Origin of the sequence: Rhodococcus opacus (genome assembly GCF_012396235.1) — a bacterium.
Taxonomy (GTDB): Bacteria; Actinomycetota; Actinomycetes; order Mycobacteriales; family Mycobacteriaceae; genus Rhodococcus_F; species Rhodococcus_F opacus.
This window is the reverse complement of the sequence record NZ_JAAXPA010000011.1, coordinates 57,672-113,456: the sequence shown is the minus strand read 5'-3', so window position 1 is coordinate 113,456 and position 55,785 is coordinate 57,672. Positions and strand designations below refer to the sequence as shown.

The following is a 55,785-nucleotide window of genomic DNA, read 5'->3' as shown; positions in this document are numbered from 1 at the left end:
TGGGTTTGCTTCGTCCGACTGCCGGATCGGCCCAGCTGTTCGGCCTCGACGCATGGTCGGCGGCGCCCGCGGTTCATCGTCTGATCGGCTATGTTCCCGGTGAATTGGCACTGTACGACCGCATGACCGGCCGCCAGCACATCACGTACTTCGGACACCTGCGTGGCAAGCCGGGCGACAAAGCGGCGACAGTTTTCGCCGATCGGCTCGATCTCGACCTCGACCGAACCGTCCGGACGTTGTCGAAAGGAAACCGCCAGAAGCTCGCGTTGGTCCTCGCGCTCATGTCCGGCCCGCAGTTGCTCATTCTCGACGAACCTACCGGCGGCCTCGATCCGCTCGTGCAACACGAGTTCCATGCGATCGTTCGCGAGCACACCGCATCCGGCGGAACGGTGTTGCTGTCGTCTCACGTACTCAGCGAAGTTCAGCAAGTAGCCGACCGCGTCGGTGTACTGCGGGAGGGTCGCCTCATCGCCGTCGAGAGTCTTCACGAACTACGCCAGAAGTCGCTGCACCATGTCACCGCCGAATGTGCGACGCCGATCCGGGAATCGGACTTCCGCGAAGTGGCCGGCCTCCGCGACCTCACCGTCGCGGGCACGTCGCTCACGTGCAGTGCACCGCAGTCAGCGTTGGACGCCCTGATTCGCCGGATCTCGCAATTCCGCATCGTCGACTTCGAGTGCGCCGAGGCCGACCTCGAGGAGACATTCATGGCGTTCTACGAGAGTCGAGAACGAAATGCTGCGTAGCGTGCTCACCAAGACGTTGTACGATCAGCGCCGCGCGTTCCCTGCATGGGTCGTCGGGCTCGCGCTGTTGGTGGCGATGTACGTGGCGATCTGGCCCAGTGTTCGCGACCAGCCGTCGATGAATCAGTTCCTCGACGAAATGCCCGAGGCGTTTCGTGCCCTGTTCGCGATGTCCGGGGCCGACATGTCTACCCCGGTCGGATACATCGAGATCGAACTGCTGTCGTTCATGGGTCCATTGCTGCTTCTGATCTATGCCGTCGGAACGGGCGCGGCGGCGGTCGCCGGAGAGGAGGAGCGGGGAACGCTCGATCAGTTGCTCGTCACGCCCCTGAGCCGCGGGCGAATCCTGACGGAGAAATTCGGTGCCCTCGCCGTGGGCACCGTGGCGCTGTCGGCGGTCATGGGACTCGCCCTGCTCGGGGAGGGGATACTCGCCGACATGGATCTGCCGGTGGGAAACGTCGCGGCGGCAATGACGCACCTGGCGCTTCTGGCGCTGGTCTTCGGCGCACTCGCATTCGCGATCGGCGCCGTCACCGGCCGCCCCGCACTGAGTCGTTCGGTTCCTGCCGTGGCCGCGATACTGGCGTATGTGCTCAACGGCCTCGGGCCTGTCGTGTCGTGGTTGGCGCCGTGGCAACGATATTCACCGTTCTATCAGTACGCCGGCCATGATCCGTTGCGCCATGGGTTCTCGTTCGCGGCAGCATCCGTCTCCTTGCTCACAATTGCAGTGTTGCTCGGAGTCGCGCTCGTGGGGTTCGCCCAGCGCGATGTGGTGAGATAACCGTGACCGACGCGAGGACACCTTCTCTCGAGCCGGTTGTCGTCGGAGTCGACGGCTCGACGGCCGCGAGAGCTGCGGCGCGCTGGGCCGCCGCGGTCGCGGAGAAGCAGGGAACAACGTTGCACCTGGTTCACGTGCTCCCTCCGCCCCCCGTCTTCTACGCAGAACCGCGTCCCCTGCCGTCGGAAGACGAGGACCGCATCGCCGCGGAAACGTTCCTGGCCGGTGCGTTGCGCGGCATCAGGGCCGACCGGCGTGCCCTCGCCGTGGAGTGTTCCTCACCGACCGGGTCGACGGCGGCCGACATCCTGTTGCCGTTGGCGGACTCAGCGTCGATGGTGGTGATCGGGTCGACGGCACGAGGCCCGGTGGAGGGGTATCTGAATGCGACGGCGCTGCGACTCGCCCATCACTCACCGTGCCCGCTCGTGGTGTGGCGGGGAGCCGAAGAGCACGCGATTCCCGACCGACGCGCGGTCGTCGTCGGTGTGGACGGCAGCCGGTGCAGTGTCGCCGCCGTGGCCGACGCCTTCCAATTCGCCGGGCGATTCGGCGCGCCGCTGATCGCGGTGCATTCGTGGAGGTCGGATTTTCCACACGATACCGAGAACGACGCGGTCGGGGTCGGGGCCTGCCGACGGGAAGGGGCAGTTCTGGCGGAAAGTCTCGCCGGCTGGGTCGAGCGATATCCCGACGTGGTCGTGCGAGAGATTGTCGAGTCCGGTGGTGCAGGTGAGGTATTGCTCCGCTGGTGTGAGGACGCGCAACTTCTCGTCGTCGGAAGCCATGGGCACGGCGCGCTCGGCCGTGCGATTCTCGGGTCGACGAGCCAGGACATGCTTCACCGGGCCCGCTGTCCGGTCATGATCAGCAAAGTGCACCGGGACACCGGTTCGGTTCATGATCGCGCCACGGAGTTCGGCGACCGTGGACGTCGCTGAGTTCCACGCCTACGGCTACGCCGCCGCCCTGCTGATCGGGCTCGGGCTGGGAATCGAGCGGGAACACGCGGCCCGCACCCCACCTGACGGTGCGGACCCGGGGTCTTGGGAGTTGCCCGGCGCACGTACCTTTCCGCTCATTGCCCTCGCCGGCGCCATCGCAGCGCACCTCGGCACCGCCGTAGTCACGGCGGCTTTCGTGGGGATCGCGGCCCTCGTCGTGGGGTGGTACTGGGTACGCACCCATATCCCGCCGCGACCGGACGTCGGGACCACCACCGCGTTCGCCGCCCTGGTGGCCTTCCTGCTCGGTGCCCTCGCCTGGCACTATCCGTCACTCGCCGTTGCGCTCGGCGTGATCGTGCTCGTCCTCCTCTCCGTCAAATACCCCATGCACGAATTCGCGGAGCACATGATCGACGAACGCGACATCACGGACTTCTGCGTACTGCTCGCGATCGGCTTCCTCGTCCTCCCCCTACTTCCAGACCGTGACGTCGGGCCCTACGGCGCGTTGAACCCTGCGACGATCGGGCGACTGGTGCTCATGCTGAGCCTGATCGGCTGGGTGGGCTATGTGGCCACCCGGATCCTCGGCCCACGCTGGGGACTGCTGATCGTCGGCTTCGGCGGCGGGTTCGTCTCCGGCGCTGCGACCACCGCCGTCATGGCGCGGACAGCGCGCCGAGAACGGGATTCGCCGGATGCTTTACCTGCGGCACTGATCGTGAATCTGTCCACCATCCTGCTCGTCGTCGGTATCACCTGGGTCGTCAATTCCGAGGTGTCGGCACAGCTGGCACTGATACTCGGCGGAGCTGCCGCACTCGTCGTCGCGGAGACCGCCGTTCTCGTGCTCCGGGGCTCGCACGACCGATCGTCGGGCAGCCGCGTCCAGGGGACACAGCCGGCCACGGGTTTGCTCGACCGCCCGATCTCGGTTCCGGCAACACTCTCACTGGCAGGAATTTTGCTCGTCCTCCTCGTCATGACGAAGGGCGCCGCGGACAGCTTCGGAGGTGGCGGTGTGGTCGCTGCATCGGCTGTCGGCGGATTGGCCGATGCCCATTCCTCGTCGCTCGCCGCAGCGTCCGCGGCGGGTGCCGAGATCACCGTCGACACCGCGACCGTGGCGGCGGTTGTCGCCGTCGGAACGAACCTGCTCACCAAACTGGTCCTCGCCGCCGTTGCCGGTTCGTTCCGGTTCGCCGTGACGCTGGCGGCGTGGCTGGCCCCACCGGTCGCTGTGACAGCCGCGACCGTGTGGGTCGTGCTCATCCAGTGATCAGCCGCAGATGCGCTGGTCGGACCGTGCCGTCTCCGCCGGACGGTGTCGATGACCTACGGCCCTAGAGCCACCGAGCCGCGAGCACAACACTCGAAGCCAGGACAAGCAGGAGACACACGATGACCGGCGGAGCACCCACCACACACACGGACACACTGTGAACACGCGAGAGCTGCCCGTGGTACCCGACCGACGTACCGTCGAATCAGCTGTGGCGCTGGCGTGCCGCGCGCCGTCGCTGCACAACAGCCAACCGTGGCGTTGGGTGATGGGCACTACCTTGCGGTTGTACAGCGATCCCGACCGGCTGCTGCCCGCCACCGATGGCTTTGGCCGTCAGATGGTGATCTCCTGCGGTGCGGCCTTGAATCACCTCGACTACGCATTCACGGCGAATCGCTGGCGTCCTCTCATCGAGAGGCTGCCGCGTTCTTCCGACCGGCAACTCCTGTCGACGATCGGCTTCGTCCCGGCTCCGACACCGACGGATTTCGTCGCCCGAATGGCGGCGGCGATCGAACGAAGGCGAACCGAACGACTGCCACTGGACGCACCGTCCGCGTGGACGGAGACACTCGAGCAGCTGGTGCGAATCATTGCAGGAACAGGCGTCGAACTCGAAGACCTCGGCGAGCGAAGCCGTCCCGCACTCGAGGACGCATCACGCCGGATGACCGGTCTACGGCACGACGACCCCACCTACCAAGCCGAACTGCGGTGGTGGTCGGGGCGCGGACTGTTCCCCGACGGAGTGCCGGAGCAGGCGCGTCCGTCCGACTCGCAGCAGCACTCGGTGCACCTCTCACGAGAGTTTCCACCCGGCCGCGCGAGCACACCCGACGGCAGCCCGTCGGAAGACCGCGCCGCGATCCTCCTGCTCTCCACATCCACGGATTCGAGACTTGATTGGCTACGGAGCGGCGAAGCACTCTCCGCCGTTCTGCTCGCCTGCACGAACCGCGGACTCGCCACCTGCCCCGTCACCCATCTGACCGAACGCGCCGCGACACGGACAATGCTGCGAGAGCTGTCTTCCGGGGACGGGATGCCGCAGGTTCTGATCAGGGTGGGAGCGGGCACCGGGGTGGGGGAACCGTCGCCCACACCCAGACGCCCGTTATCGGAAGTCCTGGTTCGAGAACGGCCGGCGCAGGGAAACCTGTCCGGTGAGTAGGGGAGGGCTGCCACCCCTGGCAATACGACGAGCGTCAACCCAACGATGCGACGCAGATCGATGACACGAATGCGGTTCGGGCAGCGAGCGGAATCGATGAGGAGGTCACCATGGTCGATCCGGGGATCGTTGTGGGAGTGGACGGATCCCGGTCGTCGCTGGATGCGGTGCGGTGGGCCGCACGTGAGGCTACAGTGCGCGCGGCGCCGCTACTGTTGTTGTCCTGCATCACGTACCGCGGTGCACAAGATGGGCCCCGACTCGCTGAAGTCCTCCACGCCCGAGCCGAGCGGGACGTTGCCGAAGCACTCGAGACCGCCCGAGCCGGATCCGCAGACGCAGACATCGACATTCGGGCCGAAGTGTCCCATCAGAACGCCCCGGGATCACTCGTCGACCGATCCGCCGGCGCAATGATGGTCGTGCTCGGCAGACGCGGACTGGGCGAGTTCACCGACGGGCTGATCGGCTCCGTGACCTCGGCCGTGGCGCGTCATGCGCAGTGCCCGGTAGCAGTGATCGACGGCTGGTCGAGAGTCGCGGACGGCACGGGACCCGTCGTCGTCGGCGTCGACGGATCTCCGAGCAGTGCACGGGCCGTCGGTCTGGCGTTCGAGGAGTGTTCCCTCCACAACACGGAACTGATCGCACTGCACGCGTGGTCCGACCAGGACCTGTCGAAACTCCCCGTCGGTGTAGAGCAGACCATGGAGCGGTCGGTGCTCGAAGCCGGCGTCGCCGAATGGTGTGAACGGTTCCCCGAGGTCCGGGTGCGACAGACCCTCGTTCGGGACCGACCGGTTCGCCACCTCCTCGAAATGGCCGACGAAGCCCAGATGATCGTCGTCGGCAGCCGCGGACGGGGCGGCTTCTCCGGGATGACGCTCGGCTCGACCAGCGCAGCCTTGGTGCACATAACCCCGTGTCCCCTCCTGATCGCCGGACCGATCCGACCAGAGCGATGACCTTGGGCCCTACATCGGCATCTGTCCCGGCGCGACACTCGAAGGAGCAATCGCAGGAGGTCGTCATGATCGGGGAACAGACACTGGTATCGCGGATGTGGCGATTGGGGCCGTGGAGCGGGAACCGACTGATGCGGGGAAGCTATCGCCTCGAATCCTCGGTCTTCCTCGTCGTCGTCGCCCTGGTGCTGATCTTGGTTCCCCTCGCCGCAGGCTTCGGAACCGTTACTCACACACGCCTCGACGACCAATCCCGCGCCGACCGCGAAAACCGGCATCAGATCGCGGCAGTGCTCCTCGAGGACCCAACTGTGAACCTGGCGGATACCACTCCGGCAACGGGTGCCACGGGGCAGGCACAGGCCCGGTGGGCAGTGGATGGGACCACACGCACCGGCCAGGTACTGACCGCGCCGGAAGCGAAGGCGGGACAAACGATCAGCATGTGGATCGACCCGGCCGGCAAGATCGTCGATGCGCCGAAGACAGGCACCGAGAACGCATTCGAGGCAGTGGGCGCCGCACTCGCACTGTGGACAATGGGTGCGACGATCTGTCTCACGATGTTGATCGGAATTCGCTGGGCAGGAACGAGATATCGGATGTCACAGTGGGACCGCGAGTGGAGGAACCTCGGAAAGGCCCCTGGGTGGCCGGTCAGCTGACGCCCATCGATGTCGAACACAAGAAGACGACGACGATTTCCGAATGGTGAGGCCAGAGCCAGTGGACGACAACTTGAGCTTCCTGGACGCGGGTTTTCTCGAGACGGAGGACTCCGACCCACACGCGAGCCTGACGATCGGTGCTCTCGCCATCATGGAGGGCCCCGTTCCCGGGCAAGACGAATTTCGTGACACGGTCGCCGCACGTTTCGCGAAGCTCCCGCACGCCCGAGACAGGGTTCACACGGTCCCACTCGACTTCAGCCCACCCTCCTGGTCACCGGATCCGCATTTCGACCTCGGCCATCATCTGCGACGGGTCGCCGTCCCGGAACCAGGGGAGGAGGAGTCCCTGTTCGGTTTCGTCGCCCGAGTCATGGCGCACCGACTCGACCGTGACCGCCCCTTGTGGGAATGCTGGGTCGTCGAAGGCCTCACCGACGACCGCTGGGCCATACTGACCAAGATTCATCACTGCATGGCGGACGGGATCACCGGAACCAAACTGTTCGAGGCCATGTGCGACGAAGTCGTGGCCGAAACGTCGACGACCGCAGAGCCCGACACCGACGCCGAGCCGGTACCGACCGTCGGTACACGCCTCGAGAGCGTCGAGAGCCTGGTCCGCTCGACGATCGAGTTCCTGTCCCCGGTGCGGCAACTCCGGCTCGTCTCGGCGGCACTGGCAATTCCACGTCGGCTGACGGCAGCCGGTATCGGCGTCGCAACCGGCCTCACCCACCTGCTGTCCGAGATACTGACCTCATCCACGGACACTTCGCTGATCGGACCGATCGGTCGCCAGCGCCGCTACTGCGCCGCGCGAGTCAGGATGCATGACGTTCGCGAAATCTGCGCCACGTACCAGGTCACCGTGAACGACGTCGCACTCGCGGCGATCACCACCGGACTACGGCAGCTGCTCCTGAAACGGGGCGAGCGTCCCGAACCCCACACGGTCCGCACGCTCGTTCCCGTGTCCGTCCGCTCCGCAACCGAGGAACGTGCGATCCACAATCAGGTCTCGCTCATGCTGCCCTTTCTGCCAGTCGACATCGAAGACCCGGTCGAGCAGTTGGTCGCCGTCCACCAACGGCTCACGACGCACAAGGCGAGCAAGGAAGCGGAAGGGGGCAAGGCGTTCACCGCGGTGGCCCAGTACGGACCGTTCATGCCCATGGCCTGGGCCGTTCGACTCGCCACCCGGTTTCCTCAGCACAGTGTCGTCGCCGTCGCAACCAACGTCCCCGGTCCGAAAGCCACACGACACGTGATGGGCCGCACGATCCTGGAGATCCTTCCGTACGTGCCGATCGCGCTGCGGCTGCGGATCGGGATCGCGATCCTCAGCTACAGCGACCATCTCGCCTTCGGTCTCACCGGGGACTACGACACCACACCGGACCTCACCGACCTCTCCGACTCGATAGAACGCGGTGTCCTGACCCTCCTCGCCTCGTCGCGCGCGGCTGACGCAGCCTCCGAATGACGGCCGACGACCGTCGCGAGCAACTCGGCTCGGGCGACCTGATCACGCTCGTCTCGGACGTCGGACCGGTACCCATGAACGTCGGCGCGATACTTTTCGTTGCCGGTGAAGGTGACGTGGACGCGGCGACCGTCGAGGCCACGTTCACACGACGGCTCACCAGCATTCGGCGCCTGCAGCAGCGCCTGGCCACGCCACGGTGGGGCCCGGGACGGCCGTACTGGGTCGACGACTCCGATGTCGACGTCCGCGCCCATGTGTCCCGAGTGCGGTGCCCGAGCCCGGGGGACCGTGACGCTGCGCTGGCAATCGCGGTGGACGCGGTGACCCGGCCGCTGCCCCGGTCGCGACCGTTGTGGCGGGCGGTCGTCGTCACCGGTCTCATCGACGATCACACCGGTCTGGTGCTGGTGCTGCATCACGTCGTGGCCGACGGGATCGGTGGCCTCGCCGTGCTCGCGCGCCTGGTCGACGGCGCGGACGCGACTGGACCGGCCGCCGATAATGAGAACCCGCCGTCGGCGGCCCCGCCTCGGGGCCGGTTCGTCGACGGCGTTTGCGAACGGTGCCGCACGCTGCGCCGAGTTCCGCGCAGGATTGCTCGTATACGAGGCGGCTGGGCCGAACTCGGTCGTGGTCGCGGCGGGTGGGCTCCGCGGTGTTCCCTGAACGCTGCCACCGGCCCCCGTCGCAGGGTAGTGACCGTCGACGCCGGTCTCGACGGTGTCCGGGCAGCGGGGCGGAGGTCGGGGGCCACCGTCAACGATGTTCTGTTGGTCGCCGTCACTGGGGCATTGGCCGAACTCCTACGTGAGCGGATGGAGTTTCCGCAGGAGCTGGTGGTGTCGGTGCCCGTCTCGGCCCGGAGTTCGGCAACGAGTGGGCACCTGGGGAACCAGGTCGGTGTGATGCCGGTACGTGTACCGCTGGTAGGAAGTTTCCAGGACCGGCTGACCACGGTTTCGGGTGTCACCCGCGTTCAGAAGATGCGAACCCGAGGTACGTCCTCCGCACTGATCGGACCACTTTTCCGGATCCTGGCCGCGCTGCGGTTGTTTCGGTGGTTCGTCGACCGTCAGCGACTCGTCAACTCGTTCCTGACGAACCTCCCGGGTCCCCCTGGGCAAGTCGTCATCGCCGGGGCACCGATCACAGGCATCACCCCGATCACCGTCACCGCGGGGAACGTCGGCGTCGCGTTCGCGGCACTATCCTATGCGGGCACGCTGACAGTAACGATCATCGTCGACCCCGACGTCGTACCCGAGGTCCGCGAGCTCGCCGCAGCTCTGCACGAACAATTCCGGGCCGCCATCGAGTGACGAGCTGGGCCGCGACTCAGAGAGACTCGGCCTCGTCCCGGATCAGGCGCAGTACCGGCCCGCCCATCGCCTTGACGAACGGGCCCACCACCGTCCAATACCCGTGGAAGCTTCGCCGTGCCTTGTCGTCCGTGCCGTGTACGCGCACCTCGGTGACCAGGACAGACGTGTGGGCGTCGTACGTGAGAACTGTGAAACCCCAAGCGCCGATGCCATATCCGGGAAGGGTGAACCGGCCGAAGTCTGCTGGCGACCATTCGACGCGGCCGTAGCCCTTCTCCCACCAGCGACCGATGAACCCGAGCACCATCGCGTGTCCCGGCTCCTCCGCGAGAAGCTGGAACCCGCCGTCGGGTTCCAGCAACTGGTCGAACCTGAATTCGGACCGACTCCCCTGAAGATGGGCGCCCCGACGTCCGCGGACGGTGTCGATCGCAATTCGGGCCCGGTTCGGGAGCGCGACCGCCGGCGACCGGAAGAAGTCGACGCGGCGGATGGCGGCGAAGGTCGTCGGCGCAGACGCACGGACGACCTGCGTGCGCAGAATGCGTTGCTCATACCTCGGCAGCTGTGACTCGATCAGGCTCGATCCGAGGCTGGGGTCGTGCACGATACATCTCCTCCTGGGCGCCATCCCCGCGGTACAGCTAGCGGACAATGAGGAGTGGGCAGACGACCGAATGCATCAACGCCCTGCTGGTCGACCCCAGCAGCATGCTGGAAAACCCTCCTCGCCCCCGGCTCCCCACCACGAGAAGCTGCGCATTCTCGGCCTGCTCACGCAGGTGCCGGGTGGGGCGATCCCTGACCACGAGGGTGCGCACCTTCACATCCGGATAGTTCTCCGCACGACCGGCGAGATTCTCGGACAACAGGGCCGTTTCGTTGGCCGCATCCCGCAGCCACTCCGCCTCGCTGCCTCCGTCCGGGGAGAACTGCAGAACGATGTCGGACCATGCATGAACGGCGACGAGTTCCGATTGCCGCAGACCTGCTTCCTCGAAGGCCATCGAGATGGCCGGTTCACTGTGTTCTGATCCGTCGACACCGACGACAACCGGTCCGGGGATGTCGTTGATATTGCGATCAGGTTCACCGCGGATCACCGCGACCGGGCATGAGGCGTGGGTCGCCACCGCCGAACTGACCGATCCCAGGACGGCGCGCTCTACGATTCCCCGTCTGTTCGCACCCACAACGAGCATCGTGGCATCCGCCGAACGTTCAAGAAGTTCACCGGCCGGCGTCCCGGAGCAGACGGTGGTCTCGATCTCGATGTGGTGTTCGGGCAGTGCGGCACGGGCGGTTTGCGCCGCGCGGTCCAACCTGTCCTTACCGTCGCGCTCCTCGTCCTGGAAGAAGCTGGCAGGCACACCGATCGGGACGCCGTACCTTCCGGGAACGAACATCGTCGTGACCAGTGACAGGGGCGAGCTGCGGAGCGCGGCCTCCCTCGCCGCCCATGCAACAGCCTGCAGCGACGATGGGGAGCCGTCGATCCCTACAACGATCGGGCGGTGGCCGGACATGATGCACTCCTACGGGTTCCTGGCGCCGAGTTTCTGCCTCGATCTTCATCGTTGCGGCCCGCGGGTGATACCCGTAGGGGAGAAGGTCACCAGGCTGAGACCTGGACCCGATTCCCTACGGCAAAGCCGCAGCGCCGCGGGTGACCAATGACTCTGTCACCGCAGACCGGCGGTGATGACACTGAGACGAGGCGCCCAATCGTGTTTCTCGCGATCCGGTGTCACGCACTTCGGCCTGGGGAAGGTATGTGACCATGAGCGACGGCAACACCGGCGCCGCGGGCGGCGGAGCGATCTACGCGCTGGGCATCTTCGGAGCCTGGGTGTGGTTCTGGCAGCAGGCGGACGCATTCTGGGAGTATGTTCTCGCGATCATCCAAGGGTTGTTCTGGCCGGCGTGGATGGTCTACGACGTTTTCAAGGTCCTTGCAGGGTAGGCGCTTTCGGTGTCCCGCCTCCTCGCTGCAGGTTCGGGCAGGGGCATCTAACCGACGAGCGCCGTGACGGCCGCGAAATAGATCATGATCGACAGCAGGTCCTGTACGACAGTCGCAAGTGGACCGGAGCCGAATGCCGGGTCCTTGCCGAGTCGCTGCAGGAGCCACGGCAACACCATGGCGACGATAGTGGCGATCGCACTCGCGGCGAGAACCGCTGCGGCCACCGCGACCGCGAGCATCGTGTCACCGGTCATCAGGCTGACGACCGGGAGCATCACGGCTCCGAGGAGCGCACCCACCGACAGACCGGTGAGCGCTTCGCGCCGCACGATACGTCGAATTCCCACTCCGACGGACAAGCCACGGATCGCCAGGGTCTCGGTCTGCGTCCCCACCGCGTCCGCGAGATAGACGATTCCGGGTATGAAATAGGCGACGGCCACGTTCGCTTCGAGAGTGACTTCGAACGCCGCCATGAACACGGCCGAGACCATGGCACCCAGCAATCCGACGAGGAGCCAGGGAACACGGTGCCATAGCCTGCGCCGCACGCTCTCCACACTCGTCTCGCGGGTGGTCTCGACCGAATGGAGGAAGCCACCCAGGCGTGAGAGATCCTCCTCATGCTCCTGGAGCAGCACCGCGAGAAGTTGTTGTGGCGCTATCAGACCACGGAACCGACCGTCGTCATCGACCACCGCCAGCCCCGGCTCCCCGTGCTGAACCGCCTGCCACGCGGCCCGTTCCTGGTGGGTATCGGGTCGGACCGCGGGCGGATTCGGATCCATGACGTCGCGTAGCTCCGCACAGCCGGGGGCACCGAACATACGTTCGATCGGTGCGACACTCACGAGCCGGCCGGCGACCAGTACGGCGACGACCGAAGCGCAGTCGTATCGCTTGGTGGCCATATCGCTCAGTACGGCCGTCACCGAGTCGCCCGGGGCGGCGGTCGGAACCCGCATGCAGGCGTGCCAGAGCGCGGTCCTGGGTTCGGGCTCATCGTCGAAGGCCAGCAATTCGGACACCGGCACACCTTTCCGAACGTGTTGTGAATGCCCTTCGATCCTGGCACGGCATGGGGGCGCGCGTTATCCGACACAGGTCACATTCCATATGAACCAAGCCGCCGTCATTACGTCACAGTGACGAAATAAGGAGGGTGGGCGGGAGGAGGGGACACCCGAAACTGAACATTCATTCGGAAGAGTCGACCACTCGGCGACGACGCCGAATTGGCCTTAGCGGTCCGGCGCCGCACATCCGGCGACGTGAATATTATTCAGCACGCCGACGGACGCATCGCGCCGCGACGGTTCGACGTCGACGCACCGAGCCGAATGGGTGACGAACGAGCGCCGGACGGACCCGGGCACCAGGCAGTCGCAGAACAGGCTCTGGGTATAGAGGCAGGCCGAATCCGGGTCTGACCTGCGGCGACAAAACGCCACTTTTCGCCGATAATCGACATTATGTCAACTAGTGGATCGCTGGGGCCGCCCCCGCAACATGCCGGGCCCATCCGGCCCGCCCATCCTCCGCCGCGCCGCGCCACCGGCGATCTCTGTGTCGAACGACGCGACGACCAGAACCGCTTGGACGGGATAACATCCGGCCGAGCCGGCCGCGACATCCTCGTCGAGAATTCACCGGTTTCGCTCGCGAGGAACCTGACACGAAGTCACGGGCACGTGCTGCCACCGACCTTTACCGGCGGCCGGGACGACATCGCGCTCAACACACCGCGGCTTCGTGCAGGCCGTATCCCGTCGCTTCTCCCCCGCGCCGATTGTCGGAATCGAGCCGATAGCCCTCGGGCAGGCACTGTTCCCTGAGCAGTCGCTTGTCGACCTGCCCCCCGGGTCGACTTGCTAGTTCGGTAGAAGTGCCCATGTGAAGTTGCGTAGCTGCCTTTGGGCTGCTCGTCGTCGCGATCAGGATCTGGGAGGTCTTCGTGGGGCGCCACGTTGCAGTCCGTCGCCATCTCGGGGTCGGCCCGTTCGGGGACGATCTCGAGGGGCTCGAGCAGCGTTTTCCGGCTTACCGTCGATGCTGAGCGACCGCACATACCGATAGCGTGCCACCGAGTCTCTGGGCGGCTATGACACCTCCCCCCAGCGGGCTTCCGACGGAGTTTTGCGATTGGGGACCGGGGAAACGGGGTAGTCACGATATACGCCTCGCGCGCACCGACGCGCCATAGTTCCACATGCTCCCGACGCCCGGCGCAGTGCGTGCCGACGACACACAGCAAGTGGGTTCGATCATGAAAATCATCAGAACCAAAACAAAAGTTGAGGTCGCCGCAGCGGTCGGCGCCGGATACCTACTGGGGCGCACACACCAGTTGAAGATGGCAATGAAGATCGCCGGAGCGGGCGGGCGGTCCCCCCAGGGGCCTGAGGATCTGCTCGCACAGGGATCCGAGTTCCTCGCCGCGTCTCCGGAGATCGCGGAACTCGGCGACTCGGTTCGCGGCGAGCTACTCGACACGGCGGCCGCCACGGCCGAGGCCACCAGCGACCACGTCGATTCGTTCCGCGGCCGCCTCCGGTCGCGCGGCGCGCACGTCGTGTCCGGCGGCGGGCACCTGGTCGCCGGGGCGAAGAGGATCGGCCGTCGCGGGCACACCCACCCGCGGGAGGCCGAGGACTCCACCGTCGACGAGGAACTGGACCACGGAAAAGACGAGGACGGGCAATCCGACGCCCCGACGAGCGTCGAACCCGCCCCACCGGGGCGGCGGGCGACCCGGGGACGCTCGAGCACGGGAACAACTTCGTCTCAGTCGGTCCAAGAGGAACAACAGCCGAAGCCGCGCAGACGGCGCAAACCACGGATCACGACGCCCAGCGACTCGGCGGAAGAGTCCCGGGACGAATCCGCACCGGAAGCACGACCGGACACAGCCGCGCGCAGGAAGGGAACGGTCAAGGCGCACAAGCGTCCGACGGACGTACGAGACGAGGAGAAACCGCACAACGCGACCACGGGCGAGGACGAAGACCAACCACAGCCGTCCAGGGGCTGGGCACATCTGCGGCGGATCACGCCCACCCGCTCGACGATTCGTAAGCAGTCGCCGCCGACCGCAACAACGCCGAAAGGTGATCGGTAGCGGAAACGGGTTTGGCGTAGCTGCGGAAATCAACCTCATAGGGCGGCCCGTCAATGAGGGCAATGCCCTCGTGCATCGAGATTCCCGGGTGACCCGGATCGCATCGGGGTTCAGAACGGAACCGGTCCGCCGGTTGACGGAGGGGTTCAGTTCACCGGTTCCCGGGGGCGCGGGGTCGGGCTGTCGGGCTGGGTCAGTGTGGCCGTCAGACCGGCGAGGAGGATGTCGACGCCGCGTTCGAGTTCGGCGGCCCCGTCGTACGACGCCAGTACGGGCGCGAGGCCCCGCAGGAGGGGGAAGTCGCCGATCGGTAGGCGGTGCAGTCCGAGACGGAGGAGGTCGTCGGATTCGTCGGGTCGTTCGACGAGCTCGTGCAGTTCGTTGAGGACGTGACCGTGGAGGAAGCCGAACAACGCCCGATAGACGTGCAGGGCATCGGCGCCAGTGAAGCCGGCCCGGGTGAGCAACGTGAGAATATCCTCCAGGGGACGCAAGGTGCCCAGCGGCCGAAGCCCGAGCGGTGTCGACAACGGCCGGGTGACCAGGAGCGGCACCATCTGAGGATGGGCGAGCGCCAACCGGCGGAAGCCCCGCGCGACCTCCCGCAGCTGGGTGGCCCAGTCGACGTCGCCGATGTCGACCTCGAGTTGTTCGAGGACACGCTCGGCGAGCGCGTCGAGGAGCGCCGCCTTGCTCGGGTGATCGGATCACCGCCGGGGTCGCGCCCACGGCCGGGTCGGGTCGCGCGAGGAGCGGGCACATCGGCCATCACTACCCCCTTCCCTACGCCATTTCGCTGTAGCGCTAAGCCGTAGTTCTACGCTGTTGATGCGAGGGTGAATGCGGCGTTGGCTAGGTAATACACCGTGGGCCACTGGAGGCCGTCATGATCATCATCTTCGGACTCATCGTCCTTCTCGCCGCCGTGATCGTCGGACTCACCGGCGTGCTGAGCAACAGCGGCGACGGCCACGCCCTCACCGACGGGTTCGCCGTGTTCGGCTATCACGTCACCGGTTCCACCGGCACGCTCTTCCTCTACGGCATCGTCGTCGGCGCGGTCGGGCTCATCGGGCTCGGCCTGTTACTGGCCGGCGCCCGGCGCACCTCCCGGCGCGGCCGAATCGCCCGCCACGACCTGACCGAATCCCGCCGCGAAACAGCCGATGCGTACCAGGATCGGGACCGCCTCGCCGAACAGCGCAACATGGTCGCCGCGGACCCGGACACCGCCCACGCGTCACCGCACGGTGTCGATCGCGGTCACCGGCCCGCCGGGGGACGCGACTGGCGGCACCCGTTCGGCCACCGAACAACTGGGTCCCCCACCACCCATGACGTCGCACGCTGACGACGCCCCGGCACCGGGCCCCACTGACATCGGCCGCCGCAGCCGCGCCGTCCGATCACCCAAGAGAGAAGAAGCACCGCCATGAGCATCGTGAAGAAGCTTCGGCACAAGGCCGAAACCGCCGAGGGCGCAACCAAGAAGACGGTCGGCAAGGCCCTCGGAAATGAACGCATGGAAGCCGAGGGGAGTGCAGAGCAGGCCAAGGGCAACGCCAAGCAAACCGGTGACAAGTTCAAGCAGAAGATCAGGCACCCCTTCAAACACTGACCCGCTCACACACGGTCCGATCCCCCAATCCCCCAGTTTCCATCCCGAAATCAGGTCGCCGCCATGATCATTCTCGGCATCATCCTCGCTATCATCGGCGCGGTGGCCGGCATCCCCGTCCTCTTGTACGTCGGTATCGCGCTCATCGTCATCGGCGTGGTCCTCGAGATCATGGGCATGACCGGCCACGCGGTTGCGGGCCGACGCCACTACTACTGACCCGGTCCGAAGCCGCACCGGACGTGCGCACCCCAGCGTTCCGGGACGGGGCTCGTCCGGAACCTGGAGGACGCCATGGCGATATCCGACATCAAGGAATACGCGCACCTCACCGACGCGGACGTCGAGGCGCTCAGCGACCAACTGACCAGCTACCCCCTGGAAGCCGATGGTGCGGCGGAGTACGCGGCCGTCCCGGATGCCGCGGCCCGGTTGGTGATCCACGGCAGCAGGACCACGGTTCCACCGTTCGCGCCTTCGTCAGCCCAGTCGGTGCTCGGGCGCCGGGACGACCCGGTGACACTCGTCTGCTTCCACGACGTCACCGAATTGCTGTGGAATGGTGTTCCCGCCACGGATTTTGGTTGACGTTCCAACATTTCCCTCGAACAGATCAGTGTTCGGGCAACGATCCGCTCAACCGAGCGCGACCGCCGATCGTCGATATTCGGTCTCGGTCATCCCAACGCCCGTGCTCCCCGGGGGTGCAGTGTTCCGGTGCCCAATCCGGTTCCCGGGGATCGCCTCCCGGGGGTAGTTTGAGTGTATGGCTGCACGAGCAAGAACGGGCGGCCGGACACCCTCGCACCGAGGCGGCACAGTCGGCCACGGCACGATTGCCGGCGGCGACAACCCCACCGCGACCACCGCAACCAAGCCGGCGGCCCGGACATCCACGACGACGAAAAGGTCCACGACGCCCATCACAACCGAGAATGGGCGGCTGCCGCGCAGGCGGCCGGCGGCGACGACATCGACTGCGGCCACCTCCCGGCGTAGTGGCCCACGGCGGGCGGAACCGACGCCACGACGAACGCGAACGGACGCCACCGGCGAATCTTCCTCGGGCGCACCCCGTCGGCGACGCGCCGCACCCTCCGGGCGTGTGCCGGTGCGGGCCACCACCGCGAAGCCTGCGGCCCGCAAGCATCCCCGAGGTGCGGGGTCCCGCACGGCCGCGCACCCGCGGTCCACCGCCCCGAATCGCACACGCCGACCGGACTCGTCAGCGAAGGACACCAACCGCGGCGGGCCCTCCGACACCACCCCGGGCCTGGTGTTGCGGTCGGTCGAGGCCGCCATCGAATGGCTGAAAACCCATATTCGCCAGCTACTGGAGACGGCGCGAGACCGTGGCGCCATGCTGACGGAAAAGATCAAGCAGAAGATCCAGGAGTGGATCGAAACCCTCGTCGACGAGGTCGCGCACGGCGGGGTGGGCATGCAAGCCGGACTCGAAGGCGTTCGCGCCGCCCTGACGGGTAAGAATCCGGTGTGGGCCGCGATCAAAGGTCTGGTCACCGGATTGAGCACCAAGGCCAAGATCGCCCTGATTCTCCTCCTGGGCCTCGGACTCCTCCTCGGGCCGGTGCTGCTCGTGGTCCTGCTGCTGGCCCTGCTTGTCATGGCGATCGTCGCGGCGGTGCGAGCAGCCGCCGCAGACTGACCTGATCGGCGGGTGGGCAGGACCGATTTCGTGAGCGGGCGGCACACGACGCTCCACAGAAAAAATTCATCGCGGCATTGCGCAACCAGTGAACACCAGCGATCTTCCGTTGCTCGACGAACCCTCACGGAATCACCGCACAGTGCTTAATGCCTTGCACAGCAATCTCTTCGAGAGGTCCACCCGCGTGAGGCGTCTCGCTTCATCACGGTCGCTGCGGGAGAGGCCGGAAACATCGAATTTCTGCGCAACCGAGAAACGGGTGTCCGTGAAGTCGGCCCGAACAGTGGTTGTGCTGGTGATTGAGCGTTGCCGGGTTGGGGTAGTCGACAATGCGCACCCCTACCATGCACACGGTCTTGCGGCACATCACCGAAAACGGTCCTGCGACACATCTCCGAGGTTGGCGAGAGGTGCTAGGTGACTACTCGGCAAAAAGGGGTTCAATAATGAACAACAAGACTCAGGTGGCGGCCGCGATCGGTGCGGGCTATCTGCTAGGCCGCACCCGCCGGATGAAGCTGGCACTGATGCTCGCCGGGGCCGGGACGACCGGGCGCTTTCGCGGCGGGCCGCGGGAGCTGCTCACACTCGGCACCAAGATGCTCGCGAATTCCCCGGAAGTCGCCAAACTCGGCGACACGGTCCGGGGAGAATTAGTCAGCGCGGCGAAGGCCGCAGCGGTCACCGCTGCCAGCCAGCGCATCGACTCGCTGAGCAACCGGCTCCAATCGGGCGGCCAGGAGATCACGGGCACCGTCAGCGATCTCCCGGACAACGTCAGTGATGTCACCAAGGTGGGCAGATTCGGCCGCAAGAAGCGCACTCGTTCGCGGGACGACGACGAGCAGCCCAGTACCGACGAACAGCCGGAGGACGACTCCCCCGGCGTGGAAGACGCGGCCGACGACTTCGAGGAGCAGGACGAAGACGAGGCAGCGGCCGACGAACAGCCGGCCCCACGTAAGCGGCCCACGCCGCGCCGCCGCGCGTCGAGCACCAGCAGCACCCGGCCCGCGAGCAGGTCGCGGACCACGAAGTCAGACGAAGACGACGATAACGAAGAGGCTCCGGCCCGCAAACGCAGGACACGGGCCAAGGCAACGACGGACTCCGCGCCCGTCCGACGGGCACGGAGGTGACGGCGATGACGAACGCCGCGAAGAAACTACAAGGGGCCGTACCGGGCGACGGGCACGGCGCGTCGAGCGTGCTGCAGGACTCGATACAGACGCTGCTCGGCACGGTCGCCGAGAAGGCACTGTCGTCGGTCTCGGACAAGGTGTCGAACACCTCCGGTCGGCTCACCGACTACGCCGAGAGCGGCGGTGAAGGAGGGCTGCTCGCCGCACTCACCGGTTCCGAGAAAACGGATGACGATGAGTCGCCGGACAAGTCCGACACCGGCGGCGGCTGGTGGGAGGGCGCCAAGCAGATGGTCAAGGACAAAGCCTCCGACGTCAAGGAGGCCGTCACCGGCGGGGGCGGTGGTGGTAGCGGAAAAGGCAAGAAGCTGAAATTGACCAATATCGTCGAAACGATCGACGTCGGAGTCCCGGTCCAGCTGGCCTACAACCAATGGACCCAATTCGCCGACTTCCCGTCGTTCATGAAAAAGGTCGAACGGGTCGAACAGGAATCGGACGAAAAGCTCGAATGGAAAGCGCAGATCTTCCTGTCGCACCGAACCTGGGAAGCGACGATCCTCGAGCAGGTTCCCGACGAGCGGATCGTGTGGCGCTCGAAGGGCGCCAAAGGTTTCATCGACGGGGCGGTGACGTTCCACGAGGTGACCCCCGATCTCACCCGCATCGTCCTCATCCTCGAGTATCACCCGAAGGGATTGTTCGAGAAGACGGGAAACCTCTGGCGTGCACAGGGACGACGAGCACGGCTCGAATTGAAACACTTTGCACGCCACGCCATGACACAGACAATCCTCCATCCCGACGACCTCGAGGGCTGGCGCGGAGAAATCCGGGACGGCCAGGTAGTCGAGCCCGAACAGGACGAAACGGAACCGGAAGACGAGCAGGACGAAACGCAACCGGACGAGGGCGAAGAGGACGAGACCGAGGAGCCCGAGGCTGAGGAAGACGAGACTGAGGAGGAGCCCGAGGCTGAGGAAGACGAGTACGAGGAGCCGGAGGCTGAAGAGGACGAGGGCGAGGACGAGGAACCCGAGGCTGAAGAGGACGAGGGCGAGGGCGAGGAAGCGGTCGACGAGGAGGCCGAGGCACCCGCGCCGAAACGCCGCGGACGTCCGCGCAAGACCGCGGCCGCGAGTGAACCGCCGGCACCGGCACGCCGTGGCCGTCCGCGCAAGACCGCGGCCGCGAGTGAACCGCCGGCACCGGCACGCCGTGGCCGCCCGCGCAAGACCGCGGCCACAAAGTCGGCCGGCGCGAAGCGCGGAGCCCGCCGGTGACCACCGGCGGGCCCAGCTCGAGCAGCCTCGCCGACGTCATCGACACCATCCTCGACAAGGGCCTGGTCATCGACGCGTACGTGCGCGTCTCGCTGGTCGGTATCGAACTGCTGACCATCGACGCCCGCATCGTCGTCGCCAGCGTCGACACGTATCTGCGGTTCGCGGAGGCGGTGAACCGGCTCGAGATCGGCAGCGAACCCAAGGGCCTGACCGATCTGGTGGGGTCCGTGACGGAAGGTGGTGCCAAGCCGAAGACCAAGGGCGCGCTCGAGGCCGCCGGCGAAAAACTCGGTGACCTCCTCGGCGGCGGACAAGAGGAGCCCGAGCGCGTTTCGCGGAAATCCAGCAGAGGGGACAGATGATGTCCACGTCCAACCAGGCCACCGATGCGCCCGAACAGCCGCGCACCACCGGCATCTACGTCTAGGGCATCGTGCCCGACACCGACGCGGTGAAGGACGAACTGCTCACCGCGCACGCCGACGAGTTCGCCGCCGCGATGGAGCAACTCGCGGGTAAGGCCCAATACGTGGTGAAGGGCCGCTGCGTCGAACACGCCATCCTGTGGGAAGTGATCGGCGAGAACGAGCGGGCCAGCGCACTGCGCGACACGATCCGCGACCAGCCGGAGGCCACCATCCGCGACGCCCGGATGGCCCTCGGCGAGATCGTGGCCAACGCCATCGTCGCGAAGCGAGAGGAAGATACGGCCACGGTGGTCGAGGCACTCGACTCGCTGGCCGACGCGGTCAACGTCCGCGAACCCACCCACGAGGAGGATGCCGCGCAGGTGGCGGTCCTGGTCGAGGTCGCCCGGCAGGACGAGCTCGAGCAAGTGGTGGGCGCGTTGGCGCAGCGGTGGGACGGCCGGGTCGAGATGCGGCTGCTCGGCCCGCTCGCCGCCTACGACTTCGTGGTGTCCCCGACACCGGAGGGCTGAGGCGATGGGACTGTTGTCGTTCATCGTCACGCTGCCGCTCGCGCCGGTGCGCGGGGTGATCTCGCTGGCCGAGTTGATTCAGCGACAGGTCGAGGAGGAACTCCACAATCCCGCCAGCGCCCGCCGCGCGCTCGAGGAGTTGGACGACGCCCGCGAGCGGGGTGAGATTTCCGCCGAGGAGGAAGAGCAGGCGCAGCAGGCGATCCTGGACCGAATGACCGGAACGGCTCAGCCCACCACTCCGGAGAGGGAGTGAAAAGGTCATGGCGCGGGAGCTGCCACCGCCCCTGCCGGCGCAGGACATCGCCGCGCTCGCGCTGCGGGTCATCACCCAGCTGACGGGCAAGAAACCGTTGGGTGCGACGTCGGTGTTGCCGACCGACGACGGGTGGACCGTGGAAGTGGAAGTTGTCGAGGATCGGCGCATCCCGTCCACGACGGACATGCTCGCCCTGTATGAGGTGGTGCTGGATCTGGACGGAGAGTTGTTGTCCTACCGCAGAACTCGCCGCTACAGCCGCGGCGCCGGCTACAGCGTGGGCGGGCAGTCATGACCCTCTCCGGCGGCAACTCCGGACGCCTCCCGCAGAGTCCCGCTGGGGGGCTGGGCGGCGACGGACACCAGTCGACGAATCTCGGGGAAATCCTCGAGCGGGTACTCGACAAGGGTCTGGTGATCGCTGGGGACATCCAGGTCAACCTCCTCGACATCGAACTGCTGACGATCAAGGTGCGGCTGGTCATCGCCTCGCTCGAGACGGCGAGGGAGGCGGGAACAACTGGTGGGAGAACGATCCATGGCTGACCGGCAAGAGCAGCGACCTCGAGCTCGAGAATCGAAAACTCAAGGAGCGCATTGCCGCACTCGAGTCCGACCGGTCGGTGCGTCCCCAGGTGGAGGCGGGTACGCCGATCGAGGTGGAGGGCAGGCGGCGAGGCGATAACGATGACCGCGAGTGACGGGGTGTGGCTGTATGGCATCACCTCCGAGAGCATCGACGATGCACAACTGGCCGGGGTGACCGGAGTGGCTGGCGAACCGGTCCGAACCGTGAGCTCGGCGGGCCTGGCGGCGGTGGTGGGATCGGTGAGCCTGAGCGAGTTCGGGGAAGGCCCGCTGCGCCTGGCCACCCTGTACCTCGACGACGACCGGATTCGGGCCCTGCTCGACGAACGGCAGCAGGTGACCGATCCGGCGATCACCGGTAAACGCCAGTGGATGATCTTCAACGGCACCTACCTCGTGGCCGACGTGGCGCGAGCCGGCCGAGCTGGACGCCCTGACCGGTGAGGGCCGCCGTGTCCTGCAGCAGATTCTCGGACCGCTGGATCCGCTGCTGTCCAACGAATAACCGAGATGACCGTAGGTGGAGATATCGCCCGCGGACCCACAATGCCGTGGCCGACTGTGTGACCTGGCAGAAGATTTCTGACGTGATCTGCCCGGATCGACTGCGCTCAGGCGCGCAGGTCCACGATCTCGAATGCGCATGCCGGAATGCGTCCCGGCAAGCTGCACCCTCTCGTCAGGTGTGAACAAGCACGCCGCCGACCACACCGCTACCGTTGATGGTGTTGCCGCGCCCATCGCGCGGTGGCCCGGTACCCCGCCGGAACCGAACCCCCCGGCGGGGTCAAGGAAGCCCCGCAACACACCAGCACACCCCGGCGTACCACTCCCCCAGCCGCCCGCGAGCACGCCGCCGTGACCGATCATGACTGGCAGGAAGCAATAGCTGCCCACGAGAATGCCCGGGAAGCACGGCTCAACGACCAGACCTTGCCCCGGCGATCCGAGACACTCCGAAAACCCGAGAGTCTGCAAACCGATCCGCACGCGAACTCGTGACTGAACCAGCCCGTCACTACGAGCCGATAACCCTTGAGCAGCAACGCTACTCGCAGTTTCCGGCCTCGTTGACGGTGCCAGCGACGGAGTCTTCCCTACACCGCCACTGGCACCGAACGGTCACCATAACAGATAGTCGAACTTATGTTCGATCAGTGTGAAGGACTGTCGCTACCTCCGTCGCACCGCGCGAACCCGGGCCGGAGCGCATATGCTTCCGGTCCCCCGCCGTCACACCACACACGGAGCGGAGCGCACCTTGACCATCACGATCTACAGCAGACCAGCCTGCATGCAATGCACCGCCACCTACCGTGCCTTGGACAACGAGGGGCTCGATTACACAATCGTCGACATCACGCGAGACTCCGACGCCCACGACTACGTGAGGGGTCTCGGCTACCGGCAGGCCCCCGTCGTCGTAGCCGGTGACGACCACTGGGCAGGTTTCCGACCCGACCGCATCAAAGCGCTCGCCGCAGCCTGACAGGTGCGGGCCTCGGCGCCCTGGAACGACGCAGCGCCCATGGGGGAGGTCCTCAGCGGCCCGAGGAGTGCTCGGTCCCCGGCGCTCGATGTCGTGGACGCACGTGCTCGAAGATCAGGATGGTCTCGGTCGAGGCGACCGCGGGATGCGCGCTGAGGTGGTCGAGGACGAAGCGCCTCAGCTCCTCGCTGCTCGCGGTGGCGACGTGGATGAGGTAGTCGTCGGCACCGGCGATGAAGTACACGTTCAGCACCTCGTCGAGGGTGGCGAGTTGCTCGGCGAGCTGCCCGAGATGCTGTCGCGCGTTGGCTTGCACTCGAACTGCGATCATTGCCTGCAGGTCCCTGCCGAGGGTGGCGGGATCGATGTCGGCATGGAAGCCGCGGATCACTCCGCGGTCGATCAGGGACCGCACGCGGCCCAGGCAGGTCGAGGGGGCGATGCCCGCGAGGGCGGCGAGGGCGTTGTTCGGGGTACGTGCGTCCCGCGAGAGTTGATCGAGGAGTATCCGGTCGATGTCATCGATCGGCGCCCCCGCCCGAACATCGTTCGATACAGAGCCTTCCGAATACGGCTTGCTCGGAACATTCTTCTTCATCGGCTCAGTCTAAAGAATTTTGTTTCCCAACCTTGGATTCTCTGCGCCGCTTGTTCACTATTGATGCCTATTGGTCGAATTTCTGGTCGCAAGCGAACACACCCCCGTCTCCCCGACACCGAGATCGTCGCCCCTGGGCGTGATCGGAAAGGCTCACCATGAGCAACCACCAGTCACCGCCCGCGCGTCACCGCGTCGTCGTCATCGGATCTGGCTTCGGCGGGTTGTTCGCGACCAAAGCCCTCCGCCGCGCGGACGTGGACATCACGGTGATCGACCGCACCACCCACCACCTGTTCCAACCGCTCCTGTATCAGGTTGCCACCGGCATCCTCTCCGAAGGCGAGATCGCCCCGTCGACGCGGATGATCCTCAAGGACCAGGCCAACGCCGCCGTCCGACTCGGAGACGTCACCACCATCGACCTGACCGAACGTACGGTGACGTCCGAACATCTCGGACAGACCACGGTGACCGGGTACGACAGCCTCATCGTCTCCGCCGGCGCTCAGCAGTCCTATTTCGGCAACGACCACTTCGCCGAACACGCACCCGGCATGAAAACGATCGACGACGCCCTCGAACTCCGCGGCCGGATCCTCGGCGCGTTCGAGCAGGCAGAGGTCACCACCGACCCGCAGGAGCGGGCACGCCTGCTCACCTTCGTCGTGGTCGGCGCCGGTCCCACCGGCGTCGAGATGGCCGGCCAGATCGCCGAGCTCGCATACCGCACGCTCGTCGGGGCGTACTCCAACTTCGATCCGCGGGATGCACGGATCGTCCTGCTCGACGCAGCCTCGGCGGTACTGCCGCCGTTCGGAGACAACCTCGGTTCCGAGGCGGCGGAAACCCTCGAAAAGCTGGGTGTGGAGGTACGGCTGGGTGCGTCGGTGACCGACGTCGACGCCGGCGGACTGACCGTTCGCGATGCCGACGGCACCGAGCACCGCATCGAGTCCGTCTGCAAGGTCTGGTCCGCGGGAGTGGCAGCGAGTCCCCTCGGTCGCCGGCTCGCCGAACAGTCCGGTGCCGACATCGACCGTGCCGGTCGGGTCGCCGTCGACGAAGACCTCACCCTGCCGGGCAATCCGAACGTGTTCGTTGTCGGCGACATGATGTCGCGCGATCGTCTCCCCGGCGTCGCCCAGGTCGCGATCCAAGGGGGCCGCTACGCCGCGAAGCAGATCGCCGCGGAGGTCACCGCGGCAGCGAAGGGGCGCCCGGTACCGGAACGGACCCCTTTTCGGTACCGCGACAAAGGCTCGATGGCAACGATTTGCCGATTCAACGCGGTCGCCGAGATCGGCGGCCTCGAGGTGACCGGTTTCCTCGCGTGGATCATGTGGCTGGCCGTGCACGTCGTCTATGTCGTCGGCTTCCGCAGCCGCCTCGCCACCTTGCTCTCGTGGGCCTGGACCTTCCTCGGCACCTGGCGCGGTCAACTGACCAACACCCACCAGCAGATCACCGCCCGCAACGCGATCGCGCAGCTGCACTACCTCGAACGCCGCCTCGAGGACACGGAAGCCGACGTCGCGCGCGCGAGCTGACGCAACACCGACTTGGGCCTGGTCGTCCCGAGTCCCCAGGCAACGACGCTCAACCACCTCGAGTGTTCCCCTCACCCACCGGCGGATCCAGGCATTGTCAGCCCACCCCTCCTGCCGGCGCGGCCGTGTAGTCCGACAGATGTGTGCATCGTGGCGCGATCACGCCGACCGCGATTGCGGCCGGAGGGGTCGCTTTGGAAACCTCGAAGAATGGGCGTTGACGGATCAGCATCCATGATGTTGGCGAACGCCTGCGAGCTGTATCGAGACGCAGGCTTCATCGGGCAGCCGGCCGCCGCTGTCACCAGCCTGGCCTTCGTAGTTGCGGGCCTCGCGGTCGTCGCACGTCGTCCGCACGGCGCACCGACCGTGACCTACGGTCTGCTCGTCGTCGCAGTCGGCGCCGGGTCGCTCGTTGCGCACGGACCCAACCCGCCGTGGCAGGCTTACGCACACGACATCCCGATCGCGACACTGCTCACCTACATCGCCGTCGACGCCGCCTCCGACCGGATCGGCCGTCGACTGTCGCCGGTGTGGTGGTTCGTCGTCCCGGTCGTGATGATTCCCGCCGTTGCGGCCGGCCCGACGGTATCCACGATCGTGCAGGCAATGCTCGCCGCGATCGCCGTGGGATTCGGTCTGGAACGCGCCCGCATCCGTCCGCAACTGCGGCGCGCGACCATCGTCGCGGTGCTGCTTCTCGCGTCCGGCGCTCTACTCGGCACCATCGGCGACCGGACGTCGATCTGCCGACCGAACAGTGTCCTGCAGGGGCACGCGCTGTGGCATGTTCTCGCCGCCGCAGGATTGTGGCGGCTCGCGCCCACGATCGGGCGGGCCCGAGGTGAGACGCCGCCCAGTCGGATCAGATGACACCCGTTCGTGCGGCAGTCCCGTTCTTGCGCTGGTTGGCATTGAAGCGCGCCTTCTTCTGACGATTCCCGCACGTGTTCATGTCACACCACTTGCGGGTGCGACTTTGACTGGTATCGAAGAAGGCGGCCTGGCAGGTTGGCGATGCGCACAAGGCCATTTTCCCGTCTCGTTCGCCTGCGATGATGCTGATCGCGTCGGCGGCGATCACGCTCAGGGCGTCTTCTACGCAGGTAGTCGAGCTCAGTCGCCATTGACGATTGCCCTCGGGCGTCAGGATCGCCGCGGCCCGACCCCGAATGCTGCAGTCATTGATGGTGTGGATGGCAGACGCAGGGAGGGCGTCCTGGGTCGCGGTCGCTGTGGCGGCGGCGTGAATCGATTCCCTCAGTTCCCGAGCGAGTTCGAGCTGGGCGGTGGTGCAGGACTCCACGGCCAGGCCGTTCACTGCCAGCCAGTCGACGAGTCGCTGCGGCGTCGGAATGCGCTCCACGGCGTCGCCACGACGCTCCGTCAGAGTCGCCGTGAAGCTGGTTGCCAGCACGTTTCCGAGACGAAAGTCAGGGAATCGAGCGCGCATGGAACCACCTTAGCAGGTTGCACGTCGGCTCTCGGGCATGCTAGAACCGTCTTAGCCGGTTCACGATTGGTCGTTGCCGGTTCCGCGATGGCCAGGAGGTCTCATGCCCCGTCCAACCAGCGGCGTGCAAGCATTTGAAGCCCACGCAACTGACGCTGACCTCGATGATCTGCGCGCGCGATTAGCCGCGGCGCGGCTACCGGAGGCCGAGACGGTCCATCGCGCCGCGCCCGACCCTCGCCGATGGGAACAGGGTGTTCCTCTCGCCGACCTCGTCGATGTCGTGAACTACTGGCGCACCGGGTACGACTGGCGGTCGTTCGAAGAGCGCCTCAACCGTATCGGCCAGTTCCGCACGACAATTGATGATCTGGGAATCCACTTCCTGCACCGCCGATCCGCGCGCGCAGATGCCACTCCTCTGATCGTGACGCACGGCTGGCCAGGCAGCATTGCCGAGTTCATCGATGTAGTAGACGAGCTGGCAGACCCGAAAGATGCAGACGCGCCGGCGTTCCACGTCGTGGCGCCGTCGTTACCAGGCTTTGGTTACAGCGACAAGCCGGCCACCACCGGATGGGGAACCGAAAAGATCGCGGCCGCATGGGTGGAACTGATGGGAAGGCTCGGCTACAGCAGGTTCGCAGCCCAAGGCGGCGACTGGGGAGGCAATATCACCACCGTCCTCGGCGGCAGGTTCCCGGCGCACGTTCTCGGCATCCACACAACGTTCGCGGAGGCACCGCCCGGGTTGACAACGGACGGGCTGACGGCGGTCGAGCGCACATGGACCGAGGAAACCCGCGAATTCTGGCGCCACCGCGCGGCGTACGCGAAGCAGCAGGCGACCCGCCCGCAGACCATCGGCTACTCGCTCGTCGACTCACCGGTCGGGCTTCTTGCCTGGATCCTCGACAAATTCGCCGAGTGGACAGATACCGAAGACAGCCCGTTCGAGGCGATTTCGAGAGACCGCGTTCTTGACAACGTCACCCTGTATTGGCTGACGCGGACCGGCGCATCGTCGGCCCGCATCTACTACGAAAGCCACAACTCGCTCGACCCCGAACTTCGGGTCGACGTCCCCTCGGCAATCACCATGTATCCCCGCGACATCGAGAAGTGTCCGCGCCCCTGGGCGCAGGAGCGGTACCGGCACATCGTCCGATGGAGGTCGCCCGAATCCGGGGGACATTTCCCGTCGCTGGAGGTTCCCGAGTATTTCGTCAAGGATCTACAAGAAGGCCTCGCGGCAGTGCTGGCCGCTGATCGGTGAACGCGGCTGGCTGCGGGGACTCGGAATTAGTCCGGGGATTCGAGCTGTGCGCCGAATGCCCTGCGCGGCGTGGAGTCTCGGTGAGAACCTCTGCGGTAGCTTCATGGACTTCTTCCCCGTCGTGGTGTGCCCGGGTTGATCGCTTGGGGCACTTGCCCCCTGTGCTCAGGTGCCGCCCGTGGCGCGGCGGATTCAGCTCGGCCGGCGAACCCCGATTTCGCCGTAGAACTACCCGGATCACGAGCACCTGCGGACTGGTTTGCGGAGGCCCTGCCAGTGGTCATCTCCCCCGCCGCTGGCAGGGCCCTCACCACCGGACTGCGGCATCTCACGGCGTTGCGTGGGCGTCACCCTTGCGATTTCGGCGAGCCGAACATTATGATTCGACAGTGAAAACAACGGGCTTCAAGGTGGGTGTGCGACGACGGTCGGCGACGGCTGCCGCAGCACTGACAGCGCTGGCCGCGGCGCTGATGCTGTCCGGGTGCGGGACGAGCGACGGGCCGGCGGACGACAAACCGGTGGTGTTGACGACGTTCACCGTTCTCGCCGATATCGCCGCGAACGTCGGCGGTGAACACGTGACCGTCGAGTCGATCACCAAGGCGGGCGCCGAAATCCATGGATACGAGCCCACCCCGGGCGATATCAAGAAGGCAGCCCAGGCCGACCTGATTCTCGACAACGGGATGAACCTGGAGGCGTGGTTCGCCCAGTTCGTCGACGGTGTGGACGTCGAGCACGTGGTCGTCAGCGACGGCGTCGAGCCGATCGCCATCGGCGAGGACGCCTACGCGGGCAAACCGAATCCGCACGCCTGGATGTCACCGTTGAACGTGCAGATCTACGTCGACAACATGGTCGCCGCGTTCAGCGAACTCGATTCCGCGCATGCGGCCGACTATCGCATCAACGGCGACGCCTACAAGGCGCAGTTGCAGAAGGTGCAGGACGAGTTGGTCGCCGAGCTGGGAGCATTGCCGGTTAACGAACGGGCGCTGGTCACGTGCGAGGGAGCCTTCTCGTACCTGGCCCGGGACGCGGGGCTGACCGAGAAGTACATCTGGCCGGTCAACGCCGAACAGCAGGCCACGCCCCAGCAGATCGCGTCGACGATCGAGTTCGTCAAGGACAATCGGGTTCCGGCGGTGTTCTGCGAATCCACGGTGTCGGATGCGCCGATGCAACGCGTCGTCGAAGCCACGGGCGCCGCGTTCGGTGGCACCCTCTACGTCGACTCGCTGTCCGAGGCGGACGGGCCCGTGCCGACGTACCTGGATCTGATCCGGCACGACGCCGACACCCTCACCGCCGCACTGAACGGGCAGCAATCATGACCACCCAGCCGGCCGTCGAGGTACAGGACGTCACCGTCCACTACGGCGATGTCCTTGCGCTCGACCAGGTCTCACTTGCCCTGCACCCCGGACGCGTCTGCGGCCTCGTCGGCATGAACGGTTCCGGAAAGTCCACCCTGTTCAAGACGATCATGGGCACCGTCAAACCCGACTCCGGCACGGTCCGCATCAACGGCACCGCGCCCGCCGCGGCACGCAAGACCGGTGTGCTGGGCTACGTCCCGCAGAGCGAGGACGTGGACTGGACGTTCCCGCTCTCGGTGCGTGACGTGGTGATGACCGGCCGCTACGGGCACATGGGGCTGACCCGGCGGCCCGGCAGAGCTGACCGCGAGGCCGTCGACCACGCCCTCGAACGCGTCGAACTCACCGAACTGGCGGACCGGCAGATCGGGCAACTCTCCGGCGGCCAGAAGAAACGCACCTTCGTCGCCCGCGGAATCGCACAGGGCGCCACCATCCTTCTCCTCGACGAACCGTTCGCCGGGGTCGACAAACGCTCCGAAGCCACCATCACCGCACTGCTGCGTGAACTCGCCGCCGCGGGCGCGGCGATCCTGGTCTCCACCCACGACCTGCACGCACTGCCCACCCTGGCCGACGAGGCGATCCTGCTGATGCGCACCGTCCTCATGCACGGCGACCCGACGGTCGTGCTGCAACCGGAGAACCTGGCGGCCGCCTTCGGCCTCGACGTGATGACAAGGACCTGAGAATCAATGGACGTCATCGACTTCTTCGTCGACCCGCTGCGCTACGACTTCATGGTCCGCGCACTGATCACCACCCTGATCGCCGCCGTGGTCTGCGCGGTGCTGTCGTGCTGGCTGGTTCTGATCGGCTGGTCACTGATGGGTGATGCGGTCTCACACGCCGTCCTGCCCGGCGTCGTCCTGGCCTACATCGTCGGCGCCCCGTTCGCGATCGGCGCGGTGATCTTCGGATTCCTGGCCGTGGCACTGATCGGGGTGGTCCGCGACACCAGCCGCGTCAAGGAGGACGCCGCGATCGGCATCGTCTTCTCCACCCTGTTCGCGCTCGGGCTGGTGCTGGTCTCGGTCACCCCGAGCCAAACCGATCTCAACCACATCATCTTCGGCAACCTGCTGGGTGTGAGCCGCTCCGACCTCGTCCAGATCGCCGTACTCGGGGCCTTCGTCTTCATCGCACTGATCGTCAAGCGCCGCGACTTCACCCTGTACGCCTTCGACCCCACCCATGCCCACGCGATCGGCCTGAACCCGCGCCTGCTGGGGGCGGCGCTCCTGGGGCTGCTGGCCCTGACGGCGGTGGTGGCCCTGCAGGCCGTCGGCGTCATCCTGGTCGTCGCGATGCTGATCATTCCCGGGGCCACCGCGTACCTGCTGACCGACAGCTTCCACCGGATGCTGGTCATCGCCCCGGCGATCTCGGCGGCCTGCGCCGTCATCGGCCTGTACCTGAGCTATCACCTCGATACCGCCAGCGGCGGCATGGTGGTGCTGTCCCAGGGCGCGGCATTCGCGCTGGTCTATCTGTTCGCACCCCAGCACGGAATCATCGGTCGCCGGATCACCGCGTCCCGGCGACGCCGGACACCACGTGACGAACACAGGAACACCGAGATTCACGCGGAACGCGATTGGGCGCCGGAACCGAAGTCGTAGTCGATGGCGGCAGCAGCAGGTCTGGATCGGCGGCGGAAGCCTCGGACCGCACACCGCGCAATTCGTCCCCCCGCACCATGACCGGGTTCCCGAACTGATCGACGACTTGATCGTCTTCGCCAACCGCGTCGATGTGCCCGTGATCGCGCAGATAGCGGTCGCGCACGCGCAGTTCGAAACCATCCCCCGGCCTGGACGGCAACGGGCGTGTCGGACGCGCCCTGATCCAGGCGATGCTGCGCGGCGGACAGCTCACCCGCAGCGTTGCCGTTCCGGTGTCCGCGGGCCTCCTACACGACACCGCAGAGTATTGCGACGCGCTCGGCGAGTACCGGTCCGGGAACGTCGAGCCGGTCGTCCGGTCGATCGCAGAGCCATCGTTCGGTGCGGTCGCCAACGGCCGCACCCTCGTTGAAGACCTGGAAGCGGTTCGAGCCGACTGGCGCACCCGTGTGACGGCGCGGCGCGGCGCGACGGCACACCGGTTGGTGGACTTGCTCCTTCGACAACCGGTCGTCGACAACAAGCTCGTCACATCCACTCTCGGGGTGACCGGCGCCAACGCGCAGATCGCGATCGACCGCCTGGTCGACGCCGGGATACTCGCCCAGTTGCTGTCGAATGATCCGCCGGCGGAAACGTGACGTGTCGCCCGCCGCCGTTTATCCGCCCACACGGCGGGTATCAATACCGTGACGTCCGGAGTGAGACCGCCGAGAACGAAGGTTCCGCTGATGACACTCGTGCCCCGGGCCGCGGTCACGCTGATCGCCGCAGGCCCCCTCGCCCTGTTCCTGGCCGCTCCCGTCGCCGCGGACCCGCCCGATGTGACCCTCACCGCCGCCGTGGCCGGGAGCACCGTCACGACGACGATCACGAACGACACCGGTGCCGACGTAGTGTGCGGCTTCGGCGGACTGCATGCGGCGGACGACATCGTGAACCCCGAATCCGTGGCGGTGTTCCACGCATCGAATGTGGTGATCGGGCCGGGACCGCGGGACTTCGTGTTCGACGCGGTGCCCGACGGCGACTACCTGATCCACTGGATCTGCAGTGAGAACGCGGGCCCCGGTGACGAGGTGTGGGGTTCGGCGCCGCTCCCGGAGACCGCGTACGCGAAGCCGGCGACGGCGGACCCACTCCCCGTCACTGTGCGCACGGAGACGTGTTTCGGGTCGGTGTGCCTGCCACCGGGGCTGGGTCTCTGACCGGCAGCCCGTATCACCGGAGCGAATCGCGCTGTACCCGAAGGAATTCCCGCTCGACCACGTTCTCGGTGCGGTCGCGCGCCGCATCGTAGGCGCGCGCCGCCTCACCGGAACGGCCGAGGCGGCGGAGCAGATCGGCCCGCACAGCGTGGTACAGGTGGTAGTTGCCGAGGTCGAGTTGGTCGACGAGCGCCAGCCCCTCCTCCGGTCCCCTGACCTCGGCCACGGCGACCGCCCGGTTCAACGCCACCACCGGACTCGGCGCCAGCGGCATCAACTGGTCGTACAACTGCAGGATCTGCCACCAGTCGGTGTCGGCGGCCGTCGCCGCGTCGCTGTGGACGGCGTTGATCGCGGCCTGAATCTGATACTGCCCGGGCGTGTTCCGTCGCAGGCACCCCCGCACCAGCGACTGCCCCTCGGCGACGAGGTCACGATCCCACCGACTGCGGTCCTGATCGGGCAGGAGCACGAGCCGGCCGTCGCCGTCGGTGCGGGCGTCTCGCCTCGACTCGATCAGCACCATCAACGCGAGCAGCCCGGTCACCTCCGGTTCGTCGGGCATCAGCGCGGCCAGGACCCGGCCGAGGCGGATGGCCTCGGCGCACAGGTCCGCTCGCGTCAGCCGGTCCCCCGAACTGGCCGTGTATCCCTCGTTGAAGATCAGATAGACGACGGCCAGGACGGCGCGGAGGCGGTCCGGCAGATCGGCCTCGTTCGGCACCCGGTACGGGATCCGGGCGTCCCGGATCTTCCCCTTGGCCCTGACCAGGCGCTGCGCGATGGTCGGCTCGGCGACCAGGAATGCGCGCGCGATCTCCGCGGTGCCGAGCCCGCCCAGGAGGCGGAGGGTCAGCGCGACCTGGGCGGCGGGGGCCAGCGCCGGGTGGCAGCACGTGAAGATCAGGCGTAGCCGGTCGTCGTGCACGACGACCTCCTCCACCGGTTCGTCGCGGGCGAGCAGCAGGGCGGCCTGCGCGTGGCGGTCGTGCCGGGAGGCCTCGCGCCGGAGCCGATCGATCGTGCGGCGCCGGGCGGTGGTGATGATCCATCCGGCCGGGCTCGGCGGCAGCCCGGACGACGGCCAGCGCCGCACCGCCTCGGTGAACGCATCCTGGACGGCGTCCTCGGCGATGTCGATGTCGCCGAACACCCCGACCAGGACGGACACCGCGCGACCGTGTTCTTCACGGAACACGTGTTCGATGTCGGCGGACCCGATCACGTCAGTCGCCGGCTCCGTCGTGGTGAGCGAACGGCCGGACCTCGATCGGGAGGGTCGTCGCCCGGGTGAGCTTGCGACCCCATTCGAGGGCGGCGACCAGGTCGGGCGCCTCGACGATGGTGAATCCGCCGAGATGCTCCTTGCCCTCGGTGTACGGGCCGTCGGTGACGAGCACGTCACCGCCCCTGGCCCGCAGCACGGTCGCGGTGGTGGGGGCGCACAGTCCCCCGCTGAACACCCACGCGCCCGCGGACACCATCTCCTGGTTGAGGGCGTCGAGATCGTCGCCGATCGTCGCGAGGACGTCGGGTTCGGGGGCGGGGCCGTCGGGTTGGTACACGCTCAACAGGTACTGGGTCATCTCGGGTTCCTCCTCGGATCGGCCGGCCGGCGCCTTCGGATGTGGCCGGCCCTCACCTCCTATACGAACGTCACCCTTCCGATTCGACACTCTGCACGGAGGAATTTCGCCGAATGACCTCAGTTGTGCTCGGACACCAGGACGGCGCGGGTGCCCGGCTCCAGCGCTTCGAACACATGTGCGACGTCGCCGGGGTAGGCGATGTAGTCACCGGGTCCGAGTTCGACCGGATCGCCCGCCACGCCGACCAGTGCGCGCCCGGCGCTGAGGATGACGTGTTCGACCACACCGGGCATGTGCGGTTCGGATTCCCGGGCCGGGCCGGGTTCGACGGCGAGGCGGTACAGATCCCGGCGCGCCGACGGCGGGCAGGACGCGACGAGAGTCGCACGGTAGTCGGACCGGTCGGACGTCAGTTCCGGCCCCTCGTCGGCCCGGATGACCTGGACGCGGGGCCGCGGCGGGTCCAGGAGTTGCGACATCTGCACGTCCAGGGCGACGCAGAGGGCCCACAGGGTTTCGACGCTCGGGTTGCCGCCCCCCGATTCGAGTTGGGACAGAGTGGATTTCGCGACCCCGGCGCGGCGGGCGACCTCGGTCAGGGACATACCCGACCGTTCCCGTTCACGACGCAGCGAGGGCCCGATATAGCCCAGCGGGGACTGCCCTGCCATGGTTCCCCTTCCCGACTTCCGACTTCGTGTTCATTATTTTGGGCGCTGCGTTCGTCTTGACGAACACCGCACCGTGTGTTCAGTATAGAAGTCATGCGTTCGATGAAGCGAACACTCGATGTGCGGGTCCTCCGGAACATCGCGCTGGTGTGCCTGGCCGATGGACTGGTCGGCATGTCGTACGGCGCCATCGCGGTGGGTTCGGGCCTGGACGCCTGGTTGCCCGTCGCGTTGTCGGTGCTGGTCCTCGCCGGTTCTGCGGAGTTCCTGTTCATCGGCATCGTCGCGGCAGGCGGCAGCCCGATCGCGGCGACGATCGCCGGGCTGCTGGTGAACGCGCGGCACCTGCCGTTCGGTCTGGCGGTCGGGGACGTGCTGGGGCGCGGGCAGCGACGCGTCCTCGGCGCTCACCTGATGAACGACGAGTCGGTGGTGTTCGCCCTCGGTGAGACGGACCCCGGCCGCAGGCGCGCCGCGTACTGGGCGTGCGGTGTGGGGATCGCGGTGTGCTGGCCGCTCGGGGCCGTGCTCGGCGCGGTGGCGGGCACGGCGATCGGCGACCCCGCCGTGCTGGGACTGGACGCCATGTTCCCGGCGGTGCTGCTGGCGCTGGTGCTGCCGGCGGTGCGCGATCGGGACGTGCGGGTGCCGGTACTGGCCGGCGGTGTGATCGCCCTGGCCACTACTCCCTTCCTGCCCGCCGGGCTTCCGGTGCTGGCGGCGCTGGTCGGGTTGCTCGCGGGTGTGCGGCGGAAGGTGCTGCGGTGACCGGGCACCTCGTGCTGATCGGGTCGGTCGGGGTTCTCGCCGCAGGCACCTTCGCGTTCCGATTCACGGGCCCGGCGCTGCGGCCACGGATCGCCACCCGGCCCTGGGTGGAGCGGACCATGGCGACGGCCGCCGTGGTTCTGCTCACCGCACTGGTCGGCACGACGGCGCTCACCGAAGGTCACGACCTCGCCGGGGTGGCGCGTCCCACCGGCGTCGTCGTCGCGGGCCTACTCGCCTGGCGGAAGGCACCTTTCGTCGTCGTCGTCCTGTCCGCGGCCGCCACGACTGCCGGATTGCGGCTCCTCGGGGTGCCGTGAGGATGCATGATCGAGGGGTGTTATTTCATCTCTGCGCCACGTGCGGCGTCGAACAGGACCCGAACACCCCGCTCCCCGACGAGTGCGCGATCTGCGCGGACGAACGCCAGTACATTCCGCTGGGCGGTCAGGAGTGGACCACCGTGGAGAAGCTGGCCGGTGCGGGGTACCGCGCGGTCGAGCACGAGGTCGAGCCGGGGCTGCACGGCCTATACGTGGACCCGAAGACCGCGATCGGCCAGCAGTCCCTCGTGATCCGCACCCCCGCCGGGTCGCTGCTGTGGGATCCGATCGGGTTCGTCGACGACGCCGCCGTCGCCGCCGTCGCCGCGCACGGCCCGGTCCTCGCCGTCGCGGGCAGCCACCCGCACATGTTCGGCGTCCAGACGCAGTGGTCCAAGGCGCTCGGCGAGGTGCCGATCCTGGTGGCCGACGCGGACCGCGGATGGCTGGCACGGTCCGACGGCCCGATCGTGTTCTGGTCCGGCACCCACGAAGTGACGCCGGGTCTGACCCTGCACCAGATCGGTGGGCACTTCCCGGGCAGCGCCGTCGCGCACTGGCGGGACGGCGCCGACGGCCGCGGGGTCCTCCTCACCGGGGACGGCGTGTTCCCCAACCCGGACCGCCGCACGGTGTCGTTCCTCCGGTCGTACCCCAACCGGCTGCCGCTGTCCGCGGCGGTGGTGCGGCGCATCGCGGACCAGTTGTCGCATCTCGAATTCGACCGCATCATCGGCAACTTCGACAACGTGATCGACAACGCCGGCCGGGAGGCGCTCGAATACTCGGCCACCCGTCACTGCGCGTGGGTGACCGGGGAGTTCGATCACCTAACCTGACCGCTGATCATGACGTCCGAGGTAATGGTCACGACGATCCGCCCGACCTACGCTGGCCGAATGACCACCCTCGACGACCGGCGAGCGTCGCCTGTCGGTACCCATCTGCGGGCGTGGCGGGAACGCCGCCGGCTCAGTCAGCTGGAACTGGCGAACCGGGCGGACATCTCGGCGCGGCACGTCAGCTTCCTGGAGACGGGGCGGTCGAATCCCACCCGGGCGATGCTGCTGCGCCTCAGCGAGCATCTCGACATTCCCCTGCGCGAACGCAACGCGTTGCTCCTCGCGGGCGGTTTCGCGCCCGCCTTCCCGGAGCATCGACTGTCGGATGTGCCGATGGCGTCGATCGCCGATGCCATCGGGAAGATCCTCACCGCGCATTCCCCGTACCCGGCGGTGGTCGTCGACCGGCACTGGAACATGGTGGACGCCAACGACGCGGTCGCGGTGCTGACCGAGGGGTGCGCCGCGGAATTGCTCGAGCCGCCCGCGAACGTCCTGCGGTTGAGCCTGCACCCGGACGGCATGGCACCGCGCATCGTGGACCTGGCGCAGTGGCGGGGGCATCTCCTGCACCGGCTGCGGCATCAGATCGCGGTCACCGGCGACGACGGACTGCGTGACCTGCTGCGGGAATTGGAGGGCTACCCCGGTGGCACCGTCGGCAGCGCCGAACTGCCGGGGTCGCTCGTCGTGCCGCTGCGTATCCGGCACCACGACACGGTGCTGGCGTTCCTCAGCACGACCACGATGTTCGGCACTCCCCTCGACGTGACGGTCGCGGAGCTGGCCATCGAATCGTTCTTCCCCGCCGACGCGGTGACAGCGGCTACCCTCCGCAGTAGCGTGAGCAGCGACTGAGGAGGTAGGTCTGATGGACTTGACAGCAATTGGTGTCGGTTTCGGCTACGTGGTCGTAGTCCTCACCATTCTTGTCGTCGTGGTCGGGGTGTCGGCACTGTTCGTGTTCTCGATCAAATCGGATTTCATTCCGCCGGAATCCCCGGGGACTCCCACGGGGCGGAAGCGGATCGGCAGGGCGGAATAGCCGCGTACGCACCGGAAGGCGGGCAGTTCCTCACGGAGGGGCTGCCCGCCTTCACGTATGGCCGGGTCGCCGGTTTCTGGATCGATTCCGCTGTGCGGCGGGGCGAAGCAACGCTTACTGAGACGCTCGGGGACAAGGCGACTACCGTGACAGGAGTCGTCTATTTTTCGAGGAGCACGGAATGAGTATCAAGTCGGTAGAGTCACGCCGCCATCGCGTCGTGGTCATTGGATCCGGCTTCGGTGGGTTGTTCGGCACACAGGCGCTGAAGAATGCCGATGTCGACATCACCATGATCGCGCGCACCACTCACCATCTGTTCCAGCCGTTGCTGTATCAGGTGGCGACCGGCATTCTCTCCGTCGGCGACATCGCTCCCGCCACCCGGTTGGTGCTGCGGAAGCAGAAGAACACCAAGGTTCTGCTCGGCGATGTCGACAAGATCGATCTCGAGGCGAAGACGATCACCTCTCGGTTCCTGGACCGGACCACGGTCACCCCGTACGACAGCCTGATCGTCGCGGCGGGCGCAGGCCAGTCCTACTTCGGCAACGATCATTTCTCCGAGTTCGCGCCGGGCATGAAGACGATCGACGACGCCCTCGAACTGCGCGGCCGCATCCTGGGCGCGTTCGAGCAGGCCGAATTGTCGAGCGATCCCGCCGAACGCGCCCGGCTCCTGACGTTCGTCGTCGTCGGCGCCGGTCCGACCGGTGTCGAGCTCGCCGGCCAGATCGCGGAACTGTCGCGGCGGACCCTGTCGGGGGCGTTCCGCAACATCGATCCCCGTGAGGCCCGGGTGATCCTGCTGGACGGCGCGGACGACGTGCTGCCCGTCTACGGCGGCAAGCTGAGCCGTAAGGCCCGCCAGCAGCTGGAGAAGCTCGGCATCGAGATCCAGCTGGGGGCGATGGTCGTCGACGTCGACGTGGACGGCCTCGTCGTCAAGGACAAGGACGGCACGCAGCGCCGGATCGAGTCGCAGTGCAAGGTGTGGTCGGCCGGTGTGCAGGCGAGCCCGCTGGGCAAGCAGATCGCGGAGCAGTCGGACGCCGAGATCGACCGGGCCGGTCGCGTCCTGGTCAACCCGGACCTGTCGGTGCCCGGCCACCCCGAGGTGTTCGTGATCGGCGACATGATGGCACTCGACAAGTTGCCGGGTCTGGCGCAGGTCGCGATGCAGGGCGGCAAGTACGCGGCCAAGCAGATCAAGGCCGGCCTGAGCGGTCAGAAGCCGGAGGACCGGCCGCCGTTCAAGTACTTCGACAAGGGCAGCATGGCCACCATCTCGCGATTCAGTGCGGTGGCGAAGGTCGGGAAGCTCGAGATCAGCGGTTTCATCGGCTGGGTGGCCTGGCTGGCGATCCACCTGATGTACCTGGTCGGGTTCCGCAGCCGGCTGTCCACTCTGCTGTCGTGGACGGTGACGTTCCTCGGCCGCGGGCGCGCGCAGATGGCATCCACCGAGCAGTGGGTGTTCGCCCGCAATGCGATGGAGCAGCTGGAGCGGCACGAGCGGGAGAAGGAGGCCGCCGAGAAGTCGTCCGGCGGCGCGCAGCGCAAAGCCGCGGGGTGACACCGCTTCACACCTGACGTGAACAGAGCGGAGGGGACGGACCTGTCGGGTCCGTCCCCTCCGCCGTGTGCGGGGTGTCTCAGTTGCCGAGACGTCCGGTGTCGGTGATGTTCGCGAGCCGGACCTGCCCCTTGGAGACGAGTCGATCCTGTTCGTCGGTGATCCGAACCTCCCACAGCTGCTGAGTGCGTCCGCGGTGAACGGGACTGGCTTCGGCGGTCAGCGTGCCCTCCCGCGTCGCGCGGAGGAAGTCGGTGTTGTTGTTGACGCCGACGACGTGTCCGCGGCCGCCGAGCCACACCGTGCCCGCAGCGCTGGCCACCGATTCGATGACGGAGCAGTAGACGCCGCCGTGCTGGATTCCGGCCGGCTGCTGCAGGTCTGGGGTGACGGTCCACTGCGCGCGCACGCGGTCGGGTGAGAGTTCGGTGTATTCGAGTCCGATGAGGGCGTCGAAGCCCTTGCCCAATTGATCGGCCAGTGCGGCGGTGTCGATCCGCCCGTCACCGTTCGATGCCTGCTGTTCCCCGGAATCCACCATCACACTCTCCATCGGATCGCTGTGCGCTCTCGCGGCGCACCCGATCTCTTGCCTACACGACGGGGCGGGCGGTGGGAAAAGCAGGTGGGGCAAACGGATCGGCGGGCCTCACACTGTGTCAGCATGAGGCCCGCCGTGGGATGGACCTGGGAGTCTCTGCAGCCCTCAGGACTCCGGCGCGGTCCGGTAGTTCGGTTCTCGGCGTCGGTGTTTCTGCTCGACGTCTGGAACGAGTATAGGCAAGGCTTCCCTAATTAAGCAAGCGCTTCCTCGCCTGCCCGAGTCGGCCACAGTGCGGGCGCGTGATCCGGCTCTTCGAGCGGACCGGCACCCCGGCCGCCACGAACGCGTCCAGGATCCCCTGCCCGCGGCGCTGCGCGGCAGCCTCGCCGCCACCGGCGAGAATTGGCACGTACGTCGCGGCCCCGAGCACGGCCTCCCCCACGAGCCCCCAGAATCGGGACGCGTCGATCGGCGTCAACCGGGCGATCGCGTCGAACACCGCATGCAGCGACGTGAGACTGCGGTGCACCGTCCACAGCAGCAGCGCCCGCTCGCAGGGCACGGTGACCGTCCGCGGTGCGCCGGCATACGGGTCGTCCGGCAGCACGCGCAGGGTGTCGTCGGCGACACCCGCCCAGTCGATTCCCTCGTCGCTGTCCGTGTGGATCCACAGGTTCTCGAGCCCCGGGTCCCACGCGCGCCCCTCCAGGACGACGAGCGCGGTGACACGCCCGACCACTGCGTGAATGAGCGCGGTGGCCACCTGCATCGCGGCGACGTCCGGGTCGGGAACGTCCTCGAGCGACCGGGCCCACATCCGGGACACCCGGTCGCCGTCGAGGTCGTCCGCCAGCGACCACCACCGGCGTTTACCCTCGTCTGCCATCGTCGCGACCGCGTACATGCGCGGATATTCGGCGTTCAGCGCGCGAAGTCGTGAGCAGGACACGTCCAGTGCGGTCGCGGGGGCGGACAGGGTCGAAGTCACCGTGCACTCCAATCGGTCGGGATGGAACACCACCAAACATAGGTGAGCCTAACCAAATATCAAGGGTTGACATCATGTGATGTGAGGCACCCCCGCCGACCGCAACGCCCGGGACGTGCCGCCGGATGTGGCATCAGGGATAGGGTTCCGTAACCTAAGTAGTTGAATTCGGTGCAGATCCGGTGCACAGGCACACACGTCAGGAGCTTCCCCCGCCAGTGACGACGACGAGACAGTTCGGCAGCGACATCCCGCACCTGCCGACCGACGAGCCCTACGGGAAGCGCGACGTCCCGCGCGGTCCCGCCCCGCTGTACCTCCGGGCACTCGCGGGACTGCTCGACATCGGGACAGTGGCCATCCCCCTCGTCCTCGGGTGGTACATCGTCGACTCCCTCCGCGACGACAACGGCGGCGGGCAGGCGGACCGGGTCGTCTTCGGCGGCGCCGCCGTCGCCATCGCACTCGGGCTCGCCCTGTGGAACCGCGGATTCCGCGAAGGCAACACCGGACAGTGTTCGGGCAAAGGCTGGGTCGGCCTCGTCACCCGCGACACCCACACCCACGACGCGATCGGTCCGAAACGGTCTCTGCAGCGGGCGTTCCGGCGCTCCGGAACCGAGGTCGTCCGGGAGAGCACCGCGTCCGACGAGGGCTTCACCGTCCGCGAGAAGGACGTGTCCGTCGCGGCGATCCGGCGTCGTCGGCTCGTCGGGCTGGGCGTCCTCGTGATCCTGCTCGGGCTGGTCCTGCTCGCCAGCGTCGCGGTCGGGGCGCGGCCACTGTCGTTCGCCGAGATCTTCCACGCACTGTTCGATGCGGACGGTTCGCAGACCGACATCATCGTCCGCACGCTCCGCGGACCGCGGACCGCGCTGGGGCTCGTCGTCGGGATGGCGCTCGGTGTCGCGGGCGCCCTCATCCAGGGGCACACCCGCAACCCGCTCGCCGACGCGGGACTCCTCGGTCTCAACGCGGGCGCCGCGTTCCTCGTCGTGCTGTCGATGTACCTGTTCGGGTTCAGCGCGCCCAGCGAATACCTGTGGTTCGCGTTCGCCGGGTCGTTCGCCGCCAGCGTGGTCGTGTTCGGGCTGTCGTCGATCGGCAACGGGGCGGCGAGCCCGCTGAGCCTGGCCCTCGCCGGCGCCGCCGTCGCGTTCTTCCTGCAGGCGATGACCAACGCGATCATCATCGTCGACCAGTCCAGCCTCGACTCCTACCGATTCTGGGTGGTCGGGTCGGTGGCCGGCCGCGGCTTCGACGTGCTCTGGCAGGTGCTGCCGTTCCTCATCATCGGTTTGATCCTCGCCCTCGTCAGCACACCCGGGCTGAACGTGCTCAGCCTCGGCGAGGACGTGGCACGGTCGCTGGGCACCAACATCGCGGCCAGCCGCGCACTCGGCATCGTCGCCATCACCCTCCTCACCGGTGCGGCCACCGCGGCGTGCGGCCCGATTGCATTCATCGGTCTCGTGGTCCCCCACGTCGCGCGGGCGATCACCGGCCCCGACTACCGGTGGCTGGTCCCCTACGCCGGCCTCCTCGGCGGCGTCATGCTCGTGACCGCCGACGTCATCGGACGCGTCGTGGTCCGGCCGGGTGAGTTGCAGGTGGGAATCGTGCTCGCCGTGTTCGGCGCACCGTTCTTCATCGCGTTGGTTCGGCGCAGAAAGTTGGCAAGCCTGTGAGCACTCGCGACGAAGTGCGCCCCGACCTCGGGGCCGCCCCGGCGTCCCGCGTCCCGGCGCGCCCCGCGTTCCGGCTCGGACCGATCTCCCTGGTCCTGCGGCCCCTCGGTATCGCCGTCAACGTGGCCCTGCTGGTGGCGCTGTTCCTGGTGCTGTGCCTCAACATCGGCCGCGGCGACTACCCGCTGTCGATCCCCGAGGTCACCAGGGTGCTGTTCGGCGGCGGCACGAAGGCCCAGAACTTCATCGTCATGGATCTGCGCCTGCCGCGGTCGCTGACCGGTGTGTTCATCGGCATGGCCCTCGGCCTGGCCGGCGCCATCACCCAGTCGATCGCCCGCAACGCCCTCGCCAGCCCGGACATCCTCGGCATCACGTCCGGTGCCAGCGCCGCCGCGGTCGCGCTGATCGTCCTCGGCGGCGGCGGCAGCTTCGTCGGCCTCCTCGCCACCCTGGGGATCCCGCTGGCCGCCCTGTTCGGCGGGCTTCTCACCGCGCTGGTCATCTACGTGCTCGCGTGGCGCGGCGGAGTGGAGGGCTACCGGCTGATCCTGATCGGCATCGGCATCAACGCCATGCTGATCGCGGTCACCGGCTGGCTGCTGATCTCCGCGGACATCAACGACGCGTCGCGGGCCCAGGTGTGGCTCAACGGCTCCCTCAACGGCGCCGCCTGGAGTCAGGTGTGGCCCGTCACGATCGCCGTCGTCCTCGTCGGTGGCTACGCCGTGATCTCGTCGTTCACGATGGGCGCCCTCCGCCTCGGCGACGACAACGCGGTGTCGCTGGGTGTGCGCCTGCAGTGGTCGCAGGCCCGGCTCCTGCTCATGGCCGTCGCCCTCGCCGGCATCGCGACCGCGGCCGCGGGTCCGGTCGGCTTCGTCGCGCTCGCCGCGCCGCAGGTGGCGCTGCGGCTGGTGCGGTCCGCGGGCCCGCCGCTCATCGCGTCGGCGCTGACCGGCGCCGTGCTCGTGGTGGGCAGCGATGTCGTCGCCCGCACGATCCTGCCGGTCGAGCTGCCGGTGGGTATCGTCACCTCGGCGCTCGGTGGCCCATTCCTGCTGTATCTGCTGGTTCGCAACAATCGGAAGGTCTCGGCATGACCGTGCAGACTGATCCTCGACTGATCGCCGAAAACCTGAGCCTCGGGTACGGCGACCGGGTCATCGTCGACAACCTCGACCTCGAGGTGAGGACCGGGGTGATCACCACCGTGATCGGGCCGAACGGTTGCGGCAAGTCCACCCTGCTGCGTGCGCTGGGGCGGCTGCTGAAGCCGCGCAACGGTTCGGTTCTGCTCGACGGCAAGGCCATCGGATCGATGCGCACCAAGGACGTCGCCCGCACGCTGGGCATGCTCCCCCAGGCGCCGCTGGCCCCCGAGGGGCTGACGGTGGCCGACCTGGTGGCCCGCGGCAGGCACCCCCACCAGTCGTGGCTGCGGCAGTGGTCGTCCGACGACGAGGGCGAGGTCGCGGAGGCGCTCGCGCTGACCGGGGTGTCCGACCTCGCGGACCGCCCCGTCGACCAACTGTCGGGCGGTCAGCGTCAGCGGGCCTGGATCTCGATGGCCCTCGCGCAGGGAACCGACATCCTCCTGCTCGACGAACCCACCACCTACCTGGACCTGGCGCACTCGATCGAGGTGCTCGACCTGGTGGACCGGATGCACGAGGAGTTGGGCCGCACCGTGGTGATGGTGCTCCACGACCTGAACCTCGCGATCCGCTACAGCGATCAGCTGATCGTGATGCGGGACGGCACCATCGTCGCGGCCGGCGCGCCGAAGGACATCATCTCCGCCGAACTCCTGCTCGAGGTGTTCGGTCTCGAGGCCGCGGTCATCGCCGACCCGGTGTCCGATCGCCCGCTGGTGGTGCCGATCGGCACCCGCCACGTGTACGGGGCGGTGGGCGGACCGGAGCCGAAGTAGCGGCCGTCAGCGCCGGCCGCCGATCATCGTCCGCACCAGCCGGTAGCTCTGCCCCAGCGACACCGTCGGCAAATACGCCCTGCCGACGGCGTTGCCGATGCTCGGCAGGGCGGCCGGATCGGCGAACGTCATGTGCATGGCCACGTACCGGGGCTGGAACTTCGACTTGAACGCCAGCAGCGAACGGAACCCGTACACCGGTTCCAGGGTCCGGCCGAGCAGATCCAGCACGCTGTCCATCACCGCCGACAGGCTCGACGACTCCGACCGTTCCCGATCGTCGGCGTCGCTGTCCGGTTGCTCGACCTTGGCGAGCGGGGCGCCGGACAGGCTCAGGAACTGCGCACCCTCCTCCTCCAGTTTCAGCGCCGCGGACGCGATGAGGAACTCCATCGCCGGCCGGAACCCTTCCGAGCGCCGGCGCATGAAGTCGAGGGTCCAGCCGACCACCCGCCCATCCTGGTACACGGGCAACCAGGACGTGACGCCGTGGACGGTGCGATCCTCGTCGACGGCGATCAGGCAGCGCACCTCCGGGTCGTCGACCTCGTCGAGTCCGCCGAGCGTGAACCCCATTTCGGGCATCCCCTTGTCGGCCACCCACTCCTCGGAGATCGCCGTGATCTGGTCGGTGATCGACCGCGGGGCCCTGGGGAAGCTGACCCATTCCGCGGTGATCCCCGACTTCTTGGCCTTGTTCAGGGCGGTCCGGACGTCCTGGAACCGCTTGCCGGTGAACGCGATCTGCCCCAGATCCAGCACCGTCTCCTCCGCGACCTGGATACCGCTCCAGCCGAGGGCGTCCGTGACGGCGCGGACCTCGCCGGTCACCGAGTAGAAGCACGGGATCCACCCGTTGGCGGCGGCGAATTCGGCGAAGTGTTCGACGTTGTCCCGCAGCCGGTCGGGCGGGCCGACCGGGTCACCGGTGGTGAGGGCGACCCCGGCGAGGACCCGGTACGCGACGTAGCTCGTGCCGTCGGCGGAGAACCAGTAGTGGTTGCCGCGCCACGTCGTCATCCAGGACAGCGGGCTTCCGCTCCCCGACTTCAACAGGGCGCGTGCGCGTTCGGCGGCCGCCGAGTCCGATCCGATGGCGGGACTGAGGAACGTCGCGGCGACCAGCGCGCACGCCGCCACCCAGAACACCACCCCGGTCCACTCGTACAGCAGGGTCGCGGGAATGCTCTCCGGCAGCAGCCGGGGGTCGAGCCATTGCAGGTACACGGGCGGGATCAGCCGCTCCGGGAAGTCGGCGAGCAGCGTCGTGAACCCCGGCCGGGGATCGAACCCATGCCGCGCCCACAATCCGCCCAACACGTAGAGAACGGCAAGACCGGCCAGCAGCGACACCAGGACGATCGCCAGCCGGCGGTAGGTTCCGGCCGGGGCGGCGACGTCGAAGAACCGGCGGGTGGCGAGCAGCACGATCAGGATCGCCAGCGGTGTCAGGAACGGCACCAGCGTCCGGTACAGGTTCGGGTCGGCGAGACCGTAGAACAGGGAGTCCTCGTCGAGGGAGTCGACGAACCGGACCGCGAAGTTCAGCAGCGACAGCACCAGCAGGATCACCTGGGCGATCACGGACGCGACCCACGCGAAGCGACGGCCCCGTCGGAGGCCGTCGCAGAGGGTGAGGAGGAACAGGGACGGCATCAGACTCAGCAGGGTCGGTCCGACCCCGGACAGGCGCAGTTCGAGCAGCCCGCGCCGGCATTCGGGGTCCGACGCCGACACCTCGCACAGGTCGCGCACTTCGCCGGCCGTGTAGGGGATGCCGCGGAACAGGTCGCGGAGCACGGCGAGGGGACCGACCGCCTCCGCGGACAGTGCCGCGATCATGGGGCCGATCGCGCTGGCCGCCACGATGATCGCGACGAGTACCCGGCCCTCACGCTGGGTGCCCGCGATCCGTTCGCCGCGGGCGGAGCGGCCGACGATCCAGCGGCCGATCACCAGGCCGACGACGGCCGCGGCGAGCCGGACCACGTCCTGCAGCGAACCACTGAACAGTGCCAGGGTGATGGTGAACACGAGGACGCCGACGCGGATCCGCCGACGCCACAGCGTGCCCATGTTCGAACTGGCCACCATCGCGGCACCGACGATCCACGTGCTCGGACCGACGGCCATGCCCACGTGCAGCCGGAAACCCCAGTTCGCGTCGACGACCTTCGCGACGGCGGCCACCGACAGTGCGAGCAGCCCGCCGAGCACCTGGGTGGCGACCGCGGCCAGCACGAACCGCGCCGACCCCATGCGACGTTCCAGCGGAGCGGCCGCCACGAGGACGAGGACGGTCGTGGACAGGTACGCCAGGACGTCGTCGCCCCACAGCCCGGCGGTGAACAGGGTCCACACCCAGCCGTTCTGGAACGCCCGGATCCCGATCGCAACGTGCTGGGACAGGTCGTGGGAGGGACCGCTGATCACACTGGACGTGGCGATCGCGAGGATCCAGATCACGACCAGCAGCGCGATGCTGACCGGTGCACCCCGCACCCCGCCCCAGACCCGTTCCGCTGCCCGCCCGGTCTGACCCTTGACCTTGGCGGCCGCATCGTGTCCGGTCGCCGCGCTGTCGTCGGTCTTCATCCGCCAGGTCCCCACTCTCCGCGATGTCGAGAACGAACGCTTGCCCGGCGGGTCGGCCGCTGCCAACCCGACCGTAATCCACCCGTTCGGAGTATGGCCAATACCACACGCCGTGACGCAGTTTTACTACTACCAGTAGTACGTATCTGCGTCGTCGTATCCGTAGAATCAATTTATGGCTGGACTCGGCGAACTCGAACGCGCAGTGATGGATCACCTGTGGTCCACTTCGGAACCGCAGACGGTACGGCAGGTACACGAGGCACTGGCGGCACGCCGTGAACTCGCGTACACGACTGTCATGACAGTGCTCCAGCGACTGGCGAAGAAGCACCTCGTCATTCAGCAGCGCGACGACCGCGCCCACCGGTACCTGCCGGTGCACCAGCGCGAGGAACTCGTCGCGAGCCTCATGGTGGACGCCCTGCAGCAGGCCGACAAGTCCGGAAGTCGCGCCGCCGCACTCGTCCACTTCGTGGGGCAGGTCGGCGCCGACGAGGCCGACGCGCTCCGCGAGGCCCTCGCCGCGCTCGAGGCCAAGGAGCGGTCCACCGGAGACAATCAGTCGGGAACCGTTCGCGCCGGCTGATGTTCGTCATGCATGATGAGTAGGACATGGACGCCACCACCGCGCTGGTATTCGGAGTACTCGCACTTCTTCTCGCAGGGCCTGTCCCTGCGCTGCTGAGTCGTGCCCGATGGCCGCATCGCGCCCCCCGAGCAGCCCTCGTGCTGTGGCAGGCAATCGCCCTCGCCGCAGTTCTGTCCGCGTTCAGTTCGGGTCTCGCGATCGCCAGCCAGCTGCTGGTCCCCGGACCGGACGGGCGCCCCACCACGGCACCGGTCGCCGAGATCGACGCACTGGGCCTGCCCCTGTGGCTGCTGTACGTGGTGGTCTTCGCGCTTACCCTCCTCGTCGGCGCCAAACTGATCTTCTCGATCGTGCAGGTCGGGGTCCGCACCCGGCGCAGACGCGCCCGGCACCGGATGCTCGTCGACCTCCTCGACCGCTGCGACTCGTCGTCGCCCCTCGCCCGCACCCCGGACCTGCGGGTCCTCGACGTCACCGAGCCCATCGCCTACTGCCTGCCCGGTCTCCGCCAGCGGGTCGTGCTGAGCCAGGGCACGTTCACCAACCTCGACGACGCCGAGATCACCGCGATCCTCACCCACGAGCGGTCCCATCTGCGGGCCCGGCACGACCTCGTCCTCGAGGCGTTCACCGCCGTCAACGCCGCCTTCCCCACCGTCGTGCGCAGCAAGTCCGCGCTGGGGTCGGTGCAGTTGCTGGTCGAGATGCTGGCCGACGACTCCGCCGTCCGCGCCACCGGGCCAACCGCACTGGCCCGCGCACTCGTCGCCTGCTCGGGGTCGGTCGCCCCGAAGGGTGCCATGGCCGCGGGTGGTCCCAGCACCCTGCTGCGGGTGCAGCGCCTGTCCTCCTCGGAGGCGGGCACCCCAGTGGCACTCGCCGCCTACGCCGCGTCGGTGGCCATCCTCGTGGTGCCGACCATCGCCGTTGCCGTCCCCTGGCTCACCGAACTGAGCCGGTTGTTCAGAGCCGTATAGTCACCCAGCTCACAACCCGCCGCATTCGATAACCGGGTGCCCCGTCGCGTACACTGGTCGACGGTCGCCACTGCGGCCCATCAACACTGAAACGGCACACAGCCCAATTCCCCGCACTTCCGCGAATGGATTGACCAGGTGACATGTGCCCTGGCTCGTCCCTTTGTGCGTGCTGCATGACAGCCCCCGCTCCGCGACGCGCCCTATGCCCGGAGAGGTATTTGCGTGACCAACGCTGTCCAGACGACGTCTGCCCCACTAGAGCAGACCGAGACCGAAACCCCTGATCAGAACGCCACCGTGACGTTCGCCGAGATCGGCCTGCCCGCCCCCCTGGTCCAGGCCCTCGCCCGCAACTCCATCACCGTCCCATCGCCGATCCAGGCGCTGGCCGTGCCCGATGCGCTGGCCGGCACCAACGTCCTCGGCCGCGCACAGACCGGATCGGGCAAGACCCTCGCATTCGGCCTGCCGATGCTCACCCGCCTGTCCCGCCACGAGGACCGGCCCGCACCCAAGCGTCCCCGCGCACTGGTGCTCGTGCCCACCCGGGAACTCGCATTCCAGGTGGTCGACTCCCTCAACTCGTACGCCGGGGCCATGGGCCTGACCGTCCGCCCCGCCGTCGGCGGCACCCCGTTCTCCAAGCAGGTCGACCAGCTGCGGCGCGGCGTCGACATCCTCGTCGCCACCCCCGGCCGGCTGAACGACCACCTGCGTCAGGGCACCTGCATCCTCGACTCGATCGAGATCACCGCGCTCGACGAGGCCGATCAGATGGCCGACATGGGCTTCCTGCCCGAGGTCCGGGCGATCCTCGGTGAGACCCGGGCCGACGGCCAGCGTCTCCTGTTCTCTGCCACCCTGGACCGTGAGGTGCAGTCGCTGGTCCGCCAGTTCCTGCCCGACCACGTGCAGCACTCCACCGAGGACGGTCGCGCCAGCGTCGACACGATGGAGCACTACGTGCTGCTCGTCGACCGCGGCCAGAAGGACAACGTCCTCGCGGAGATCGGTGCCCGCGACGGCCGCACGATCATGTTCGCCCGCACCAAGCTCGGCTGCGAGGGCATCACCGACCGCCTCCGTGCGGTGGGCATCGCCGCCGAGGCGCTGCACGGCGGCAAGGCGCAGAATCAGCGCACCCGTGTCCTCGAACGGTTCAAGAACGGCCGCACCCCGGTGCTCGTCGCGACGGACGTCGCCGCCCGCGGCATCCACGTCGACGGCATCGACCTGGTCGTGCACGTCGATCCGCCCGCCGATCACAAGGACTACCTGCACCGCGCAGGCCGGACCGCCCGTGCCGGCGAGAAGGGCACCGTCGTCGCGATCGTGCTCCCCAACCAGAAGCGCACGTTCCGCCGCCTGACCGGGATGGCCGGCGTCGACGCCACCGCCGTGCCCGTCACCCCCGGCTCGGAGAAGCTGGCCAGCATCACCGGCGCCAAGGCGCCCAGCGGAGAACCGGTGCGCGACACCTACTCCCGCGGCGAGCGTGGCGGCGACCGCAAGTTCGGCGACCGCGGACCCCGCCGTGAGGGCGGTTACGCCGGCCGCGACGGCGGCGGCTACCGCGGCAATCGCAGTGACCGCGGCGAGCGCAGCTTCGGCGACCGTCCGTCGGGTGGTCGCAGCTTCGAGGGTCGTGGCCCGCGCCGCGACCAAACAGACAACCGGTCCGGCGGCTACCGGGGCGACCGCCCGCAGCGTGACGGTGACAACCGTGGCGGCGGTTACCGCGGCGACCGGGACAACCGGACGTTCACCGATCGGGCCCCGCGCCGCGACTTCGGTGACAGTGCACCCCGCCGCGAGTACGGCGGCGGCAGCAGCGCCCCGCGCCGCGACTTCGGTGACCGCGGCGACAGCCACCGCGGTACCGGCGAGCGCAGCTTCGACCGCAGCGCACCGCGCCGCGACTTCGGCGACAACCGCGGTGCGGCGGGCGGGTTCCGTCGCGACGACCGCCGCGACGACCGTCGGCCCGCGGCCGCGTCGGAGCGGCGCCCCGCGTCGACCGGTGGCGGGTTCCGCAGCCGCACGGATCGTCGCTCGTACGACGGCTTCGACGGCCCGCGGCGTGAGCGACGCAGCTGATCGATCGCTGATCGGACAACCGAATAACGAAGTGTGAGTGAAGGCCGGCCGTCGCGTGTGCGACGGCCGGCCTTCGTATGTTTGGCTTAGGCGGTTGAGGTTTTCGTAGCCGCCGATTTCACTACCGCCGAGCGAGAGGGAATGCTGTATCCATGACTATCGACAACACTGAGGGTGCCCGCGCCCAGATCGGCGTCACGGGACTGGCCGTCATGGGCTCGAACATCGCCCGCAACTTCGCCCGGCACGGTCACACGGTCGCGCTGCACAACCGCAGCATCGCCAAGACCGACGCCCTCATCAAGGAGCACGGCAGCGAGGGCGACTTCGTCCGCACCGAGACGATCGAGGAGTTCGTGGGCGCGCTGCAGAAGCCGCGCCGCGTGCTGATCATGGTCAAGGCCGGCGACCCCACCGACGCCGTCATCGAGGAACTCGCCGCGGCGATGGAGCCCGGTGACATCATCATCGACGGCGGCAACGCCCTCTACACGGACACGATCCGCCGTGAGGCCTCCCTCCGGGAGCGAGGCCTGCACTTCGTCGGCGCCGGCATCTCCGGCGGCGAGGAGGGCGCGCTCAACGGCCCGTCGATCATGCCGGGCGGACCGAAGGAGTCCTACGCGGCCCTCGGACCGCTGCTCGAGTCGATCGCCGCGCAGGTCGACGGCACCCCCTGCTGCACGCACATCGGCCCCGACGGGTCCGGTCACTTCGTGAAGATGGTGCACAACGGCATCGAGTACGCCGACATGCAGCTCATCGGTGAGGCGTACAACCTGCTCGGGTCCGCCCTCGGCTACGACGCCGGGAAGATCGCCGACGTGTTCACGGAATGGAACGGCGGCGACCTCGAAAGCTACCTCGTCGAGATCACCGCGGAGGTGCTGCGGCAGAAGGACGCCAAGACCGGCAAGCCGCTCGTCGACGTGATCGTCGACGCCGCCGAGCAGAAGGGCACCGGCCGCTGGACCGTCAAGTCCGCGCTCGACCTCGGTGTCCCCGTCACCGGGATCGCCGAGGCCGTGTTCGCCCGCGCCCTGTCCGGGTCCCGCGAGCAGCGCAAGGCCGCGGTCGGGCTGGCGTCCGGCGTGCTCGCCGACAAGCCCACCGATGCCGCCCAGTTCACCGAGGACATCCGGCAGGCCCTGTACGCGTCGAAGGTCGTGGCCTACGCGCAGGGATTCGACCAGATCGCGGCCGGTAGTGCCGAATACGACTGGGACCTGCACCCCGCCGACCTCGCGACCATCTGGCGTGGCGGCTGCATCATCCGCGCCCGGTTCCTCAACCGCATCAAGGACGCGTACGACGAGAACCCGACGCTGCCGAGCCTCATCCTGGCCCCGTACTTCCGGGACGCCATCGAGACGGCCATCGACAGCTGGCGCCGGGTGGTCTCCACCGCCACGCTGCTCGGGATCCCGGTGCCGGCGTTCGCGTCGTCGCTGTCCTACTACGACGCCCTGCGCGCGGAGCGGCTGCCCGCAGCCCTGACGCAGGGGCAGCGCGACTTCTTCGGCGCCCACACCTACGAGCGGGTCGACGCGGAGGGCAAGTTCCACACCCTGTGGAGCGGTGACCGCAGCGAAGTGCAGGTCTGAGCCTCGCCGACTGCCCGTCCCCCGGCCGTGACGTACCGCGTGTACGTCACGGCCGAGGCGTCGGAGGCCCCTGCTCGGAGGCGGTAGCCTTCTCGATATGCCCGACGACGAGTTCTCCTCCCCCGCACCGGTGGGTGAGACGTTCCTCGCGCTCGGTCTCCCCGCGGTGATGACCCATGCCCTCGCCCGTGGAGGCATCGGGGCGCCGTTCCCGATCCAGGCGGCCACCATTCCCGACGTCCTCGCCGGCCGTGACGTTCTGGGCCGCGCCCCGACCGGCTCCGGGAAGACCCTCGCGTTCGGACTGCCGATGCTCGTGCGGCTCAAGGGCGCCGCCAGCAGGCGAGGCTTCCCGCGCGGCATCGTCCTGGTGCCCACCCGTGAACTGGCGTTGCAGATCGAGCGCGCGCTGGACGAGCCGGCGCTGTCCGTGGGGTTGCGGGTGGCGAACGTCGTCGGCGGGATTCCCATCAAACGTCAAGTCGAGATCCTGTCGCGGGGTGTCGACCTGCTGATCGCGACGCCGGGACGCCTCGCCGACCACGTGGCGCAGGGGTCGGTGTCGCTGGACGACGTGACGGTGCTGACCCTCGACGAGGCCGACCACATGGCCGACCTGGGGTTCATGCCGCAGGTCACGACGATCCTCGACAAGACCCCGGCGGGCGGTCAGCGGCTGCTGTTCTCGGCCACCCTCGACGGGGAGGTCGACACCCTCGTCCGCCGGTACCTGCGAGACCCGGTCACCCACTCGACGGCGCCGGTCACCGCGTCCGTGGGCACCATGCGCCACCACCTGCTGTTCGTCGACCGGGTCGACAAGAAATCCGTTGTGGCACATATCGGTTCACGTGCGGGACGCACCCTCATGTTCGTGCGCACCAAGTACGGGGTGGACCGGCTCGCGCAGCAACTCCACGAAGCCGGCATCTCCGCGGGCGCCCTGCACGGCGGCAAGGCGCAGAACAACCGCACCCGCACCCTCGAATCGTTCGCCGACGGCACCACCCCCGTCCTGGTCGCCACCGACGTGGCGGCGCGAGGCATCCACGTCGACGACATCTCACTCGTCGTCCACGTCGACCCCCCGGCCGACCCCAAGGACTACCTGCACCGCGCGGGCCGCACCGCCCGCGCCGGCGAGTCCGGTGTGGTGGTCACCCTCGTCACCGAGGACGAACGCGCCGAGGTGGAGAAGCTGACCCGCAAGGCCGGGATCGAGGTGGACGGCGTGCGGGTGCGGCCCGGCGACACGGTGCTGGCCGAGATCACCGGCGCCCGCCGCCCCACCGGGAAGGCGGTCCCCGCACCCGACACCCGGGCACCGGCGCAGGACACCCCGAAGAAGGGCAGGCAGGCGCACGACACCGGCGGGCGCCCGGCCCGCCGCGGCCGGCCCGGGGACGGCGGAGCACCGCGGGCGGGTGCCCGACGCGGCCGGAAACCCGGACCTGCGTCAACTCCGCACGGACACCGCAACCGCGGGGCACACTGAGAGGCATGTCCCTGCCGTTCGCGTCGATCGTGTGCGCGCTGATCGCGGCGCTGCTGTTCGCGTGCGCGTCGGTCGCCCAGCAGAGCGCGGCGTCCGCGGTCCCCGAGGACGCCGCGCTGATGACCACCCTGCTGCGCAGTCCCCGCTGGTGGGCCGGCTTCGTCGGCGACGGCGGCGGGTACGCGATGCAGGCGGTGGCATTGGCGCTCGGGTCGGTGCTCGTGGTGCAGCCGCTGCTGGTGACGGCGCTGCTGTTCGCGTTGCCGTTGTCGGCGAAGTTCTCCGGGTACCGGCTCAGCCGCACCACCTGGGCCCTCGCCGTCGCACTGGCCGTCGCGCTCGCGGTCTTCCTGGTGATCGGCGACCCCACCGAGGGCAACATCGACGCCCCGTTCCGCGAATGGGTGGTTCCGCTCGGCATCCTCCTCGCCGTGGTGGCGGTCGCGGCCGCCGCGGGGATGTCGAAGATCGACCCCGGATGGCGAGCGCTGCTGCTCGGTGGGGCGGGCGGCATCCTGTACGGGGTGGCGGTCGCGTTCACCAAGTACGTCGTCGAACTGGTGCCCCGCGGGCTGTGGGCGGTGCTGAGCAGCTGGCAGGCGTGGGCGCTCGTCGCCGCCGGCCTGGTCGGGGTGTATCTGCAGCAGCGCGGGTTCCAGGTGGGTCCGCTGTCCGCGTCGCTGCCCGCACTGACCATCGCCGAACCACTCGCCGCCGTCTTCCTCGGCATGACCGTCCTCGACGAGCGGCTGCGGGTGTCGGGCCTCGGACTGGTGGTGGTCGGCTGCGCGGTCGCGGTGATGCTGGTGGCCACGATCGGACTGTCCAGGTCGCAGGCCCAGCGGACATCCGACACCGCCGCAACTTCCCCGGTATCGTCCTGACATGTGCAGTTCCTCGACGGGCATCGCCCTCCCTATGACCTGACGTACGACGACGTGTTCCTGGTGCCGAACCGCACCGAGGTCACCTCGCGATTCGACGTCGACCTGGCCACCTCGGACGGGTCGGGCACCACCATTCCGATCGTCGTCGCCAACATGACGGCGGTCTCGGGACGGCGCATGGCGGAAACGGTCGCCCGCCGCGGCGGTCTGGTCGTTCTCCCCCAGGACCTTCCGGCACCCGCCGTCGCGGAGACCGTGTCGTTCGTCAAGAGCAGGCACCTGGTCGCCGACACCCCGGTCACGCTCGGCCCCGACGCCGCCGTCTCCGACGCCCTGGCGCTGCTGCCGAAGCGGGCGCACGGCGCCGTGGTCGTCGTCGAGAACGACCGCCCCGTCGGCGTCGTCACCGAGGGCTCCTGCACGGACGTCGACCGGTTCGCGCGACTGCGCTCGGTGGCGCTCACCGACTTCGTCACCGCCCCCGACTCCGCGTCGCCGCGGGAGGTGTTCGAACTCCTCGAGGGCAAACACGACTCCCTCGCCGTGATCGTCCACCCCGACGGCACCCTCGCCGGGGTCCTCACCCGCACCGGCGCCATCCGGGACGGCATCTACCAGCCCGCCGTCGACGGCAACGGGAAGCTGCGGGTCGCCGCGGCCGTCGGCGTCAACGGCGACGTCGCCGCGAAGGCCCGCGCCCTCGTGGACGCGGGGGCCGACCTGCTGGTCGTCGACACCGCGCACGGCCACCAGCAGAAGATGATCGACGTCCTCGGCGCATTGAAGAAGGCCGACCTCGGTGTCCCGCTGGTCGCCGGCAACGTCGTGTCCGCCGCCGGCACCCGGGACCTGATCGACGCGGGCGCCGACATCGTGAAGGTCGGGGTCGGACCGGGCGCGATGTGCACCACCCGGATGATGACCGGGGTGGGCAGGCCGCAGTTCTCCGCCGTAGAGGAATGCGCCACGCAGGCCCGCGCGATGGGCGCGCACGTGTGGGCCGACG

58 protein-coding genes and 3 pseudogenes (2 of these 61 running past the window's edge) are annotated in these 55,785 nt (G+C 67.9%); 49 read left to right on the top strand and 12 right to left on the bottom strand.

What is annotated here, in order from left to right:
* The 9 genes from HGB39_RS16985 to HGB39_RS16945 form a co-directional block, all read left to right on the top strand.
* Positions 1–755, top strand: partial view of an ABC transporter ATP-binding protein gene (locus HGB39_RS16985; RefSeq protein ID WP_005257889.1) — the 3' portion only. Its footprint begins 157 nt before the window's first position; only the last 755 of its 912 coding nucleotides appear in the window; its start codon lies off the left edge, out of view; the stop codon is at positions 753–755.
* Position 756: 1 nt separating this feature from the next.
* The gene (locus HGB39_RS16980) at positions 757–1,545 is read left to right on the top strand and encodes an ABC transporter permease subunit (protein ID WP_231137904.1); all 789 of its coding nucleotides are present in this window, start codon (positions 757–759) and stop codon (positions 1,543–1,545) included.
* Between the two features lie 2 nt (positions 1,546–1,547).
* Positions 1,548–2,486, top strand: coding sequence for a universal stress protein (locus HGB39_RS16975; protein WP_005565947.1), 939 nt, complete (start codon positions 1,548–1,550; stop codon positions 2,484–2,486).
* Positions 2,473–3,771 (top strand): MgtC/SapB family protein, encoded by a 1,299-nt coding sequence (locus tag HGB39_RS16970; RefSeq protein ID WP_005565949.1) that lies wholly within the window; start codon positions 2,473–2,475, stop codon positions 3,769–3,771. Before HGB39_RS16975 ends, HGB39_RS16970 begins: the two co-directional genes overlap by 14 nt.
* A 160-nt stretch (positions 3,772–3,931) precedes the next feature.
* Complete coding sequence (locus HGB39_RS16965) at positions 3,932–4,948, top strand: Acg family FMN-binding oxidoreductase (protein WP_043789405.1); 1,017 nt, start codon at positions 3,932–3,934, stop codon at positions 4,946–4,948.
* A gap of 110 nt (positions 4,949–5,058) precedes the next feature.
* A complete protein-coding gene (locus tag HGB39_RS16960; protein WP_005565953.1) occupies positions 5,059–5,913 on the top strand; it encodes a universal stress protein in 855 nt (284 codons plus the stop codon).
* Between the two features lie 65 nt (positions 5,914–5,978).
* Positions 5,979–6,578 carry an Rv1733c family protein gene (locus HGB39_RS16955; protein ID WP_005565955.1) on the top strand — a complete coding sequence of 200 codons (600 nt, stop codon included), beginning with the start codon at positions 5,979–5,981 and terminating at the stop codon, positions 6,576–6,578.
* Positions 6,579–6,639: 61 nt separating this feature from the next.
* Complete coding sequence (locus HGB39_RS16950) at positions 6,640–8,067, top strand: wax ester/triacylglycerol synthase family O-acyltransferase (RefSeq protein WP_005565956.1); 1,428 nt, start codon at positions 6,640–6,642, stop codon at positions 8,065–8,067.
* A complete protein-coding gene (locus HGB39_RS16945) occupies positions 8,064–9,389 on the top strand; it encodes a wax ester/triacylglycerol synthase domain-containing protein (protein ID WP_005565957.1) in 1,326 nt (441 codons plus the stop codon). The genes HGB39_RS16950 and HGB39_RS16945 overlap by 4 nt, the downstream gene beginning before the upstream one ends.
* 16 nt (positions 9,390–9,405) lie before the next feature.
* Here the strand turns inward: HGB39_RS16945 and HGB39_RS16940 are convergent, their stop codons facing one another.
* A complete protein-coding gene (locus HGB39_RS16940) occupies positions 9,406–9,999 on the bottom strand; it encodes a hypothetical protein (RefSeq protein ID WP_005565958.1) in 594 nt (197 codons plus the stop codon).
* 37 nt (positions 10,000–10,036) lie between these two features.
* Positions 10,037–10,918 carry a universal stress protein gene (locus HGB39_RS16935; protein ID WP_005565959.1) on the bottom strand — a complete coding sequence of 294 codons (882 nt, stop codon included), beginning with the start codon at positions 10,916–10,918 and terminating at the stop codon, positions 10,037–10,039.
* Between the two features lie 254 nt (positions 10,919–11,172).
* Here HGB39_RS16935 and HGB39_RS16930 point away from each other — a divergent pair, with 254 nt between their 5' ends.
* Complete coding sequence (locus tag HGB39_RS16930; RefSeq protein ID WP_005257869.1) at positions 11,173–11,355, top strand: hypothetical protein; 183 nt, start codon at positions 11,173–11,175, stop codon at positions 11,353–11,355.
* Between the two features lie 47 nt (positions 11,356–11,402).
* Here HGB39_RS16930 and HGB39_RS16925 read toward each other — a convergent pair whose 3' ends face one another.
* Entirely contained in the window at positions 11,403–12,386 is a 984-nt protein-coding gene (locus HGB39_RS16925) for a magnesium transporter (RefSeq protein ID WP_081276469.1), read from the bottom strand.
* A 1,238-nt stretch (positions 12,387–13,624) separates the two neighbouring features.
* On the opposite strand from HGB39_RS16925, the gene HGB39_RS16920 reads away from it, so the two are divergent.
* Positions 13,625–14,476 (top strand): hypothetical protein, encoded by an 852-nt coding sequence (locus HGB39_RS16920; protein WP_247607432.1) that lies wholly within the window; start codon positions 13,625–13,627, stop codon positions 14,474–14,476.
* Between the two features lie 146 nt (positions 14,477–14,622).
* Here the strand turns inward: HGB39_RS16920 and HGB39_RS16915 are convergent.
* A pseudogene (locus HGB39_RS16915) lies at positions 14,623–15,174 on the bottom strand (TetR/AcrR family transcriptional regulator C-terminal domain-containing protein); the annotation flags it as partial.
* Between the two features lie 188 nt (positions 15,175–15,362).
* On the opposite strand from HGB39_RS16915, the gene HGB39_RS16910 reads away from it, so the two are divergent.
* The 14 genes and pseudogenes from HGB39_RS16910 (at position 15,363) to nrdH (ending at position 23,467) form a co-directional block, all read left to right on the top strand.
* Positions 15,363–15,827 carry a hypothetical protein gene (locus HGB39_RS16910; RefSeq protein WP_005257864.1) on the top strand — a complete coding sequence of 155 codons (465 nt, stop codon included), beginning with the start codon at positions 15,363–15,365 and terminating at the stop codon, positions 15,825–15,827.
* Positions 15,828–15,908: 81 nt separating this feature from the next.
* The gene (locus HGB39_RS16905; protein WP_005257863.1) at positions 15,909–16,094 is read left to right on the top strand and encodes a CsbD family protein; all 186 of its coding nucleotides are present in this window, start codon (positions 15,909–15,911) and stop codon (positions 16,092–16,094) included.
* Positions 16,095–16,157: 63 nt separating this feature from the next.
* On the top strand, positions 16,158–16,313 hold the full coding sequence (locus tag HGB39_RS16900) for a DUF6131 family protein (RefSeq protein WP_005257862.1): 156 nt from the start codon (positions 16,158–16,160) through the stop codon (positions 16,311–16,313).
* A 75-nt stretch (positions 16,314–16,388) separates the two neighbouring features.
* A complete protein-coding gene (locus HGB39_RS40510) occupies positions 16,389–16,682 on the top strand; it encodes a hypothetical protein (protein ID WP_005568179.1) in 294 nt (97 codons plus the stop codon).
* Positions 16,683–17,199: 517 nt separating this feature from the next.
* Entirely contained in the window at positions 17,200–17,760 is a 561-nt protein-coding gene (locus HGB39_RS16890) for a hypothetical protein (protein WP_246859964.1), read from the top strand.
* Between the two features lie 449 nt (positions 17,761–18,209).
* Complete coding sequence (locus HGB39_RS16885; RefSeq protein WP_005568184.1) at positions 18,210–18,902, top strand: hypothetical protein; 693 nt, start codon at positions 18,210–18,212, stop codon at positions 18,900–18,902.
* 5 nt (positions 18,903–18,907) lie between these two features.
* Complete coding sequence (locus HGB39_RS16880) at positions 18,908–20,188, top strand: SRPBCC family protein (RefSeq protein WP_168442933.1); 1,281 nt, start codon at positions 18,908–18,910, stop codon at positions 20,186–20,188.
* The gene (gvpJ, locus tag HGB39_RS16875; RefSeq protein WP_054248390.1) at positions 20,185–20,553 is read left to right on the top strand and encodes a gas vesicle protein GvpJ; all 369 of its coding nucleotides are present in this window, start codon (positions 20,185–20,187) and stop codon (positions 20,551–20,553) included. The genes HGB39_RS16880 and gvpJ overlap by 4 nt, the downstream gene beginning before the upstream one ends.
* A 68-nt stretch (positions 20,554–20,621) precedes the next feature.
* Positions 20,622–21,131: pseudogene (locus HGB39_RS16870) on the top strand (GvpL/GvpF family gas vesicle protein); the annotation flags it as partial.
* Positions 21,132–21,135: 4 nt separating this feature from the next.
* The gene (locus HGB39_RS16865) at positions 21,136–21,387 is read left to right on the top strand and encodes a gas vesicle protein GvpG (protein WP_005571625.1); all 252 of its coding nucleotides are present in this window, start codon (positions 21,136–21,138) and stop codon (positions 21,385–21,387) included.
* Between the two features lie 7 nt (positions 21,388–21,394).
* A complete protein-coding gene (gene gvpO / locus HGB39_RS16860; RefSeq protein ID WP_005571627.1) occupies positions 21,395–21,685 on the top strand; it encodes a gas vesicle protein GvpO in 291 nt (96 codons plus the stop codon).
* Positions 21,682–22,091: pseudogene (locus HGB39_RS16855) on the top strand (gas vesicle protein). Before gvpO ends, HGB39_RS16855 begins: the two are co-directional and overlap by 4 nt.
* On the top strand, positions 22,078–22,422 hold the full coding sequence (locus HGB39_RS16850; RefSeq protein ID WP_005571631.1) for a GvpL/GvpF family gas vesicle protein: 345 nt from the start codon (positions 22,078–22,080) through the stop codon (positions 22,420–22,422). Before HGB39_RS16855 ends, HGB39_RS16850 begins: the two are co-directional and overlap by 14 nt.
* 817 nt (positions 22,423–23,239) lie before the next feature.
* On the top strand, positions 23,240–23,467 hold the full coding sequence (gene nrdH, locus HGB39_RS16845; protein ID WP_005255123.1) for a glutaredoxin-like protein NrdH: 228 nt from the start codon (positions 23,240–23,242) through the stop codon (positions 23,465–23,467).
* A gap of 52 nt (positions 23,468–23,519) precedes the next feature.
* Here the strand turns inward: nrdH and HGB39_RS16840 are convergent, their stop codons facing one another.
* Positions 23,520–24,065 carry an Lrp/AsnC family transcriptional regulator gene (locus tag HGB39_RS16840; protein ID WP_005562356.1) on the bottom strand — a complete coding sequence of 182 codons (546 nt, stop codon included), beginning with the start codon at positions 24,063–24,065 and terminating at the stop codon, positions 23,520–23,522.
* A gap of 158 nt (positions 24,066–24,223) precedes the next feature.
* On the opposite strand from HGB39_RS16840, the gene HGB39_RS16835 reads away from it, so the two are divergent.
* Both HGB39_RS16835 and HGB39_RS16830 read left to right on the top strand, forming a co-directional pair.
* Positions 24,224–25,615, top strand: coding sequence for an NAD(P)/FAD-dependent oxidoreductase (locus HGB39_RS16835; protein ID WP_005562355.1), 1,392 nt, complete (start codon positions 24,224–24,226; stop codon positions 25,613–25,615).
* 234 nt (positions 25,616–25,849) lie between these two features.
* On the top strand, positions 25,850–26,491 hold the full coding sequence (locus HGB39_RS16830) for a hypothetical protein (RefSeq protein ID WP_043787674.1): 642 nt from the start codon (positions 25,850–25,852) through the stop codon (positions 26,489–26,491).
* Here HGB39_RS16830 and HGB39_RS16825 read toward each other — a convergent pair.
* Positions 26,484–27,071, bottom strand: coding sequence for a CGNR zinc finger domain-containing protein (locus HGB39_RS16825; RefSeq protein ID WP_043787672.1), 588 nt, complete (start codon positions 27,069–27,071; stop codon positions 26,484–26,486). The two genes, HGB39_RS16830 and HGB39_RS16825, sit on opposite strands and share 8 nt — an antisense overlap.
* A gap of 103 nt (positions 27,072–27,174) precedes the next feature.
* On the opposite strand from HGB39_RS16825, the gene HGB39_RS16820 reads away from it, so the two are divergent.
* From HGB39_RS16820 to HGB39_RS16795, 6 genes are all read left to right on the top strand, one after another.
* Positions 27,175–28,347, top strand: a complete 1,173-nt coding sequence (locus HGB39_RS16820; RefSeq protein ID WP_005562349.1) for an epoxide hydrolase family protein — start codon at positions 27,175–27,177, stop codon at positions 28,345–28,347.
* 410 nt (positions 28,348–28,757) lie between these two features.
* Entirely contained in the window at positions 28,758–29,684 is a 927-nt protein-coding gene (locus tag HGB39_RS16815) for a metal ABC transporter substrate-binding protein (RefSeq protein ID WP_005562346.1), read from the top strand.
* Positions 29,681–30,418: a metal ABC transporter ATP-binding protein gene (locus tag HGB39_RS16810; protein ID WP_005562344.1), complete on the top strand. Its 738-nt coding sequence runs from the start codon at positions 29,681–29,683 to the stop codon at positions 30,416–30,418. Before HGB39_RS16815 ends, HGB39_RS16810 begins: the two co-directional genes overlap by 4 nt.
* A 6-nt stretch (positions 30,419–30,424) precedes the next feature.
* Positions 30,425–31,351, top strand: a complete 927-nt coding sequence (locus HGB39_RS16805; RefSeq protein ID WP_005562342.1) for a metal ABC transporter permease — start codon at positions 30,425–30,427, stop codon at positions 31,349–31,351.
* Positions 31,352–31,584: 233 nt separating this feature from the next.
* The gene (locus HGB39_RS38740) at positions 31,585–31,995 is read left to right on the top strand and encodes a Fic family protein (protein ID WP_005562340.1); all 411 of its coding nucleotides are present in this window, start codon (positions 31,585–31,587) and stop codon (positions 31,993–31,995) included.
* Positions 31,996–32,085: 90 nt separating this feature from the next.
* On the top strand, positions 32,086–32,562 hold the full coding sequence (locus tag HGB39_RS16795; RefSeq protein WP_005562338.1) for a hypothetical protein: 477 nt from the start codon (positions 32,086–32,088) through the stop codon (positions 32,560–32,562).
* Positions 32,563–32,575: 13 nt separating this feature from the next.
* Here HGB39_RS16795 and HGB39_RS16790 read toward each other — a convergent pair whose 3' ends face one another.
* The 3 genes from HGB39_RS16790 to HGB39_RS16780 all read right to left on the bottom strand — a co-directional run bounded on the left by HGB39_RS16790 (position 32,576) and on the right by HGB39_RS16780 (position 34,822).
* Positions 32,576–33,787: an RNA polymerase sigma factor gene (locus tag HGB39_RS16790; RefSeq protein WP_005562336.1), complete on the bottom strand. Its 1,212-nt coding sequence runs from the start codon at positions 33,785–33,787 to the stop codon at positions 32,576–32,578.
* Between the two features lies 1 nt (position 33,788).
* Entirely contained in the window at positions 33,789–34,148 is a 360-nt protein-coding gene (locus HGB39_RS16785) for a YciI family protein (protein WP_064080636.1), read from the bottom strand.
* 119 nt (positions 34,149–34,267) lie between these two features.
* Positions 34,268–34,822 (bottom strand): helix-turn-helix domain-containing protein, encoded by a 555-nt coding sequence (locus HGB39_RS16780; protein ID WP_043793370.1) that lies wholly within the window; start codon positions 34,820–34,822, stop codon positions 34,268–34,270.
* Between the two features lie 93 nt (positions 34,823–34,915).
* Between HGB39_RS16780 and HGB39_RS16775 the strand changes: the two genes are divergently transcribed.
* From HGB39_RS16775 to HGB39_RS16750, 6 genes are all read left to right on the top strand, one after another.
* On the top strand, positions 34,916–35,590 hold the full coding sequence (locus tag HGB39_RS16775; RefSeq protein WP_064080637.1) for an AzlC family ABC transporter permease: 675 nt from the start codon (positions 34,916–34,918) through the stop codon (positions 35,588–35,590).
* Positions 35,587–35,910: a branched-chain amino acid transport AzlD family protein gene (locus HGB39_RS16770; protein WP_005572796.1), complete on the top strand. Its 324-nt coding sequence runs from the start codon at positions 35,587–35,589 to the stop codon at positions 35,908–35,910. Before HGB39_RS16775 ends, HGB39_RS16770 begins: the two co-directional genes overlap by 4 nt.
* 17 nt (positions 35,911–35,927) lie before the next feature.
* Positions 35,928–36,752: an MBL fold metallo-hydrolase gene (locus tag HGB39_RS16765; protein ID WP_005572795.1), complete on the top strand. Its 825-nt coding sequence runs from the start codon at positions 35,928–35,930 to the stop codon at positions 36,750–36,752.
* 60 nt (positions 36,753–36,812) lie between these two features.
* Positions 36,813–37,613 (top strand): helix-turn-helix domain-containing protein, encoded by an 801-nt coding sequence (locus HGB39_RS16760; protein ID WP_043793372.1) that lies wholly within the window; start codon positions 36,813–36,815, stop codon positions 37,611–37,613.
* A gap of 13 nt (positions 37,614–37,626) precedes the next feature.
* Positions 37,627–37,800, top strand: a complete 174-nt coding sequence (locus HGB39_RS16755; protein ID WP_009480519.1) for a hypothetical protein — start codon at positions 37,627–37,629, stop codon at positions 37,798–37,800.
* A 181-nt stretch (positions 37,801–37,981) separates the two neighbouring features.
* Positions 37,982–39,376 carry an NAD(P)/FAD-dependent oxidoreductase gene (locus HGB39_RS16750; RefSeq protein WP_005255101.1) on the top strand — a complete coding sequence of 465 codons (1,395 nt, stop codon included), beginning with the start codon at positions 37,982–37,984 and terminating at the stop codon, positions 39,374–39,376.
* Between the two features lie 79 nt (positions 39,377–39,455).
* On the opposite strand, the gene HGB39_RS16745 is transcribed toward HGB39_RS16750, so the two are convergent.
* Together HGB39_RS16745 and HGB39_RS16740 are read right to left on the bottom strand one after the other, a co-directional pair.
* Complete coding sequence (locus tag HGB39_RS16745) at positions 39,456–39,917, bottom strand: PaaI family thioesterase (protein ID WP_005255099.1); 462 nt, start codon at positions 39,915–39,917, stop codon at positions 39,456–39,458.
* 250 nt (positions 39,918–40,167) lie between these two features.
* Positions 40,168–40,941, bottom strand: coding sequence for a hypothetical protein (locus HGB39_RS16740; protein WP_043793369.1), 774 nt, complete (start codon positions 40,939–40,941; stop codon positions 40,168–40,170).
* Between the two features lie 185 nt (positions 40,942–41,126).
* Here HGB39_RS16740 and HGB39_RS16735 point away from each other — a divergent pair, with 185 nt between their 5' ends.
* The 3 genes from HGB39_RS16735 to HGB39_RS16725 are packed head-to-tail and all read left to right on the top strand — an operon-like array spanning position 41,127 to position 44,529.
* Positions 41,127–42,596 (top strand): FecCD family ABC transporter permease, encoded by a 1,470-nt coding sequence (locus HGB39_RS16735; RefSeq protein WP_081276588.1) that lies wholly within the window; start codon positions 41,127–41,129, stop codon positions 42,594–42,596.
* On the top strand, positions 42,593–43,699 hold the full coding sequence (locus HGB39_RS16730) for a FecCD family ABC transporter permease (RefSeq protein ID WP_064080638.1): 1,107 nt from the start codon (positions 42,593–42,595) through the stop codon (positions 43,697–43,699). The genes HGB39_RS16735 and HGB39_RS16730 overlap by 4 nt, the downstream gene beginning before the upstream one ends.
* A complete protein-coding gene (locus HGB39_RS16725; RefSeq protein ID WP_005573383.1) occupies positions 43,696–44,529 on the top strand; it encodes an ABC transporter ATP-binding protein in 834 nt (277 codons plus the stop codon). The genes HGB39_RS16730 and HGB39_RS16725 overlap by 4 nt, the downstream gene beginning before the upstream one ends.
* A gap of 6 nt (positions 44,530–44,535) precedes the next feature.
* Here HGB39_RS16725 and HGB39_RS16720 read toward each other — a convergent pair whose 3' ends face one another.
* The gene (locus HGB39_RS16720; RefSeq protein ID WP_043793463.1) at positions 44,536–47,124 is read right to left on the bottom strand and encodes a phosphatidylglycerol lysyltransferase domain-containing protein; all 2,589 of its coding nucleotides are present in this window, start codon (positions 47,122–47,124) and stop codon (positions 44,536–44,538) included.
* 175 nt (positions 47,125–47,299) lie between these two features.
* On the opposite strand from HGB39_RS16720, the gene HGB39_RS16715 reads away from it, so the two are divergent.
* The 7 genes from HGB39_RS16715 to HGB39_RS16685 all read left to right on the top strand — a co-directional run.
* A complete protein-coding gene (locus tag HGB39_RS16715; protein ID WP_005246077.1) occupies positions 47,300–47,713 on the top strand; it encodes a BlaI/MecI/CopY family transcriptional regulator in 414 nt (137 codons plus the stop codon).
* A gap of 26 nt (positions 47,714–47,739) precedes the next feature.
* The gene (locus HGB39_RS16710) at positions 47,740–48,693 is read left to right on the top strand and encodes a M56 family metallopeptidase (RefSeq protein ID WP_043793464.1); all 954 of its coding nucleotides are present in this window, start codon (positions 47,740–47,742) and stop codon (positions 48,691–48,693) included.
* A gap of 225 nt (positions 48,694–48,918) precedes the next feature.
* Entirely contained in the window at positions 48,919–50,793 is a 1,875-nt protein-coding gene (locus HGB39_RS16705; RefSeq protein WP_064080639.1) for a DEAD/DEAH box helicase, read from the top strand.
* Between the two features lie 152 nt (positions 50,794–50,945).
* Positions 50,946–52,397 carry an NADP-dependent phosphogluconate dehydrogenase gene (gene gnd, locus HGB39_RS16700; RefSeq protein WP_005255084.1) on the top strand — a complete coding sequence of 484 codons (1,452 nt, stop codon included), beginning with the start codon at positions 50,946–50,948 and terminating at the stop codon, positions 52,395–52,397.
* Positions 52,398–52,494: 97 nt separating this feature from the next.
* Complete coding sequence (locus HGB39_RS16695) at positions 52,495–53,892, top strand: DEAD/DEAH box helicase (protein WP_005255082.1); 1,398 nt, start codon at positions 52,495–52,497, stop codon at positions 53,890–53,892.
* 5 nt (positions 53,893–53,897) lie between these two features.
* Positions 53,898–54,776, top strand: a complete 879-nt coding sequence (locus HGB39_RS16690) for a DMT family transporter (RefSeq protein WP_064080640.1) — start codon at positions 53,898–53,900, stop codon at positions 54,774–54,776.
* A 3-nt stretch (positions 54,777–54,779) separates the two neighbouring features.
* Positions 54,780–55,785: the 5' portion of a GuaB1 family IMP dehydrogenase-related protein gene (locus HGB39_RS16685; RefSeq protein ID WP_009480507.1), read on the top strand. It continues 431 nt past the right edge of the window; the window shows 1,006 of its 1,437 coding nt (coding positions 1–1,006); it begins with the start codon at positions 54,780–54,782; its stop codon lies beyond the right edge, outside the window.

What these genes read in the sequence shown, in the direction of transcription:
- HGB39_RS16805 (WP_005562342.1), top strand. Translation starts at nt 30,425, where the DNA reads ATGGACGTCATCGACTTCTTCGTCGACCCGCTGCGCTACGACTTCATG.
- HGB39_RS16840 (WP_005562356.1), bottom strand. Translation starts at nt 24,065, where the DNA reads ATGAAGAAGAATGTTCCGAGCAAGCCGTATTCGGAAGGCTCTGTATCG.
- HGB39_RS16780 (WP_043793370.1), bottom strand. Translation starts at nt 34,822, where the DNA reads ATGGCAGGGCAGTCCCCGCTGGGCTATATCGGGCCCTCGCTGCGTCGT.
- HGB39_RS16865 (WP_005571625.1), top strand. Translation starts at nt 21,136, where the DNA reads ATGGGACTGTTGTCGTTCATCGTCACGCTGCCGCTCGCGCCGGTGCGC.
- HGB39_RS16715 (WP_005246077.1), top strand. Translation starts at nt 47,300, where the DNA reads ATGGCTGGACTCGGCGAACTCGAACGCGCAGTGATGGATCACCTGTGG.
- HGB39_RS16755 (WP_009480519.1), top strand. Translation starts at nt 37,627, where the DNA reads ATGGACTTGACAGCAATTGGTGTCGGTTTCGGCTACGTGGTCGTAGTC.
- HGB39_RS16885 (WP_005568184.1), top strand. Translation starts at nt 18,210, where the DNA reads ATGAACAACAAGACTCAGGTGGCGGCCGCGATCGGTGCGGGCTATCTG.
- HGB39_RS16880 (WP_168442933.1), top strand. Translation starts at nt 18,908, where the DNA reads ATGACGAACGCCGCGAAGAAACTACAAGGGGCCGTACCGGGCGACGGG.
- HGB39_RS16935 (WP_005565959.1), bottom strand. Translation starts at nt 10,918, where the DNA reads ATGTCCGGCCACCGCCCGATCGTTGTAGGGATCGACGGCTCCCCATCG.
- HGB39_RS16945 (WP_005565957.1), top strand. Translation starts at nt 8,064, where the DNA reads ATGACGGCCGACGACCGTCGCGAGCAACTCGGCTCGGGCGACCTGATC.
- HGB39_RS16930 (WP_005257869.1), top strand. Translation starts at nt 11,173, where the DNA reads ATGAGCGACGGCAACACCGGCGCCGCGGGCGGCGGAGCGATCTACGCG.
- HGB39_RS16825 (WP_043787672.1), bottom strand. Translation starts at nt 27,071, where the DNA reads ATGCGCGCTCGATTCCCTGACTTTCGTCTCGGAAACGTGCTGGCAACC.
- HGB39_RS16960 (WP_005565953.1), top strand. Translation starts at nt 5,059, where the DNA reads ATGGTCGATCCGGGGATCGTTGTGGGAGTGGACGGATCCCGGTCGTCG.
- HGB39_RS16830 (WP_043787674.1), top strand. Translation starts at nt 25,850, where the DNA reads ATGATGTTGGCGAACGCCTGCGAGCTGTATCGAGACGCAGGCTTCATC.
- HGB39_RS38740 (WP_005562340.1), top strand. Translation starts at nt 31,585, where the DNA reads ATGCTGCGCGGCGGACAGCTCACCCGCAGCGTTGCCGTTCCGGTGTCC.
- gnd (WP_005255084.1), top strand. Translation starts at nt 50,946, where the DNA reads ATGACTATCGACAACACTGAGGGTGCCCGCGCCCAGATCGGCGTCACG.
- HGB39_RS16695 (WP_005255082.1), top strand. Translation starts at nt 52,495, where the DNA reads ATGCCCGACGACGAGTTCTCCTCCCCCGCACCGGTGGGTGAGACGTTC.
- HGB39_RS16920 (WP_247607432.1), top strand. Translation starts at nt 13,625, where the DNA reads ATGAAAATCATCAGAACCAAAACAAAAGTTGAGGTCGCCGCAGCGGTC.
- gvpO (WP_005571627.1), top strand. Translation starts at nt 21,395, where the DNA reads ATGGCGCGGGAGCTGCCACCGCCCCTGCCGGCGCAGGACATCGCCGCG.
- HGB39_RS40510 (WP_005568179.1), top strand. Translation starts at nt 16,389, where the DNA reads ATGGCGATATCCGACATCAAGGAATACGCGCACCTCACCGACGCGGAC.
- HGB39_RS16785 (WP_064080636.1), bottom strand. Translation starts at nt 34,148, where the DNA reads ATGACCCAGTACCTGTTGAGCGTGTACCAACCCGACGGCCCCGCCCCC.
- HGB39_RS16900 (WP_005257862.1), top strand. Translation starts at nt 16,158, where the DNA reads ATGATCATTCTCGGCATCATCCTCGCTATCATCGGCGCGGTGGCCGGC.
- HGB39_RS16775 (WP_064080637.1), top strand. Translation starts at nt 34,916, where the DNA reads ATGCGTTCGATGAAGCGAACACTCGATGTGCGGGTCCTCCGGAACATC.
- HGB39_RS16795 (WP_005562338.1), top strand. Translation starts at nt 32,086, where the DNA reads ATGACACTCGTGCCCCGGGCCGCGGTCACGCTGATCGCCGCAGGCCCC.
- HGB39_RS16745 (WP_005255099.1), bottom strand. Translation starts at nt 39,917, where the DNA reads ATGGTGGATTCCGGGGAACAGCAGGCATCGAACGGTGACGGGCGGATC.
- HGB39_RS16910 (WP_005257864.1), top strand. Translation starts at nt 15,363, where the DNA reads ATGATCATCATCTTCGGACTCATCGTCCTTCTCGCCGCCGTGATCGTC.
- HGB39_RS16720 (WP_043793463.1), bottom strand. Translation starts at nt 47,124, where the DNA reads ATGAAGACCGACGACAGCGCGGCGACCGGACACGATGCGGCCGCCAAG.
- HGB39_RS16690 (WP_064080640.1), top strand. Translation starts at nt 53,898, where the DNA reads ATGTCCCTGCCGTTCGCGTCGATCGTGTGCGCGCTGATCGCGGCGCTG.
- HGB39_RS16750 (WP_005255101.1), top strand. Translation starts at nt 37,982, where the DNA reads ATGAGTATCAAGTCGGTAGAGTCACGCCGCCATCGCGTCGTGGTCATT.
- HGB39_RS16850 (WP_005571631.1), top strand. Translation starts at nt 22,078, where the DNA reads ATGACCGCGAGTGACGGGGTGTGGCTGTATGGCATCACCTCCGAGAGC.
- HGB39_RS16810 (WP_005562344.1), top strand. Translation starts at nt 29,681, where the DNA reads ATGACCACCCAGCCGGCCGTCGAGGTACAGGACGTCACCGTCCACTAC.
- HGB39_RS16835 (WP_005562355.1), top strand. Translation starts at nt 24,224, where the DNA reads ATGAGCAACCACCAGTCACCGCCCGCGCGTCACCGCGTCGTCGTCATC.
- HGB39_RS16710 (WP_043793464.1), top strand. Translation starts at nt 47,740, where the DNA reads ATGGACGCCACCACCGCGCTGGTATTCGGAGTACTCGCACTTCTTCTC.
- HGB39_RS16760 (WP_043793372.1), top strand. Translation starts at nt 36,813, where the DNA reads ATGACCACCCTCGACGACCGGCGAGCGTCGCCTGTCGGTACCCATCTG.
- HGB39_RS16820 (WP_005562349.1), top strand. Translation starts at nt 27,175, where the DNA reads ATGCCCCGTCCAACCAGCGGCGTGCAAGCATTTGAAGCCCACGCAACT.
- HGB39_RS16905 (WP_005257863.1), top strand. Translation starts at nt 15,909, where the DNA reads ATGAGCATCGTGAAGAAGCTTCGGCACAAGGCCGAAACCGCCGAGGGC.
- HGB39_RS16955 (WP_005565955.1), top strand. Translation starts at nt 5,979, where the DNA reads ATGATCGGGGAACAGACACTGGTATCGCGGATGTGGCGATTGGGGCCG.
- HGB39_RS16725 (WP_005573383.1), top strand. Translation starts at nt 43,696, where the DNA reads ATGACCGTGCAGACTGATCCTCGACTGATCGCCGAAAACCTGAGCCTC.